Source organism: Cohnella fermenti (assembly GCF_004801405.1).
Taxonomy (GTDB): domain Bacteria; phylum Bacillota; class Bacilli; order Paenibacillales; family Paenibacillaceae; genus Cohnella; species Cohnella fermenti.
This window is the reverse complement of the sequence record NZ_SSOB01000042.1, coordinates 1-57,671: the sequence shown is the minus strand read 5'-3', so window position 1 is coordinate 57,671 and position 57,671 is coordinate 1. Positions and strand designations below refer to the sequence as shown.

At 57.5% G+C, this 57,671-nt stretch carries 35 protein-coding genes (1 of these 35 running past the window's edge); 24 read left to right on the top strand and 11 right to left on the bottom strand.

The features are described from left to right. The 8 genes from E6C55_RS25815 to E6C55_RS25780 form a co-directional block, all read left to right on the top strand. Positions 1-555 carry the end of an S-layer homology domain-containing protein gene (locus E6C55_RS25815; RefSeq protein WP_136372719.1) on the top strand. 1,077 nt of this gene lie to the left of the window's left edge, so the window shows 555 of its 1,632 coding nt (coding positions 1,078-1,632); its start codon lies off the left edge, out of view; the stop codon is at positions 553-555. Between the two features lie 133 nt (positions 556-688). Further along, on the top strand, positions 689-3,979 hold the full coding sequence (locus E6C55_RS25810; protein WP_136372718.1) for an endo-1,4-beta-xylanase: 3,291 nt from the start codon (positions 689-691) through the stop codon (positions 3,977-3,979). 324 nt (positions 3,980-4,303) lie between these two features. After that, positions 4,304-5,404, top strand: coding sequence for an ABC transporter substrate-binding protein (locus tag E6C55_RS25805; protein ID WP_136372717.1), 1,101 nt, complete (start codon positions 4,304-4,306; stop codon positions 5,402-5,404). 51 nt (positions 5,405-5,455) lie between these two features. Further along, positions 5,456-6,316 (top strand): carbohydrate ABC transporter permease, encoded by an 861-nt coding sequence (locus tag E6C55_RS25800; protein ID WP_136372716.1) that lies wholly within the window; start codon positions 5,456-5,458, stop codon positions 6,314-6,316. Beyond that, a complete protein-coding gene (locus E6C55_RS25795; RefSeq protein ID WP_136372715.1) occupies positions 6,313-7,143 on the top strand; it encodes a carbohydrate ABC transporter permease in 831 nt (276 codons plus the stop codon). The genes E6C55_RS25800 and E6C55_RS25795 overlap by 4 nt, the downstream gene beginning before the upstream one ends. Before the next feature lie 37 nt (positions 7,144-7,180). Then, positions 7,181-8,815: a DUF5597 domain-containing protein gene (locus E6C55_RS25790; RefSeq protein ID WP_136372714.1), complete on the top strand. Its 1,635-nt coding sequence runs from the start codon at positions 7,181-7,183 to the stop codon at positions 8,813-8,815. A 206-nt stretch (positions 8,816-9,021) separates the two neighbouring features. Then, positions 9,022-10,758, top strand: coding sequence for a sensor histidine kinase (locus E6C55_RS25785; RefSeq protein ID WP_168735881.1), 1,737 nt, complete (start codon positions 9,022-9,024; stop codon positions 10,756-10,758). Next, the gene (locus E6C55_RS25780; protein ID WP_136372712.1) at positions 10,755-12,365 is read left to right on the top strand and encodes a response regulator transcription factor; all 1,611 of its coding nucleotides are present in this window, start codon (positions 10,755-10,757) and stop codon (positions 12,363-12,365) included. The genes E6C55_RS25785 and E6C55_RS25780 overlap by 4 nt, the downstream gene beginning before the upstream one ends. A 13-nt stretch (positions 12,366-12,378) precedes the next feature. Here E6C55_RS25780 and E6C55_RS25775 read toward each other — a convergent pair whose 3' ends face one another. Then, entirely contained in the window at positions 12,379-13,248 is an 870-nt protein-coding gene (locus tag E6C55_RS25775; RefSeq protein WP_136372711.1) for an AraC family transcriptional regulator, read from the bottom strand. Between the two features lie 115 nt (positions 13,249-13,363). Here E6C55_RS25775 and E6C55_RS34885 point away from each other — a divergent pair, with 115 nt between their 5' ends. After that, positions 13,364-14,866 carry an L-fucose/L-arabinose isomerase family protein gene (locus E6C55_RS34885; RefSeq protein ID WP_136372710.1) on the top strand — a complete coding sequence of 501 codons (1,503 nt, stop codon included), beginning with the start codon at positions 13,364-13,366 and terminating at the stop codon, positions 14,864-14,866. A gap of 106 nt (positions 14,867-14,972) precedes the next feature. Next, positions 14,973-16,430, top strand: a complete 1,458-nt coding sequence (locus E6C55_RS25765; protein WP_136372709.1) for an RNA-guided endonuclease InsQ/TnpB family protein — start codon at positions 14,973-14,975, stop codon at positions 16,428-16,430. Positions 16,431-16,499: 69 nt separating this feature from the next. On the opposite strand, the gene E6C55_RS25760 is transcribed toward E6C55_RS25765, so the two are convergent. Then, a complete protein-coding gene (locus E6C55_RS25760) occupies positions 16,500-18,566 on the bottom strand; it encodes a sensor histidine kinase (protein ID WP_168735880.1) in 2,067 nt (688 codons plus the stop codon). A gap of 32 nt (positions 18,567-18,598) precedes the next feature. Beyond that, entirely contained in the window at positions 18,599-19,507 is a 909-nt protein-coding gene (locus E6C55_RS25755) for an AraC family transcriptional regulator (RefSeq protein ID WP_136372707.1), read from the bottom strand. Between the two features lie 133 nt (positions 19,508-19,640). On the opposite strand from E6C55_RS25755, the gene E6C55_RS25750 reads away from it, so the two are divergent. Continuing rightward, entirely contained in the window at positions 19,641-21,128 is a 1,488-nt protein-coding gene (locus E6C55_RS25750) for an FAD-dependent oxidoreductase (protein WP_136372706.1), read from the top strand. Positions 21,129-21,434: 306 nt separating this feature from the next. Here the strand turns inward: E6C55_RS25750 and E6C55_RS25745 are convergent, their stop codons facing one another. The 6 genes from E6C55_RS25745 to E6C55_RS25720 form a co-directional block, all read right to left on the bottom strand. Then, entirely contained in the window at positions 21,435-22,286 is an 852-nt protein-coding gene (locus tag E6C55_RS25745) for a carbohydrate ABC transporter permease (protein WP_136372705.1), read from the bottom strand. Further along, positions 22,280-23,248 carry an ABC transporter permease gene (locus tag E6C55_RS25740; RefSeq protein ID WP_211093652.1) on the bottom strand — a complete coding sequence of 323 codons (969 nt, stop codon included), beginning with the start codon at positions 23,246-23,248 and terminating at the stop codon, positions 22,280-22,282. The genes E6C55_RS25745 and E6C55_RS25740 overlap by 7 nt, the downstream gene beginning before the upstream one ends. A 1-nt stretch (position 23,249) precedes the next feature. Next, positions 23,250-24,296, bottom strand: coding sequence for a glycoside hydrolase family 88/105 protein (locus E6C55_RS25735; RefSeq protein WP_136372704.1), 1,047 nt, complete (start codon positions 24,294-24,296; stop codon positions 23,250-23,252). After that, positions 24,290-26,113, bottom strand: a complete 1,824-nt coding sequence (locus E6C55_RS25730; protein ID WP_136372703.1) for a hypothetical protein — start codon at positions 26,111-26,113, stop codon at positions 24,290-24,292. The genes E6C55_RS25735 and E6C55_RS25730 overlap by 7 nt, the downstream gene beginning before the upstream one ends. Before the next feature lie 137 nt (positions 26,114-26,250). Beyond that, entirely contained in the window at positions 26,251-27,804 is a 1,554-nt protein-coding gene (locus E6C55_RS25725; RefSeq protein WP_136372702.1) for an extracellular solute-binding protein, read from the bottom strand. 171 nt (positions 27,805-27,975) lie between these two features. Beyond that, positions 27,976-32,589 (bottom strand): beta-galactosidase, encoded by a 4,614-nt coding sequence (locus E6C55_RS25720; RefSeq protein ID WP_136372701.1) that lies wholly within the window; start codon positions 32,587-32,589, stop codon positions 27,976-27,978. A 302-nt stretch (positions 32,590-32,891) separates the two neighbouring features. Here E6C55_RS25720 and E6C55_RS25715 point away from each other — a divergent pair, with 302 nt between their 5' ends. Both E6C55_RS25715 and E6C55_RS25710 read left to right on the top strand, forming a co-directional pair. Further along, on the top strand, positions 32,892-35,210 hold the full coding sequence (locus E6C55_RS25715; RefSeq protein WP_136372700.1) for a helix-turn-helix domain-containing protein: 2,319 nt from the start codon (positions 32,892-32,894) through the stop codon (positions 35,208-35,210). Positions 35,211-35,400: 190 nt separating this feature from the next. Beyond that, positions 35,401-36,717, top strand: a complete 1,317-nt coding sequence (locus E6C55_RS25710) for a carbohydrate-binding domain-containing protein (RefSeq protein WP_211093651.1) — start codon at positions 35,401-35,403, stop codon at positions 36,715-36,717. Positions 36,718-36,771: 54 nt separating this feature from the next. Here the strand turns inward: E6C55_RS25710 and E6C55_RS25705 are convergent, their stop codons facing one another. Next, positions 36,772-37,635, bottom strand: coding sequence for a helix-turn-helix domain-containing protein (locus tag E6C55_RS25705; protein WP_136372699.1), 864 nt, complete (start codon positions 37,633-37,635; stop codon positions 36,772-36,774). Positions 37,636-37,830: 195 nt separating this feature from the next. Between E6C55_RS25705 and E6C55_RS25700 the strand changes: the two genes are divergently transcribed. The 6 genes from E6C55_RS25700 to E6C55_RS25675 all read left to right on the top strand — a co-directional run bounded on the left by E6C55_RS25700 (position 37,831) and on the right by E6C55_RS25675 (position 49,720). Further along, positions 37,831-38,793 (top strand): DUF1861 family protein, encoded by a 963-nt coding sequence (locus E6C55_RS25700; protein WP_136372698.1) that lies wholly within the window; start codon positions 37,831-37,833, stop codon positions 38,791-38,793. 42 nt (positions 38,794-38,835) lie between these two features. Next, positions 38,836-41,214 (top strand): helix-turn-helix domain-containing protein, encoded by a 2,379-nt coding sequence (locus E6C55_RS25695; RefSeq protein ID WP_168735879.1) that lies wholly within the window; start codon positions 38,836-38,838, stop codon positions 41,212-41,214. 183 nt (positions 41,215-41,397) lie between these two features. Continuing rightward, positions 41,398-42,318 (top strand): ABC transporter permease, encoded by a 921-nt coding sequence (locus E6C55_RS25690; protein ID WP_136372696.1) that lies wholly within the window; start codon positions 41,398-41,400, stop codon positions 42,316-42,318. 20 nt (positions 42,319-42,338) lie between these two features. Next, positions 42,339-43,232, top strand: a complete 894-nt coding sequence (locus tag E6C55_RS25685; RefSeq protein WP_136372695.1) for a carbohydrate ABC transporter permease — start codon at positions 42,339-42,341, stop codon at positions 43,230-43,232. Between the two features lie 104 nt (positions 43,233-43,336). Beyond that, a complete protein-coding gene (locus E6C55_RS25680) occupies positions 43,337-45,055 on the top strand; it encodes a DUF3502 domain-containing protein (RefSeq protein WP_136372694.1) in 1,719 nt (572 codons plus the stop codon). A 33-nt stretch (positions 45,056-45,088) separates the two neighbouring features. Further along, positions 45,089-49,720, top strand: coding sequence for an S-layer homology domain-containing protein (locus E6C55_RS25675; RefSeq protein ID WP_136372693.1), 4,632 nt, complete (start codon positions 45,089-45,091; stop codon positions 49,718-49,720). Between the two features lie 142 nt (positions 49,721-49,862). On the opposite strand, the gene E6C55_RS25670 is transcribed toward E6C55_RS25675, so the two are convergent. Beyond that, entirely contained in the window at positions 49,863-50,426 is a 564-nt protein-coding gene (locus tag E6C55_RS25670) for a TetR/AcrR family transcriptional regulator (protein ID WP_136372692.1), read from the bottom strand. 132 nt (positions 50,427-50,558) lie between these two features. Here E6C55_RS25670 and E6C55_RS25665 point away from each other — a divergent pair, with 132 nt between their 5' ends. From E6C55_RS25665 to E6C55_RS25645, 5 genes are all read left to right on the top strand, one after another. Then, positions 50,559-52,424 carry a patatin-like phospholipase family protein gene (locus E6C55_RS25665; RefSeq protein WP_136372691.1) on the top strand — a complete coding sequence of 622 codons (1,866 nt, stop codon included), beginning with the start codon at positions 50,559-50,561 and terminating at the stop codon, positions 52,422-52,424. Positions 52,425-52,592: 168 nt separating this feature from the next. Next, positions 52,593-53,534, top strand: coding sequence for a carbohydrate ABC transporter permease (locus E6C55_RS25660; protein WP_136372690.1), 942 nt, complete (start codon positions 52,593-52,595; stop codon positions 53,532-53,534). Continuing rightward, the gene (locus E6C55_RS25655) at positions 53,531-54,337 is read left to right on the top strand and encodes a carbohydrate ABC transporter permease (RefSeq protein ID WP_136372689.1); all 807 of its coding nucleotides are present in this window, start codon (positions 53,531-53,533) and stop codon (positions 54,335-54,337) included. The genes E6C55_RS25660 and E6C55_RS25655 overlap by 4 nt, the downstream gene beginning before the upstream one ends. Before the next feature lie 105 nt (positions 54,338-54,442). After that, on the top strand, positions 54,443-55,810 hold the full coding sequence (locus E6C55_RS25650) for an ABC transporter substrate-binding protein (protein WP_168735878.1): 1,368 nt from the start codon (positions 54,443-54,445) through the stop codon (positions 55,808-55,810). Between the two features lie 84 nt (positions 55,811-55,894). After that, the gene (locus E6C55_RS25645) at positions 55,895-57,574 is read left to right on the top strand and encodes a sensor histidine kinase (protein ID WP_136372687.1); all 1,680 of its coding nucleotides are present in this window, start codon (positions 55,895-55,897) and stop codon (positions 57,572-57,574) included. Positions 57,575-57,671 lie beyond the last annotated feature (97 nt).

The following is a 57,671-nucleotide window of genomic DNA, read 5'->3' as shown; positions in this document are numbered from 1 at the left end:
GCAGCACTTGAATACATTAAGTCCTTCAAGGATGTCCCGGATGATAACTGGGCCAAGGATGCCATAACCGAACTTGCCGCCAGGCATATCGTAGAAGGCACAAGCGCAACGAATTTCGAACCGAAACGGACAGTGACCAGGGCTGAATTCGCCGCATTGCTGGTGAGAGCGTTGCATTTGACCGACAAACAAGACCTTCATTTTACTGATGTTTCGGCTTCGGATTGGTTCTTCCCGGAAGTATCCATTGCCGTAAAGGCGGGAATTGTTACGGGAACGAATGAAACGACATTTGCGCCGCAGGCATCGATAACACGAGAAGAAATGGTCACTATGCTCATGCGCGCTTATCTCCTGCAGCGCACGGACGATGATGAACTGCCCTCAGCCCCTGCTTTTCAAGACGAAGACACGGTATCGCCATGGGCCCTGTCGTATGTGAGGGACGCAAGAGCCCTGCATTTTATCGAGGGGAAGGGAGCTAATTTATTCATGCCTCAAGGAGTTGGAACCCGGGCGGAGGCCGCTCAAATCATTTATAATTTTTTGTCTTGAGCCCCGCCTTCCTTCGGGGATGCGCTTGGCAGAGCGCTGTGCTAATGGGAGCGAGCCTCTAATCCACCGCGGGTTCCCAAATCTATAAAAGAGGCGACTCTGAGGTCGCCTTAAGAAAAGGAGTAAAACTAAGATGAAACGCGAAAAACTCTTCATCAACGTGTCCCTCATGCTTGCAATCATCATGCTGCTCTCCATATTCACGTTTGACCCCGTTCCGGCCGCTGCGGCCGAAGGCGAACAGACAGTTGAACTAAGCGAGCTCATTGCAAAAGCCGAGGCTCTAAAAACCGGCAACGAGGAATTCCCGCTCCAGATCAGCCGCACCGACGACGGAGCCGATGTGAACAATGCTCTCCCCTGGGTGTATGCCGACGAGCTCGAAGCTCTTGATGAAGCGATTGAGCTTGCGCGCAATGCGTCCACTCCCGTGATCGAAGCCATCGCCGGCCTTGAAGACGCAATGGCGAGTTTTACCGGCAAGATCAAATCGGACGGTTCGGATCCTTATTTTCGTCTTGATCCGGGTCCCGGTAAAGTACCTGTACAAATTACCGCGCCCACCAATGTCTGGACCTCAAGAACCCCGCTTGACAACCGTATCCCCGCCGACTTTGCGGGCAGCACCTACCAGATGGTTCCGTATCCTTTTGCAGATTCCGAAGGCAAAGCCGATGTGCTCCAGATCAATTATATCCATAACGGAACAAGCACGTTCGGCGGTATAAGCCTTGAATCTCCGTTGTCTCCGGCCGTAAATGTCCCCGCAGGCGCAACGATCGAGTTCGATGTGTACTACCCCAAGAGCGCGCAGGGCAAATTCATGAGGTGGAGAATCCGTAATACGAACACTGACCTCGACAGCTACCTCCGGGATTACGAGTACAACAACCTGAACCCCGACTGGGTGGGCAGCTACAACGGCGACTCCTGGTTGAAGGCTCACCACAGCATTACTGCCTCAACAGGCAATTCATCGAACTTCATTCTTGAGCTCCATGGCGAGACCGGCCGTCCCGCAGAAGCCGGCATGCTGCTGGTCGCCAACATCAGAATAACCGCACCCGATCCAAACGGCATTGCGCTTCCCAATGTAGTCAACACGGAAAACCAGAGCGCCGCAGCGCCTCTGAAGAGTATTTACAACAGGGATAACGACCTGTTCATGGTCGGCACGATCGGAACCGGAGCAGTAACCGGAGCCAGAGCCCGGCATTATGAAATCTTTGTCGACGGCAACAATCTCAAGGCCGAGCCAACGCATCCCCGCGGCCCGGACTGGTTGAGAAGCGTTGCCGGTGATCCCTTGAGCGGCGCAACCACCACCCCCGGCGCAACTGAATACAGTTTCCCGACCAGCTCTTATCAAGCGATCCGGGATTCCGGAACTTCCGGACAGTACAAGGCTCACGGCCATGTTCTGGCATGGTACAACCAGGCTCCTGCATGGATGAGACAGATTATTCCCGCGAACCTGCCCTCCGGATATACCGGCACAGCCAAATTCTACGGATTGGGCAACGGCGTTACTACTACGGTACCGGTAGAGCAAGATATGGCCAGACGAGTACAGTTTAACCACACCATGTATGTGATGCGGCACTTCCTGACCACGGATGCGAAGTATGGCTCAAGCGCATCCCGCGGAATCATCCCCTTCAATTCATGGGATGTACTTAACGAAGAGATCCACGAAAGCCGTCACAGCGAAATTATCCCGAATGATGCGAACAGTTGGAAAACGAGCCTCAAAAACACCAACTGGCTTGTCGCCATGTCGGATGATGAAATTGACGGCGACATCAGAGATCATTACATCTACCTGCTCTTCAAATACGCGCACATCGCGGCTCCCAACGCCCAGATGGCAGCGGCTTACAAAGCCAATTATGCCGACCTTCCCGAGTACATGAAGCTCGACGGACACGACGCCGAAGGCAGCATTGACGCCTATATTACGGACAGTCCTCCGAAACTGACCTATAACGATTACGACATTTCCACCCGGACCAAGGCGAGGACTTTATACAACATGGTTCGCGAACTGAACACCGCATGGCTCACCGATCCGCTGTATGACGGAAGGCCTCTTATTGAAGACATCGGTATTCAGGGACACGATTCGGTCAAAGAGACCCTTGCAAGCGATAACCAATATGCCATGGCCCTCTATGCCTCTCTCGTTGACGAGGGCCTGCTCACCGGTATTTCCTTCTCGGAATTTGACCTTAAGATGCCGACCAGCGCCCCTGGCGGCGGTGCGATCGCTCCCGCAGTACTCAATGTCAGACAGTCTGATGCCCTTGGTTATGAGTACGCACTGATGTATAAACTGTTCACGAAGTTCGCCCCGTACATCGATCACATCATCAGTTGGGGCGTATCCGGTTCGGGATGGCAGGGAAGCTATGTGCTGTTTGACAGTCAGAGCAATGCCAATGCCGGCTACTATGGCGCCATAAATCCGAACAGATTCATTCTCGGACATTCCTACCTGGATGATTTCTTTGAAGGAGAATACGAGAAGCTCCAGGACGGCTATGCAATTGATCTTGGCGATCTTGGAACCTATACTGTCACCCAACCTGAAGCTCCCGAAGCGCCTGCAACGTTAACCGGCACAGATCATGCACCGGCCGGAGGCTCCTTCGACCTCGTCTACGGCTTGAGCCATGTGCAGGGCGACGTGCTGGCTCAAGATGTGACGATTACGTACGATGCCGATAAGCTGGAACTGGTCGCACCGCCGGTATCGACAGACGAATCGCAATTCCTTGTCGTCGATTACAAGGCAGAACCTGTCGGTACACTCCGTATTGTGGGCATTCATCTTGGCGAGGGACCAAACAATCCGAATGCGGGTCTGATCAAATTGTCGTTCCGGGCTAAAGAACATGCACCTGCCGGCCTGACCAACATTGAGGTCACCCGATTGGTGACGGCGGATGGCGCAGGCAAGGAAACGGTCCAAGCCGGCACGGTGCATACCGTGCAAATCGATGTCATCGATAAGGAGGCGCTGGAAGCGCTCATTGCCGAGGCGCAAAGCGCGCATGATCAAGCAGCAGAGGGCGGACTGCCCGGACAATATCCGGCAGGCTCCAAGGCAACGCTGCAGACTGCCATCGATGCAGCGGCGGTCGTAGCAACTAACTCGGAGGCTGCCCAGGCTCAGATCGATGCGGCTGTCACGCACCTGAACGACGCTTTAATGGCCTTCCAGTCTTCCGTGATCGTGAAGATTCCGAACGATTACAACGGCGACGGACAGATCAGCATCGGCGACTTGGCGATGATGGTCAAGGCATATGGCGCTACTTCAACAGATGCAGGATGGGATCAAGTGGCAGGCTTCGACTTGAACGGCGACAACCGAATCGATATTCTCGATGTTGCTGCGCTGGCCCGATTGGTAATGTCCTGACGAGCTGCCCGTGAGCAGCTTTACGCAAGAGGAGAGAGGCAACTGCTTGCCTCTCTCCTCTGTGCGCTTTCTATACAGGATTCTGGAACGGCGCTTCGGGAAAACCGAGACAGATCCCCATATTACTCCACTCGTTGTGAAGGAACCGTTCGCGGCATTTTGCCGGGGCGGTTTTTTTATTCCGACTCTGACGGTTGCGGAGCGTTATCTGTAAAAAGATCAATGAATCTGTAGATTGGGAAAATAGCCGCCGCCTTCGCGCATGGTATACTCGCTTTGCAACGAAACGTTGGGGGACAACATACAAGGAGGAGTCAAGGCACCATGAAAACGTATGCCAAAAGAGTAAGTGTTCTGCTCGCCTCTGCACTGATGATGGGAACGTTCGCGGCTTGCGGCAACAACAACAATGCTTCGTCCGGAAGCTCGGGCAACGCCGGGACAGGCGCAGAGGCGTCCGCATCGACGAGCGCCGGCAAGAAGGGTGCGACCATCAAGTGGATGCACCACTTCGGCGAAGAGTCCGCACGCGACTGGATCGATCAGATTACGACCAAGTTTACGGAAGAGACCGGCATCAAGGTGGATGTGCAGGCGGTCGGGTACGACGATTATCAAACGCTGCTGAAGACCAAGATATCGAGCGGCGACGCGCCGGACCTGTTCGACCTGACGCCGTCGGATCTGCCGATGTTCACCAAGAATAACTACATTGCCGATCTGAGCAACGCGAACTTCTGGGGCAACCTGATTGACGGAACGCAAGGCAACACCGCCACCGACGGCATCAACTACTTCCTGGAATCGCGCGAGAAGAAGTTCGCGGACGACCAGGTGTTCATGGACAACCTCGTGAAGTTCCGCAAACGCCATGACTTCGGCAACAACGATCAATTCGGCACGGACTGGAACAAGGCGACGGAGCTGGTTGCGACGGGCAAAGCCGCCATGACCATCAACGGCAACTGGGCGGTCGGCGCGATCAAGGAGAAGAATCCGGACGCGCGGATCGGAGCCTTCGCCGTGCCGGTGACCGACAACCCCGACGAGACCGTCATCACGTCCTGGCTGAGCGGAGGATTTGTGGTCTACGAGGACTCGCCGGTCAAGGACGAGGTCATGCAGTTCCTCGACTACCTCACCAGCAAGGAGAGCGGAGAGATCTGGCTGGCTGCCGGACGCTTGTCTTCGGTCAAGGACCTGCCGGAGCCTTCCGATCCTGCGCTTGCCGATATCAACCGGTACATGAACGAAGGGCAAGCGTTCGATGTGTCCTCGATGAAGGTGGACTTCAGTCAGGAATTCCTGAATGCGGAAGTGGACGTGTTCACGCAGTTCTTGATGGACGAGATCACGGACCCGCTGGAAGCCGCCAAGCTGCTCGATAAGAAGTTTGACGAAATCGCCGCCAAACAGGCTAAGTAAATAAGCTTGCGAAGGGGACGGAGACGTCCCCTTTTCTCGGGAGAGATCGAAATGAAAGCAAAAGCGCATCGCAATACGACACTCGGCAACCTGACGTTGTTTCTCCCCGGTTTTCTGATTTTTGCAATCGCGGTGGTGGTGCCCTTCTTCATCGGCCTCCGCGTCGCTTTAACGAACTGGGACGGCATCTCCCAGACGATGGATTACGTGGGCTTCCGCAACTTCAGGCTGATCGCCGGATCGTCGGAGTTCCGTGCGGCTTTGAACAACAGTCTGTATTTTGCCATATTGATCACGGTTGCGAACAATGTCTTGTCTCTTGCCATTGCGCTCGGATTAAACAATGCCTTCAAGGGCAGAGGAATTACGCGGTCCGCCTTCTTCTTCCCCACCTGCCTGAGCACCGTGCTCGCCGCGTTTATCTGGAACTTCCTGTTCCGGGACGTCTTCAGCGAACTGTGGGGCGTCAAGAGCATGCTGGGCAATATGGATACGGTCATTCCGGGGATCGTCATCATCGCTTTGTGGAACAGCGTCGGCATTAACATTGTTATCTACCTGGCCGGTCTGACGAGCATACCGAGAGATCTGTACGAGGCGGCGATCGTGGACGGCGCGGGCGCCTGGCAGAAGTTCCGCAAGATCACCGTCCCGATGCTCATGCCGGCCTTTACGGTGTGCGTGACGATGACGCTGGTATCCGGTCTGAAGGAATTCGCGACAACGATGGCGGCGACCGGCGGGGGCCCCGGCCATTCCAGCGAGATGATCTCGATCAATATTTATAAAAATCTTTATTCGTACTACCAGGCCGGATATGGTCAGGCCGTTGCGCTGGTGTTCGTGGTGCTGCTGGCTGTCGGCGGAGGACTTCTTACGCGAATTTTGCGCGGTCGCGAGGTGGACGTATGATCAAGGCCAAGCGCAGCAACGCCCTAGTCGCGATCCTCATGATCGTCTGCGGGATCGTGTTCGTCTCGCCATTATATATCTGCATCGTCATGGCGCTGAAGACGCCGCAAGAGACCGCCCTGTCCGTCATCGGGCTGCCGAAGAGCCTGACCTTGGACAACTTCCGGGAAGCGATCGAACGCACCCGCTTCGCCCGTTCGTTCGCGAACAGCCTGTTGGTCACGGGCGTGTCCACCGTGTGCATCGTGCTGATGAGCGCCATGTGCGGATACGTGCTGTGCCGGAATCGCGCCAATCGCTTCTACCGGGCGGCCAATCAGTTGCTGTTCTTCGGCATCATGATCCCGTTCCAGGTCATCATGATTCCGGTGTATCGGATGTTTAAGGAGCTGTCGCTGCTCAATTCCTACGAGGGCATCATTCTTCTGCTGATCGGCTCCAGCATTCCGTATGCGACGTTTCTGACGACCGGATTTGTCAGGAATGTGCCGATGGACCTGGAGGAAGCGGCCTGGATCGACGGCTGCAGCGTGTGGGGGACGTTCTGGCGGGTTGTGTTCCCGCTGCTGAAGCCCATCGTATCGACGGTAGGAATCCTGCACTTTCTCTGGATGTGGAACGAATTCAGCATGTCCTTCATCGTCCTGCAGAAGGAAGCGATGCGGACGCTGCCGATTCAGCAATACCACTTCTTCGGACAGTTCAGCGTCAATTTGAATTTGGGGTTCGCGTCCGCATGCCTGTCCATGATTCCCGTCATTCTGTTTTTTGCATTCACCCAACGGTTATTGATTCAAGGCGTGACGGCAGGCGCGGTCAAAGGATAAGGCTGCAGGAGGATTCAGAAGGTTCGGGAGGTTCTTGATGATGAGCAAACGATGCTTTACGAGCAACGGCAAGCCTGTGTTCCCCGTTGGGGCGCAGGTTCACAATTCCAGCGGTTATGCCGCGAAGGATCTTGACCGCGCATTCCTCGCGTTGAAGCGGATGGACGGCAACACCATCGAGATTCCGATCGCATGGGAGACCGTGGAGCCGCGCGAGGGAGAGTTCGACTTCTCCTCCGTGCGCGACATCTGGCAGCGGGTGAAGGAAGAGGGGCTATACTTGATCTTCCTGTGGTTCGGCACCTGGAAGAACGGCACGGAGAAGTATGCGCCGGAATGGGTGAAGACGAACCCGGACCGGTTCCCCAAGGTTCAGAGCCCGGAAGGGCATCGCGTCTCGGTGCTGTCTTCGCACTGCGGGGAGACGTGCAAGGCGGACGCGAAGGCATTCGCCGCGCTGTGCGCGTTCCTGAAGGAGCTGGACCCGAACCAGGACACGCTGATCGCGGTTCAGGTGGAGAATGAACCGGGCATTATGAACGGACCGGCAAGAGATTATTCGCCTGCCGCGGAGGCGGCCTTCCATGCCCCCTTGCCGGAGCTGCTGGTGCGGAGCATGGAGAGCCATCCGGACAGCCCGGTGAGCAAGCTGTGGCAGGAGCACGGGAAGAGCGCAGAAGGCTGGAAGTCGTCGTTCGGCCCGCGCGCGGAAGAGTTCTTTACCGCCTACAGCATCGCAAGCTACATCAATCGGGTTGCGGAGGCGGGCAAGGAACAGCTCGACATTCTGATGTACGCGAACGCGTGGGTGGACGTGCATCGGCTGCGGATGCCGGGCATCGACTATCCTTCCGGCGGCCCGACCGGCCGCGTGATGGACCTCTGGAAGTGGGCCGGACCGAGCCTGGACCTGCTCGCCCCGGATATTTACCAGCAGACGACTTACGATTACCTGGGCGTCTGCGAGACGTACAGCCGGCCGGACAACCCGCTGTTCGTGCCGGAATCCGGTCCGCAGGAGTGGAATGCGCGGTACCTGTTCGAAGCGGTCGGGCGGTATCGTTCGATCGGACACTGCATCTTCGGCGTGGAGAGCATGATCGAAGAAGACGGCACGCCGGCGCCCGGCTGCGAGCCGGCGATCGGCAGCATGAGAATCTTGTCCGCGGCGGCGGGCGGGCTGCTGACGTGGCGCGAGCTTGACATCCAAGTCGTGAACCAGGAAGAGTTCGCGCTGTATCAGTATATGGAATTTGACGGCTGGGTGGCGATGGTCCGCTTCACCCGGAGTCTTGCTGCTCTAGGATTCGATAATAAGGACTGGAACTGGCACGATTACAATCACAAGGACTACCAGGTCCTGCAGCAGAAGGACAACCGGAGAGGCCGGGGCCTGATCGTCCAGACGGGACCGGACGAGTTCCATGTCGCCGGGGACGGCTTCCGGGTCTGGTTCGTTCCGAAGTCGCGTGTGCAAGGGGAACCCTTCGCTCTGCTCTCGAGCGACTTCAATCTTGTGCGCCAGATCGGGTACGTCTCGGTGGAGGAAGGCCGCTTTACGATGGACGGCGACTTCGTCGCGATCAGGAAGCGGAACGGAGACGAAGTGGACTTCGGAATCTGGGCGGAGCCGGACGCGGGCGTCGTGAGAGCCAGATTAGTCATGCAGTAGTCAAGTAATCATGCACTAGTCATGCACTAGTCATGCACTAGTCATGCAGTAGTCATGCGGTAGTCATGCGGTAGTGGATGGGAACGGGCGTGTGATACAATAAAGAAGCGAACATGAATCGAACAACTCGGGTGATGGGTTTGAGAACATTCCGTTGGAGAACGATAAAGAGCTGGGCTCTTAAGCTTACTATAAAGCAAAAGTTCATGTTTGCCTTCCTGCCGATTATCGTGCTTACGAGCATGGTAATCGGCGGTGTTTCTTTATCCGTATCCTACCGGCATCTCCGAAGCGAGACGCTCAACATATCCGGCCAATTGGTCTACCAGGTATTGCTGAACGTCGATTATCGTTCGGCCGAGTTCGAGAAGCTGGCGTACGACATGGTGTCCGATTACAAGTTCCAGCAGATCGCAAGAAGCTATCAGTCGCACCGCAACCAGATCGAAGGCTATCAGAATGCGTCCACGCTGGGCACCATCATCAGCGGCATGACGATCTCCAATCCGGATATTGTGCGGATTTATATCTTAATGGCCGACGGGACCGCGTTCTCCTGGCAGAAGGGCAATCCGAAGGTCGGCATCGACGCCCTCGGGCAGCAGGAGAAGAGCAAGCTGGATCGGCTGGCGGAGGTGGAGCGCAGCCAAGCGAACGTCGTATCGTGGAATCGGGCGAACGACGGCAGCATTCAGCTCGTCATGCAGATCATCGATACCGACAATCTGTCGCTGCTGGGCTCCGTGGTGTACGAGATGAAGCCGGAGCACTTCCGGATCTCGCTTCCGAGCGAGTCGTCGCTGCTGGACCCGGCCAATATTGTGGTGCTGAACCAGGAGAACGACACGCTCGTATCGGCGGAAGATCCGCTGATGGCGTCGTTGGTGGACCACGTGCTGCAGCAGCAGGAGTTGGGGAACGACTTGAACAGCCGGACGTTTCGTTATGAAGGCAACAGCTACTTGATGGTGCAGGCGAATGCCGAGTATTCGAAGTGGAAGGTGCTCTCCTTCGTGCCGATGGACACGATTCTGCGCAAGATGAACGTCATTACCTACAGCACCATGTCGGCAGGACTGGGGAGCCTCCTGCTCGCGAGTTTGCTCGCCTGGATTCTGTCGGGCCTCTTCACCCGCAACATTCGGCTTCTCCAGGAGAATATGAAGAAGGTGGAGAAGGGGGACTTCGAGACGCGTGTGCGTCCGGTCAGCTATGACGAGCTCGGAAGGCTGGGGCTTCAGTTCAATGACATGGTCGGCAAGATCCGCAACCTGATTCGGGAAGTCGCCGACGAGCGCATCATGAGACAGGCCAAGGAATTCGAGGTGCTGCAGACTCAGGTGAACCCTCACTTCCTGTACAACACGTTGGGCTCGATCAAGTCGCTGGCACAGCTTAACGAGCAACCGGATATCGTCAGGATGACGACCTGTCTGATCGAGATTCTCAAGGCGGCACTCAATAAGAAGACGGAATTATGGAAATTTTATGAGGAGCTGTCGTTTGTCGACCTTTACATCGATCTGCAGAAAATCCGGTATCAGGACCATTTCCGCGTCGAATATGACATTGCGGCAGAGACGGAAGCGTTGTATGTGGTCGGATTCGTGCTGCAGCCATTGGTTGAGAATGCGCTTTATCACGCCTTTGAGTTGGAGAGACCGGGCGGCGTCATCCGGATCGGCTCGAGAATCGATGGCGGCCAGTTGAGAATATGGGTGCGCGACAACGGGAGCGGCATGGATGCGGATACGGTGGCGAGGATCAAGTCGAGGATGAGCAAGCAGCCCAAGGGCTTAAACAGCATCGGCGTCAAAAATGTGGATGAGCGAATCAAGTACCAGTTTGGCGAGGAGTACGGACTGACCTTCGCAAGTGCTGTCGGGCAAGGGACGACGGTGGAGATCCGCATGCCCATTATGCAGGAGGACACGACCCGATGATTCGAGTGATGATCGTGGAGGATGACGTCTTCTACCGCAGAAGCTTCCGCTCCATGCTGGATTGGGAGAGCTTGGGGTTTGTCGTGTGCGGCGAGTGCATGCACGGCAAGGATGCGCTTCAGCGGATGACGGAAGCTGCGCCGGATATCGTGTTCACGGATATCAGCATGCCGACCATGAATGGCATTGAGTTGATCCGGACGCTCAAGCGCGAGTATCCCAGGGTGCGGATTATTGTGCTCAGCTCCTTCGATGACTTTGACTTTGTGAAGGAAGCGATGAAGCTCGGGGCCGACGACTATCTGCTTAAGCATGAGCTGGGCCATTCGATGGATTCGCTGCTTCGTGTGCTCGAAGAATTGAAGGCGAAGATGACCGATGCCTCGGAGGAGCTGTTCGATCACGCGGAAGCGAGACAACTGATTCTGGATGCGCTGATGAATCGGATTGTGATCGGGCGCATGAGGGATCGACAGGAGATCGAACGGCATTTGCGCCGGCTGACGGTTTATTTTCCATTCGAACGATATATGCTGGCCGTGATCGTCGCGAGACGGGCCCGGGCGATCGTCGACGTGGAATCCGCAGGGCGGGCCGAATGGCAGGCGGACGCCGCCGAAGCGCTGCTGTTCCGTCAAGCCGTGCTGGACATGGGGGATCGGCCTGCATCGTCGCAGCGGCTGTCCTTCCTCATGGACGATTCGACGGGCGTGTGTCTTTTTAATTTAAAAGGCGTGTTCAGCCAGAGCCGCATGCAAGAAGCGGTGTCCGCGGAGATCCGGGCGTTGTTCGGGAGCGGAATGGAGCTTTGCGTGGGGGTTAGCGGCCTTGGCGAAGGAATCGCTTCCTTGCCGGAGAGCTATAATCAGGCCCATGCCGCAGCCGGACAGGGGCTTCTGTACGCCAGGCAGGCTCTTACGTTGCATACCGGCCTGGCGGATCAGGGGCTGCCGAACGAGCTTCTCGAACAATTGAACAAGCTGGAAGCGGTGCTGGACCAAGACGAGGAAGAGGCTGCCGAAGCTTGGAGCCGCAGGCTTGCCGAGATCGTCTACGCGGCGAGATTGACGGTTCCCGGCCTGGAAGAGGTGTGCGAGCTGCTGAACCGCAGCTTGAAGCAATGGACCGAACGCAGACAGATCAAGCTGGAGAGCATCACGCGTTATGGGCGAATCCCCGCGGACTTGCTTGCCTTAAGCGAGTCCAAGGAGGTGTTGGCCGCGTACCTCTCCGGATGCTTGAAGCGGGCGTTGGCCTTGGACAAGCTGGTTCCGCAGACCGGCAATCCGCGCGTGAGACAGGCGGTCGAATTCATCGGCAGCCATTATCCCGATCCGATCGGACTGCGCGAGGTGTCCCGGGCGCTGGACATCAGCGAGAACTATCTGAGCAACCTGTTTAAGCAGGAGACCGGGCGGCACTTCGTGGACTACTTGAACGAGGTGAGACTCCACCACGCCAAGCGGCTCGCGGCCGTCGGCAACCTCAAGGTCAGTCAGATCGCCAGACAGTGCGGCTTCCTCAGCGACGCTTACTTCTGCAGACTTTTCAAAGAGAAGACCGGCATGTCGCCCACCGAATACCGCAGGAAGGTGTCGCAGGGCTGAGGCGAGGCGGAAGCTACGAACGCCAAAGCTTGCGGTAAGCGAGCGGAGTGCTTGTCTGGCGCTGGCGGAACAGGTTGATGAAGTGGCTGACGTTGTCGATGCCGACGCTGACGGCGATCTCGGCGACGGTCCGGTCGGTGAAGCGCAGCAGCTCCTTCGCCCGGGTAATGCGTATGTTGATCAAGTAGTCGTTAGGGGAGAAGCCTGTATGCCGCTTAAACGACTTGGCCAGATGATACTTGTCGATCGCGAACCGGGCGGCGACGCCGTCCAGCGTCAAGCGCTCGGCGTAGTGGCGATCGTAGTAGTTCATGACGGCGGCAACAGTGGACGGCAGCCCGATCTCTGTTGACTCCCGATCGCTCGCGAGCTGCAGCAGCTCGGTCAAGACATCGACAATGGCACGGGAGACGGACAGCTCCGTCTGAACGGTCTTCTGTTGGTGCAGTTCCACGATATCGAGCAGAAGCGCAGGGATTCGGCTGTCCTCCGGCAGCGTCGCGAGAGGTGTTCCGGCCGCGGCGTAACGCTCGTAGTAAGCGGGCGAGGAGCTCCCGTGAAAATGAATCCAGACGAGGTGCCAGGAGTCGTTCGAGTCCGGTGCGTAGTATTGGTGTCTGCGGCAGTCGATGAAGAACAGTTGGCCGGGAGCAGCGTCGTACGCTTTGCCCCCATACTTCAGTTTGCCGCGGCCTGCAGCGGTGTAGACGATCAAATACGAGTCGAGATTCTCCCGCTCGGTGAAGTAGCCGGGCTCCGTCTGGAAAATCCCCGCTTCCTGCACATAATAAAGGTGCTGCTTGGCGAACGTCGACGGAGTTGCGATAATTCGTACGGAATCGTTCGTCCAGGCATGAGCAGCCTTCTCCTGATATCCTCGCATCGTCTACCTCCAAGATTGTAGGATTATTGACCAAGATCGTTCGATGTGTTCCTCTGTGAAAGCGTTTAATATAAGGACATATATGATTATTCCATGAATCCGTGAGGTGATCAAGATGTCTTTATATCATCCGATCAAGCCGGCGCGCAAAGCGCGCATCGGTCTTTATTCTGTAGGCCTGCAAGCGTATTGGGCGCAATTCCCGGGCCTAAGGGAGCGTCTGCTCGACTACGCGGCGTTCTTGAAGCGGCGCATGTCCGCTTGGGCGGACGTGTTCGATTACGGGCTCGTCGACACGGAAGCGGAAGGACGCAAGGCGGGCGAATGGCTGAATGCGCAGAACGTCGATCTCGTATTCTGCCATGCGGCCACCTACGCGACGAGCTCCATGGTGCTGCCGGTCCATCAGCTATGCCCGGCGCCGGTCGTGTTCCTGAACCTGCAGCCGACCGACCGAATCAATTACGAGCGGACGACGACAGGCGAATGGCTCGCCCATTGCGGGGCATGCCCGGTGCCGGAATTCTCGAACGCCTTCAACCGCGCGGGGATCAAGTTCCGTGTCGTGAACGGATTGCTCGGTCTCGATTACACGCCGACAATATCGATGACGAATGAGACGACGGCTCATCGGCCGGAAGCGATCCGGGCTTGGCGCGAGATCGAAGAATGGATTCGTGCGGCATCGGTGCCGCGCACGTTGAAGCATAGCCGCTTCGGGTTCCTTGGCAACACCTACAGCGGCATGCTCGACATGTACAGCGACTTCACGATGCTGCAGGCGCAAGCCGGCATTCATGTGGAGGTTCTGGAGATGTGCGACCTCGACCGGATGCTGAAGGAAGTAACGGAGGCGGACGTCAGAGAGAAGCTGGAGACCATTCACGACATGTTCGAGATCAGCGGAGATTCGCCGTCGGACCCGATCGCGCGCAGGCCGAGCGACGAGCAGCTCGATTGGTCGTGCCGCGTCGCGGCGGCGCAGGAGAAGCTCGTTCGCGAATATGATCTCGATGCGCTGAGCTATTACTATCATGGCGCGCCCGGCGGACAATACGAGAAGCTGCAAGGCGGCTTTATCGTCGGGCATTCCTTGCTGACGGCCAGAGGCATTCCCTGCTCGGGCGAAGGCGACATGAAGACGGCGCTCGCCATGAAGATTTGCGACATCGTCGGGACGGGAGGCAGCTTCTCCGAGATCGTCGTGGTCGATTACGAGGACGGCACGATTCTGCTCGGACACGATGGCCCGTTCCATATCGCGATCTCGGACGGCAAGCCGGTGCTGCGGGGCATGGGGCTGTACCACGGCAAGCAAGGGACAGGCGTCTCTGTCGAAGCGAAGGTGAGAACCGGGCCGATCACGACGTTAAACGTCACGCAGACGGGCGACGGCAAGCTGAAGCTGATCAGCAGCGAGGCGGAATCGACGAGCGGGCCGATCATGCGCATCGGCAACACGCAGACGCCAGTCCGGTTCCGGCAGCACCCGGACGACTATATGGCCCGCTGGTTCGCGGAAGCGCCGACCCATCACTGTGCGATGTCGATCGGGCACAACGCGTCGCTGTTCGCCAAAGTCGGGGAACTCATGAACCTGAGTCACGTGGTGCTATAATAATTCCAGGATCGCAAGGCTGGGCGGGATTGAAATCCCTCCCATTGTCCAAACATATATGATAAAATAATAAAGAACATATGTTTGGTTTCGAGGGGGTGATTATGTGCCAGAACCAAACTATCGAACGTATCAAATATGGATTAAACCTGGCCATCGGCTGTATGACTACGCGAATCGGTTGTGCCGAGAAGCCAAGAACTTGCATAATGCCACTAATTTTTATATCCGCCAGGTGTTTACAGCGTTTCGGCAAGACGCGCCTTTCCAACCTTTGCAACAACATGTCATGGACACGTTGCAGGCGAACATTGAATTGATGAACGAACGTCAACTGGGGGCCCATCAGAAGAGACTTCAAAAACAGCTTTTGAAACCGATCGACCAGCGTAAAGAATCGCGTTGCCGTCTGTTCGAGTTGCCGTCGCGGGCATCGCCTTATGTGGGTTATGCCTTTCTGGATTGCCTGTTCAAGGTAATGGAGCAAACGGATTATCGGGCGCTGCCCGCCCAATGCAGTCAATGGGTGATGAAGGGGGTATTCGCTAACTGGAAGTCGTTCTTCGCCAGTATCAAGGACTATCGCGTGCATCCTGACAAGTACACCGGACGGCCGCGAATTCCCGGCTACACTCGCGCCAAGGCCAAGGAGGTCGTACTCACCAATCAGGATTGTGAGATCAAGAACCGTAAATACCTCAAACTTCCCATGACGAAACAGAGGCTGAACATCGGCAAGCTTGGGTGCGCGGACGGGAAGTTGAAGCAGGTTCGCATCCTTCCGAGATATGGGCAGTATGTGATGGAACTGGTTCTCTCCGTCTATCCGTTAGAAGTAGCGGGTAACAAGAGAGAGCATGTACTGGCGATTGATTTAGGCGTCGATCAGCTTGCAACCCTTGTCACGAATACAGGGCACAAGCCGATATGCGTGAAGGGCAAGCCGATCAAAGCGATCAACCAATATTACAATAAGCTAAAGGCGCATTATACCGGGTTTCTCCGAAAAGGGAAGCAGCCGCATGAAGGCGCCCACACGTCCAAGCGACTGGAGCGACTGCACCTGAAGCGTCATCGGAGGATCAAGGATACTTTCCACAAGGCGAGTCGCTATATCGTCGGATTTGCTGCAGAGCAGCAGGTCGGCACGATTGTCATCGGCTATAACCAGGCTTGGAAGATGGCCCCCGGCATGGGACGCCGAAACAATCAGTCGTTCTGCCATATCCCGCATCAGATGCTCGTGTCGATGATTTGCTATAAAGCCGCGGCGTTGGGTATCAAGGTAATCCTCACGGAAGAAGCATACACGTCAAAAGCAAGTTTTCTGGATGGCGATCCAGTACCCAAGTATGAAGAAGGCGTCGTCAGAACCTTCTCGGGTAGGCGGATTTACCGAGGCTTGTATCTAAGTCGGAACAACAGCTTGGTCCATGCCGATGTGAATGCGGCTGCGAACATCATACGCAAAGTATTCCCAAAGGCAAATACCGATGGGATAGCGGGGTTGGACGGTAATCAGTCCGTCAACGTGTCAACTCCACTGATGAAGACAATCTTGTGATGAACAAGGGTATCTTATCAGAAACCCCCACTTCAATCGCAGCGAAGTTTTGGTAAGTGGCGGGAGTATTCATTGCTTCGAGTGCGACGACGTCGAGGAGGCATTCCGGATCATCGCGGATGATCCGGCCGATTTATGTAAAGTAGCGTGGATACCCTGCGCCGTAGAAGCATCAACCGGAAGCTTAAAGTAAAACCGGCTGCCGCCGCCCCGCTCGCTCTCGACCCAGATGGCGCCGCCGTGAAGTGCGATAATTTCTTTGGCGATGGCCAGCCCCAGACCGTTGCCGCTCTTGGGGTCGGCCGGGTCCACCTTGTAAGCCCGGTTAAACACGGAATCGAGATGCTCCGGAGCGATGCCGCTCCCTTCGTCCCTCACGCATACGAGCACCTCCCCCTTATTCGAGCTGGCGGACAAATGAATGGTGCTTCCGGGCGGCGAGAACTTGCAGGCGTTGTTGACGAGGTTGGCCAGTACGCGCCGGATCTGATGGTCGTGTATCTTGACGACAGCTTGCGGATCGACCGAGAGGGAGCATTCGTGCTGAAGTTCGGCCAATTGAACGGCGGATTGGAGCGAATCGAATTCGTGCCGAATCCAATCCGCGAAGGGGACCGCTTGCAGCTCCGACGTCTCGTGGTCATGCTTCAGTTGGCTCAGCTCAAACAAATCATCGATGAACGTGTTGATCTGGAGCACTTGGCCGTACATGGATCTCAGCATCTCCTCATTCCCGCCCGGCTTGATCACGATGCCGTGAAGCATCGCTTGAATGCTGCCCTGCACGATCGTAAGCGGCGTACGAATATCGTGGGAGATATTTTGCAGCAGCTCATTGCGCGACTGTTGCAGTTGCTCGCTCAGCTTCATCTCCTGCACGGCGTTTTCCTTCTCCACGCGAGCCTGTCGGATCTGATAGGATAACGCGACCGAGAACATGAGGAACTCGGCAATCGAACCGAATTGGAACCCGTAATGGGTCAGGAAGCTCTCTTGCATCAGGCTGTACGTATTCAAGATGGTAGGAGCGGCCAACCCGAGGAACGGAACCGCTGCCAGAACGACATAGCGCGCTGCCGGATTCCCTCTGTACATACACCATATGGTGCTGATCACGAGCAATATCGCAAACAGCGATTCGTATAGAATCGCCAGCGTCTCATAGCCGGGGAGATGGAACAAGGAAGCGGCGACAACAAGAGGAGACCCGATGCGGAGCACCCGATATACGATCATCATGCGCGGTGCGTACACGTCGATCTGCAGGATTTTGCCCAGGAACAACAGACCGAACCACAGACACGAGATAAAGAAGAAATAATCGATGCTCTCGTAATTGCCGAACAGCTGCAGCAAGAACGCCAATAGTCGGCTGTCCTCCCCAAGCAATTCCCGCAAGAGCCCATTCCAGACAAGCTGCGATATGCTGAAGCAGACGATATAGAGCGAATAATAAAGATAAACCGACATACGGTTGAAAATATACATCGACAACATATACGCGGCCATCAGCAGAACGAACCCGTAATAGATTCCGAAGAAAATATATTCGTTCTTCAGCTTGCCGAGGAAGGTGTTGTTGTCCATCAGCTCGATCGGAAGGATCATGGAGCCGTTGATGACGACTCTCATATAGATGGTCGCGGAATCTTGCGTCGGCAGTTGGAAGTAGTAGGAGTAGAAGTGCTCGTCGGCTTGCGCAATCATTCGAGAATGCAAGGAATTGTCGGCCGGTCCGTCAAGGATATGCATGTCGAATTGTTCGAAGACCGAGTTGTTCAAGCGAATGACCCATTGCTCGAGCGGGGATTGATTGACGACGACAGTCCGAATCCAATACGTTCCGGCGGTCAAGCCGAAGGCGGACTGCCCGGATGCCGGCTGGAATTGCGCACTGACCTCGGGAGATTGAACGTCCGCAAGCGTCCACTTGCCGCTCTTGTCCACAAGAACGTCCATCTGGTCGTTGACATGATAGACGCCTTCGTTCTCGTGCAGAACGATGGCATCCGCGGATGTCGGCGCATACGGCGCCGGGGCGAACAGCTTCCATACGATGGAGACGCCGAGGATGAGCAACAGGATAGCGAAGATAAAAAATCGATTGTTTGCAATAATGGTTTTATGGCTCGCCATCGCGGCGAATCCCCCTCTGCTCCGCGTCATGCCTAACAGCCCAAATCGGACGATTTCCACTTTTGCCGATACTGTTTCGGACTGAGACGGAAGTGTTTTCTAAACAGGCGGCTAAATTCCGCAGGGTCGGTGTAGCCGGCTTGTTCGCCGATATCGCTTATCGGAGCGGACCCCGACAATAGCAGCTCCTGCGCTCTGCGAAGCCTTCTGTGCCTGACATAATCGATCGGCGACAGGCGCAGATCGCGCTGGAACAGCGTTCTTAAATAATTGGGAGACAGATGCACCGATGCGGCAATGGACGCGGTGGAGAGCTCTTCGTGCAGATGCGCCTCGATATGGCGGCAAGCCTTATCGACTCTGGGGTCGTTCAAGGACGAAGCGGTTGCCGGCTGCATGGGCAGACGGCGCAGCAACTGATGCAGCCAGGCATATTGAAGGGACAGCACCTCCAACTGTTCCAGCACTTCGGCGCTGCCTTGCTCCAGAGAGAGCTGGTAGTCGAATCGCCGAATCAGCCTGCGCCAGACGGGCAGGAGGCTGGCGGAATCGGCCAGCGCATGATGAACCGGAAGCTGCAGCCAGGAAGCCAGCGGAGTGCCGAGCACGTCGGCTTCATATCCGATAGACAGAAATCCGATAGGCCGTTCGCTTGTGCTCTGAGCCTGAAGGGGCAAATAGGCTTCCGCGCACAATAAGCTGCCCGGTTCAAGCCGATAGGCGCGATCGTCGTAAATCACGTCCATCGTCCCCTCCGTGACGAGCCAGAAGAAGGGATAGCGGTTCACGCGTTCCAGCCTCCACTCCGGAGGCATCTTCCATTCATATCCCCACTTCAAATGAAATTGCAGATGATCGATCGAGCTGAAGTGCAGCTTGTCCGCCATGCCGTTCGTTGCCCCCGAACTGTCGTCGCTGTTCATAGAATCGTTGCTATTCACAAGTATAGCGTTATTCCGCGCATAACGGCAATACAATCGATTCTGCTACGATATATTCGCGATTGCAAGAACAAACAGCATCCGTATCGATCAAGAGAAGGGTGCAAAATCACAAAGACGGAGGTTATTGATCATGAGAACGGTTGTGGAGGCTTCAAGGGCAATACCGGTCATTGCCGAGCCCGACGTGCTTGTTGTTGGAGGCGGTCCAGCGGGGATCGGTGCGGCGGTTGGTGCGGCGAGATCGGGAGCGAGGACCATGCTGATTGAGCGTTACGGTTTTGTCGGCGGCAACCTGACGATCGCGATGGTCAACCCCATGTTTACCTTCCACGATGTCAACGGCAAACAGGTGATTCGCGGCGTGGCCGGCGAGGTGGTGAACCGCTTGGTGCAAGCAACCGCATCGCCCGGGCATGTCACCGATCTTACGTTCGACAACGCCTCGATGACGCCGTTTGATCCGGAAGGAATGAAGCTGGTCTTGCTTGATATGCTGGAGGAGGCCGGCGTCGAGCTGCTGCTGCACAGCACATTCTCCGACGTGCTGAAGGAGAACGGCACGATTACGACCGTTGTGATCGAGAACAAAAGCGGGCGTCAGGCGATCTGCCCGAAGTATGTGATCGACTGCTCGGCGGATGCCGATGTCATCGCGTGTGCCGGGGCGCCGTTCGTGAAGGGGCGCGAGTCCGACGGAGCGATGCAGCCGGTAACGCTCTTCTACCGAATCGGAGGCGTCGACATTCCGGAGCTTAAAGCGTGGATGAAGGCGAATCGCCGCCTGCTCAAGGACGCTCCTGCCGATGAAGAGATCGATGCGCAGAGCGCGCTGGCTCTGCTGGGAATGAAGGAGATCATTAAAGAAGCGATGGAGAAGGGAGAGTACCCGGAAGACGCGGCACCGCGCATTCTCATGTACGAGCTGCCCAGAGAAGGGCAATTCGCGGTGAACTGTACCCGCTTGCAGGGCATTGACGGCACGAACGCGCGCGACTTGACCCGGGCCGAGATCGAGACGCGCCGTCAAGCTTGGGGAGTTGCGGAGTTTCTGAGAAAGCGGGTGGGAGGATTCGAGCGCTCGTATGTGCTGGATACCGGCGTGCAGGTGGGCGTTCGGGAGACTCGGCATATTATCGGCGATTATACGATGACGGAGGAGGATGTCCTGAACAGCCGGGCATTCGAGGATGGCATTGCTTGCGGCACCTTCGCGATCGATATTCATCCGCCGGAAGGAGAACAACAAATCTTTACCGGCTCGGGCAAGGCGGTCTACGAGATTCCTTACCGCAGCTTGCTGCCGCAAGGGCTCGATAATGTATGGGCGGCCGGGCGCTGCATATCGGCGACGCATCACGCCTTCGGTTCCGTGCGCGTAATGGCTACCGCAATGGCCGTCGGGCAAGGCGCAGGAACGGCGGCGGCGCTGGCGGCTGCGGAGGGCGCAACCAACCGCCGGGTCGATGTCAAGCGAGTGCGCGCGGCGCTTCTGGCGCAGGGGCAATACTTGCTGGGCGAGGTGATTGAAGATGTCGGGGACGATGCGCTTAAGCTTCGCCGGAAGGAAGGGTCGGGAAGCCATGCTTCCCATCACAATCCGTTCGCGGCGGAATCGTAGGCGGACAGCAGATGGATAGCAGATGGATAGCAGATGGATAGCAGATGGACAGCAAGACTACGCCCGCCGGTCGGCGGGCGTAGTCTTTTATATGAAAAATCACATTGGCGCAGCCAGATAACGAGCAGTTTGGACGATTATATGCGAAAAATCACATTCATAGAGGAGATTCCGGGCCGAGGTGCCGGATATATGCGAAAAACCACATAAAACACCTCGATTCCCGCTAATTCAAGCCGATGAATGTGAAAAATCACATATAATCGCAAAGGTCATCGCGAGGGTACTCGGACCAGGTGGGGAGCGTCATCCCTTGACGGAGCCCAGCAGCACCCCTTTGACAAAATATTTCTGCAGGAACGGATACAAGCACAGGATCGGCATCACGGAAATGATAATGGCAGCCGCCTTCATCCCTTCCGGCGGCACAAAGCCGAGATCGGAGCTGTCCAGAAGATTGGTGTCCGGAAGCTGGATCATCTGGTAGAGCTTGACGGTAAGGGGCATCATGGACGAGTCCGTAATAAAGTACAGCGCCGGCGCGTACACGTTCCACAGCCCCACCGCATAGAAGAGGGAGATGGCGGCGAGCATCGGCATGGACAGCGGGATGACGATCCGGAAGAAGATGGTCAGGTCGCTGGCTCCGTCAATGCCGGCCGATTCCTCCAGTTCGCCGGGCAACCCCTCGAAGGAGGACTTCATCACAAACAGATTGTAGGTGCTGATCAATCCCGGCAACCAGATCGCCCAGAAGGTGTTCAGGATGTGCAAGCTCTTCAGCAGCAGGAACATCGGGATCAACCCGCCGCCGAACATCATCGTAAACAGAATCAGCAGCAGCGCGATTCGCCTGCCCTTCAGCCGGGTCTTGGACAAGGAGTAGGCAGCGAGAGTGGTGGCCGCCATCTGCATGATCGTTCCGGCAACCGTAATGATGACGGAGTTCTTCATGGCGTTCGTGAGCTGCCCGTCCTTGAACAGGTTGGAGAAGGCGGTCGTGGTCCAATCGACAGGCCAGAGGAACACCTCGCCGGACAGAATGGCCGTGCTGCCGCTGAAGGAGATAGCGAGCACATTCAGCAGAGGGAAGGCGGTGGCGAAGGCGCACAGGATAAGCAGGAGCGCGTTCAGCCCTTGCAGACACTTGGTTACCATAAGCCTCCCTCTCCCATCGCTTTGGTAATTTTGTTGACGGTCAGCATCAGAATAAGGGCGATGACTCCCTGGAACAGCCCCACTGCCGTGGAATAGCTGTATTGGGCGGCCTGCAGGCCCATCCGGTATACGTAGGTGCTGATGACGTCGGAGACGCCGAATACCGCTTCGTTCTGCAGATTGTACACCTGCTCGAAGCCGACATCCGTGATCTGGCCCATCTGGAGAATGAGCAGAATGGCGATGGTGGTCCGGATGCCGGGCAGCGTCACATGCCAAATCTGGCGGAGCTTGGAGGCGCCGTCGATTCTGGCGGCCTCATACAGTTGGGGATCGATGGTGGCCATGGCCGCCAGATACAGGATGGTTCCCCAGCCGGCGCTCTGCCAGATGGAGGAGAAGGTGAACACCACCGGCCACCAGCCGGCATGGACCATGAAGTAAATCGGTTCGATGCCGAACCCCTTCTCCAGAATGGTGTTGACAATTCCTGTACTGGGAGACAGGACGGCCACGATGACGCCGCCCAGCACAACCCAGGAGATGAAGTGGGGCAGGTACAGCAGATTCTGGATAAACCGCTTGAAGCCGTTAAACCGGACCTCGTTGAGCATTAACGCCAAGACGATAGGGGCCGGAAATACAAACAAAAGCTTGTAGACATTCAGCAGCATCGTATTGCGGAACACCTGCCAGAAGTCCGGGTTGGACAGCAGGGCTCTAAAGTGCTTCAGTCCCGCCCAGGGACTGTCCCAGATTCCCTTCATAATCTGGAAGTCCTTGAACGCGATCACTTCCCCGAATAGCGGAGAATACTTGAAGATCAGGTAGAAGCCCAGCGCCGGCAGCAGGAACAGGTACAAGTACCGATCCCGCCGGAGATGATACAGCAGACGGTTCTTGCGCTTCAAGGCGGGAATTCCTCCCCGGGCGACCGTATCCATAGCGGCAAACTCCTTCATGTTACCCCTCTTCTCCATGCAGAATAGCTCCGGCCAGCGCCATCATCCCAAGACCCTGGGCGAACGGGGAATAGGCATAGCCGATGGCATTGTAATCTGCGGCTGCGGGCATGACACAGGTGCCGCCGGAGCCTTCCGTCAGCCGCCCGTCCGAGTCGATTCTGCGGAGCAGGGCGGATATCGCGCGGCGGGCGCTGGCCCGGGAGGTCTCGGGAAGAACCCCCGCCGCCTGCCCCTTCAGGATGGCGTAGGCGAACGCGGCGGTGCAGGAGGCTTCCGGGTAGGAAGCGGGGTGATCCATCACCGTATGCCACATTCCCTCCTGATCCTGGGTGGAGAGTACGCCCGCCATATGGTCAAGATAGTCCTTCGCGATGAAGGAGGCCGCGGCGGAGCCTTGCACAAGCTCCAGCATATCGGCGGAAGCGGCGGCCAGCCAGCCGTTGCCTCTGCCCCAGAGCACGCCCATCCGGGAATGGGTGTTGCCATTGTAGCCGTGCACGATCAGCCCTGTGGCAGGGTCGCGCAAGTATTTGTAATGAAGCGCGAACTGCTTGGCCGCTTCATCGGTATAACGCTTCTCGCCGGTAAGAGCGCCCCATTCGGCCAGGAACAGGCAGCCCATAAACAAGGTGTCGGCCCATACCTCTCCCGGATAGCGGTTCTCCGTGCAGGAGTGCTCGAATGCCCCTTCGACCGAGCGCGGCGCTTCGTTCAGGCACCAGTCGGCGAAGGCGGAGCAGACGGCGGCGTATTTGTCCGTGCGGCGCTCCTTGATCAGCTTCACGGCTCCCAGGAGCGGCGCCGTCGTATTGATGCTTTGGCCGGGAGGATCTCCCGGCAGGAAGCTGTCCAGCCATTCTTCCGTATAGTCGAGATACAGGGAGTCTCCCAAGGCGTCGTAGGCTTTGCCCAAGCCGTACAGCGCTACGCCTTGGCCCCATTGCCATACCTTCATATGGGCGTTGTCCCGCTCCTGCGGACGCATGGTGTACCGGGCCAGCTTGGCCAATTGCTCTTTGGCGGTTGGGGGTTGCAGATTTAACATGGTTTGTCCTCCTTTGTCGCCTTCGCCATTGCCGCCTTCTCCTTGACAGATTTGCCGCAACGAATGCGGACTGTCGACTCTACGGGGGTCAGATAATTGGCCACCGCGCTTAGGACGCCGGGGTCCAGCCGATCGTTGCGGAGACACTCGAAGCCGTGCTGGAAGGCGCCTCCGTCGACGGCAATCCAATCCTCCCCGCAGCGGTAAATCGCTTGACCGGACTTCAGCCACGAGGCATGGGCGTTGATCGGCACCAGCCCCGCGCCGTTCTCAGCGCCATTCTCAGCATCGCACTCAGCACCGTTCTCAGCGCCGCCCCTTGCGTTTTCCATGGAGCCCTCCGGCGCGAAGGCGTATACCGCCTGGACGAAGAGGGGAGGCGCACCCGCGTCCACCCGGTAATGAAGATCGACTCCCGTGTCGTCAAGGCGGATGCCAACCCGAACGGGCAGGACCGCCACATTGGTCTTGGCGCGCAGCGGGATGGACTCGGCGAAGTGCAAGGGGTCCGTCCGCCCGATCGCATTCTCGTCAAGAGCGTCGCGGTAGCTGCCCTCCAGCTCCATGGACAGCTCGTATTCATGTTCGCCGGTCTGCTTAATGGCGGCGAAGGGGGTTCCCGCCACGCCGAACCAGCCCAAGGCGAGCCGGACGCCCAGCAGCCGCGCCTGCCCGTATTGCAGGTACAGAAATTCCGGCTGCCCGGCCATCACCGTCACGCTCAGCTCGCCTCGTCTGAAGCGGATCAGCGGAGAACCGGCATGGAAGGCCGTCCGCCGGTAAGGGATGGTCCCGGTGACAGGAGCGGTCCGTTCCCGGTTCAGGAACACCTCGTACCGGTCGGGCAGCGGTTGAAGCGGCAGTTCGGCGCTCATCTCCTTCCGGAGAAACATTCGGTACAGCAGCGCTTCTCCTCCGGTGTGCAGAGACAAGAGCGCCTCCCTGGCGAAGCTATGGAACAGCGGATCAGCATTCTGGCTGGCCATAAGGCTGAAGGCTACGTAGTAGCCGGCATTCAGCTTCATGATCTCGCCCCGATCCTGACGGCTGGAATATTCCGTGGCAATGATCGAGCGGGGGTGGAGCATGTACTGCATCATGCGCAAATTGCGCGCAATGGGCTCATACAGATGGGCATAGCCGAACACCCGCGCCGTCTGATACAGGAAGATGGCGCAGACGGCGTTGTAAATCGCGTTGCTTCGTTCCGTCCATTCCCCGTCCGGGTTAATGTCCAGCCCTTCCGCGAGGAAGCTGTCGGCCCGCGCCCGCAGCCGCTCGTCTCCGAACAGCTCATACAGCAGGGCAAGCGCTCCGCACAGCACCCACCGATGATTGGGGGTATGGATGCCTCCGGCCAGAAGTCCGGGAATGGTTCGTTGTAGGTACAGCCTCAGCTCTTGGGCCAGCTCCGCGGCTTCGCCGTCATTCATCCGATCCAGAATATGGACACAGAGCGCGGCGAAGTGAACGGAGAACCCTGTATCCGGGGGAGAATCTATATTGCAGTTATGAAGGGAGATACAGCCGGAGGGCAGCTGGGCTCTTAGCAGAAACCGGATTTGCAGCCGGATCGTCCCCAGCATGTCCGTGTTCCGGTAATAAGGAGATTCGGGGTGGGCATAGAGCGGCACGGTCAAGTGCAGCATGGTGTCGCTGCTGGTCAGCCCTTCGAACGGCTTGCCGTTCCCATTCTCCGTGAAGGCGCCGTACCAGTAACTGGCCGTGTCCCGTATCTGGCTGGGGCCGATCTTCCGCCAGTGCCGGTCCATTAATTCGAGCAATAACGCATCTTCGTTCAGCAGGTTCTGCTCCATTTCTCTCTCACCTTGTCCTTGTTGGCCTCCGGCGGACCGGGAGGGGATTCCCGGCCCGATTCCCCGCCCGTTTCATCGACCGATTCCTCGATCGGTTCCTCGACCGATTCCCCGAACCCGGCCCGCCGGAAGACGATTTAGTTAAAGTCCGCCTTGTTCTGCTCGTACCATTCCTGAACCTTGGCTTCGATGGAGCTGCCGTCCAGCTTCTCCCACTCGCTTCGGATCTGAGCGACGCCCCACTCGGCATCCAGGTCGGGGGTCATCGTCACCTTGGTGACAATCTCGTCCCACTTCTTCTGGAATTGGCCGGAGACATCCGTGAAGGCATCCACCGCAGGGGTATAAGGGAAGTCCTTGCGGTATTCGGTGCTCTGCGCCACGGTTATCGCTTCCCCGATGGCTTGCTGCACCATCTGGTCGACGGGGTCGCTGCCGGCCCGGGCCAGGAGGAATTCCGGCGTCAAGGTCTGCTGGTGAACAATCCGGTATTCGCTGGCATAGCTCACTTCCTTCTTGAGCTTATCCGAGTCCAGGGTAACGGGGACATTGTCCTTCAACTCGTAATGGGTGCCTTCCATGCCGTAGCTCAGGTTGTACCAGCCCTTGTCCAGCATCCAGTCCACGAACTTCATGGCCGCCTCGGGATTTTTCATATCCTTGTTGAAGATCGTAAGCAAGTAGTTGGGCACTTCCTTCTGGTAGCCGTTCTTCCCGAATTCGGTGGACAGGGGAGGAAGGGGAGTCAGCTTGGCGTCCGGCTGGCTGTTGTAGAAATCCGCGGAAGGCCCGTTGTTGTAGGTGTCGAACAAGATGCCCGCCTTGCCGGTAATCCACAACTGCTTCTGCCGCGCCCAGTTCTTGTCCGTCACATACTCCTTGTCCACCAGCCCTTCGGAGTACAAGGTTTGGCGCAGGGTGAGAGCTTTCTTATAGCGATCGGTGAAAAAAGACAGCGTGGCTTGGCCGTCTTCGATGAACCACTCTCCGCCTCTGGCCATGAACAGGTCGTCGATGATGGCGGAGTAGGCGTTGGACATGGCGATAGCGGTGGTGTCGTTGACTCCGTTGCCGTCGGGGTCTCCGTCCCGAAACGCCTTGGCTACCTCGATCAGCTCATCCACCGTAGTCGGAGCCTTCAGCCCCAGCTTGTCAAGCCAATCCTGGCGAATCCAGATCATGGTCGCGGCCTGGGTGTTGCGCATGCTGGCAATGGCGTACGTCTGGCCGTTGAAGGTGACGAATGGCTTCAGCTCCGGGTGCTGCTGGATATACTCCTTATAGCTGGTGCTGTACTTCTCAATGTACTCGTCAATGGGCTGGGCCACTCCCTGGCTGACAAAGCGCGACAGCAGGTTCCGGTCGTAGGAGGTGATCAGCTCCGGCGCCTGGCCGGAGGCCACCAGCACATTGAACTTATCCGCTTCTTGATTGCGCGGGATAGGGGTCCACTTGACCTCCACGCCGGATTGCTCGTTCATCCATTTGGTCCAGCGATTGCTCTCGTAGGTGCCTTCCTCCGTCGGAACGCTTCCCCGATCATAGATGGATGCGGTGATGGCCATCGGCAGCTTGTTGGATGCGGAGCTGCCGATGGCTTCAGCCTCCTCCTTCTTGTCGTTTCCGCAGCCCGCAACCAGCAGAACACCGCCCAGCATCAAGACAGCCATTTTGGTTCGTTTCGTACTCAAACTCGTGTGCCTCCCTCTAATATGTTTGCGCCTTCGTCGGGAAGAGGGGGCCGGTCGCGCCGATCCCCCTTGTTCCCTACGGCATAACCTTACAGCAGACTCCTGCCGGAAGGGTAGTTACATGATTGTCGATCAGCTTGCTGTTTTGGGGCTTGCAGCCCCTAACGTAAATCAGCAAGCATCAGGGGTATCCGGCAAGGCTCCCAGATCGAACAGATAAACCCCGTATGGCGCCAGCTCCAGATTGGAGGCATTCATTGCCTCTTCCGTAATCCGCTCGTTGACGCTTCCTGCGGGCTGACCGTTATGAATCACTTGAACCTGCTTGGCCTCCCCCGAGTAATTAACTACATTCAGCAGAAGCCTGCCATTGTGCTCCGCGATTTGCCAGCCTGCATCCCATGCCAATTGGCCGGTGGCCAGGTCCGTCAAGGCAACCGGCAGGGCGTGCATCTGCCCCAGCAGCGGAAGCAGGGCCGTGCGAATATCGGCGCTGCCGGCCGCGGCGGGCAGGATGACGGAGCGGCTCGCAAGCTGCCCGTGCACCGTCGCATCCAGGGGCCGATTGTGCTCATCCTTCGTCAGGGAGTCTCCGCCGATGAGCACCACCGTGCCTCCCGCCTGGCTGAAGCTTGCCACGGCGGCCAAGGTCGCCGCGCTGACATGAGTCGCAGCCGGCACGACCAGCAGTTCATAATCGTCCAGTTTGCCGGCAGCGGCCTGCTTCTCCGTCACGAAGCCGATGCGTTGGCCGCTGTACGCCAACGCCTGATACGCCCGCAGAAGCGTCTCGTCGTAATTGGTGTCGTACACCCCGGATGCCAGGGAATACAAGATGGCCGTCCGGGGGGACGCATTCTGCAACGCCGTTACCTCATCCGCCAGTCGGTTGAGATCGTGATTGGTTCTGCCGATGGATACGACCACATCCGGCCGGTGGAGCAGACTGCCCTCGAAGTCGCTTGTGGAATCATAGGTACGCTCCCACACCCAGCCGGTGGAGGCGCTTCTGCCGTGGACGGCTCCCTGCCACAGCACGGCCCTTGCCCGTTCGGCCTGCTCCGGTCCATACTGGACGTCCCCGTCCTTGATAAAGTGGTGCTCCGAGTTGGAGATCGGCGCTTGCTTGAAGGAACGCTGCAGATCGTAGAAGCTCAGCTCCTTGATGAAGCCGTCCGGACCGGCTCCGATGAGATTGTAGGCGTCGTTGCCATTGATATCGCTTAGCTCGGAGAACTGCTCGTAGTCTACGCCCCAGTTCAGGCTGGACTCCAGATTGGCCATCACCTTGACCTGCACCGGCAGATCGGGAGCTATATCATGGATAATATCGGCCATCCATTGGTGCCAATCGGCGAATATCCGGTTGTTGAAGATGACCCAGTCATAGACGACAGGGGACGGAGCGATGGCGGCCGGCATCGGAACCTCCCCGAAGGAGGTGTAGGAGGTGCCGTAAATCCCGTTGAGCTCGTCGATGTCGCTCTCGTACAGCTCTTCCAGATAGGCTTGCCAGACGGGCAAATAATACGGATTGCGGTTCGTCTGGTACACGGGCTCGTTGGTAATCGTTACGCTGTGCAGCGAACTGTAGTCCTTAACGAGCGGAATCACAGCCCGCAAGTAATCCTCAATAATCTGCCTGGCCAGCGGCTGGTCGATGTTGAACTTCAGGAAGCCGGTATGAACGGCCGCCGTCTCCGGATGCTTCTTCAGTACCCAATCGGGAAAATAATGGGGAGACAGAAGCAGGTTGACGGCAATATCGTTGTCCTGGGCGTTCTCCAGCACTCTGCCGATATCGTATACCACATTGGAGACGGACACCACGTAATCCTTGCTCGGATCGGCTCCGGGCACCTCCGTCGGCTGCTCGAACCCCGGATTGCGCGCGAGATTGTCCGTGCTTCCCTGCTCCGTGACCCGCAGATCGTCCAGCCACAGGGTCTGCTCGTTCTCGGAGAGCAGCATCAGGCTGAAGGATAACTCCGACGGGCCGGTCTTATAGGTATAGCTGACCTCTTGCCAGTCATAGGTTCCCGTGGGCATGGCCTTTCTCAGCGCCCACCCCGGACCTCCGGGGAACCAGGCATTCTTCACGTTCTCCCCCTTGACCCATACCTTGAACTCATAGGTCGTATTGGGATTGACGGGAATGGTCTGGCTCGCCATCAGATAAATGTTGGATTGCTTCGGGGACTCGTTCACAATCCGGAGCGATCGATTGCCGCTATGGCTGACCGTCTCATCCAAGGAGATGCTTCCCAAGGCGCTGCCGCTTGTTGTGAATTCGGGAATGTATCCTTCCTTGGGGAAAATCGCATTCCGAGGTCCGGTCTCCACCTGGATCGCGTTGGCGCCGTAATCCTGCAGCTTGGCGATGTCCAGACGGATACGGTTATACCCCAGGTAGCCGTTCAGGAAGATCGGCTGCACGCCGGTTTGCCCTGTGCTGCGTACTTGCGCCGCCCCTGCAAAGCCGCTCTCGGTTTGCTCCAGCGGGCCAGTGATATAGCGGGGGGCCGCCAGGGGAGTTTGGGAGCCGTTCAGGTAGCCTTGCAGATTGGACTCCGCCTCCAGGTACAGATTCTCCAGCGTCTTGGCCACATAGAGGGAGCGGGACAGCCTGCCTTGGTCGGCATCCTCCTCGCCGTAGGCAACAAAATCCTTCAACGTCGCATAGATGATCCGCTCGTAATCCGTGGACAGGCCTTGAGCTTCCGCTTGCTCCAGCAACTCCAGCAGTTGCGGCAGCTCGGCGGACAGCGACTCCAGGCGGACGGTCAGCTCGGCTGCGCTGGGCACCACCTCTACCTGCCGGCTGCTTGTTCTCACCATGCCCGTATCCAGGTCCGTCACCGTAATGTCGGCCCGATACGTGCCTTCGACGGGGACGGAATACGCGCCTTCTCTGGTGAATGCCATCCCTGCGGGGACGGTCACCTCCCGGTCGAGGTTGAGCAACGGGGAATAAATCGAGACGTTCTGCGGCTCTTCGCTGTAATTGATCAGGTGGAGCGTGTAGGGAATCAGGCTCCCGGTCTGCCCGTCGGCGGGGGTCTCCACCCAGAAGCTCCAAGGGTCCTCTGCCGGTACGGGGTACAGGCTTCCCAATCGGTTGCCGTCCTTAACCTTGCCGATGCCGCTGGTCCATTCCAGCCAGCCCTTGCGGCCGCCTCCGTCGTTGTCGTTGATCAGAATGGAGAACGAGACAGGCCCTTCCGTCGGCATGCCGGACGCATAAATCGCCTGCCATGGAAGCCGGGCTTCATAATAGGTGTCATTGCCCGTCCTGGAAGCATAGGCGGCCACCGCTTCCTTGCCGAGAGCGGTGGTGCCGGCGTTCCAGCGCCACACCTGCGCCTGCCCGTCCAGCAGGTTAATGCCGTATTCCGCGCCGTACACCCCGTTCTCCGCGAAGGCGAACTGGATGCTGTCTCCGCTCCACATATTGCTGCCCGCTTCCGCCGAATGGAGGTTGTCCCTTACCTTGGCGGACAAATAAAAGTATTCCTGATCGTATGCAAATTGTACGTTGGCGGACAGATCCTCGGTTCCGGTCCATCCGGCCACCTGGTTCTGCGCGGTGCCGGAATTGGGCAGCGCGATTCCCGTATACCCGTCCCAGTCGTCCAGGCTGCCGTCGACGACAATCCCCTCGGCCTGCAAGAGGGGAGCATGGGCGCCCGCCCCCAGCCGTTGAAGGAATGCGTTCCGATCCTCTATCGTCTCGCTGTCTTCCTCCGCCCGCTTCATCTGGACGGCGCTCACTTGATCCACCAGGTAGCTGACGGATGTCCGCCCCTCCCATCCGGCAGCGCTCGCTCCGGTTTTGGTATAAAGGACAATCTGCACGATCTGGCTCCGCAGGGCGGAGGCGGCGAATTCAAGCTTCACCCCGTTCCACTGCCCGGCGATCAGCTTGGGCAGTTGCACCTCGGACACGGAGCCGGAGGCATCCGCCAGCTTCATATAGAAGGGCTCATTGCCCGAAGTCGTCTGGGACAAGGGATAGACGTCCATTGTAACCGCTGTCATCTCTGTCAAATCCAAAGGCTGCGACAGGTTCAAGGTTGCCCCGGCCTGACTCGGCTGGCCCTCTCCATTGGAGAAGGTGAGCCGGGCAGACTGCACGCCTTCCGTTTGAGCTTCGTAGACCGCTTCCATGACCGTCATGCCTGACGATGTCCATGCCGACAGCTCCTCGAAGCCATCGAGGAGCGTGATGGCCTCGACCCCGTCGAAGCCTCCATTATGAAGAAGATTGACGGAGGTGTCGGCTTCCTTAAATTCCGCATCATCCAGCCAAACCGTCGCTTTGTCCTCCGCGAGGATGCGGATCGTAAGCGATGTTTCGTTGGGGCCGGTCGTATAGGTTTGAGAGATCCGTGTCCAGTCGAACGTACCCGTTCCCAGGCTGGTTCTCGTTCCCCAGTTTACCATCATGCTTACGCCCTTGACCCCCGCGCCTTTGCCCCATAAGCTCAGTTCATAAGCCGTATCGGGTTTGACCGTCACCGTCTGGGTCATGGTAAGATAGACCTCGGCGGCTTTGGCCGAATTGTATTCCATTCGCAACGAATGCTGTCCCTCATGGACTTCTGTCGTATCCAGCCCGAAGCTTGCGGACGGCACCCCCTTATAAGCGAAGGACCATGCCGGAATAATCCGGCTCGTGTCCGCTTCGGCGGACGCATGGGCCTCGGCGGCCCAAGGCCAGCCCGGCCCTGCCAACCCGAACATCAGCACGATAGACAACAACCATAAACCTGTCTTTTTCCCCATCTTTTTTCCCTCCCGAGTTGTTTATTGTGCAACACCCTTCCGATCAGACGGCCCAAGCCCCCTTTCGCAACGCGAGTGACCAAGCAGTCGGGGAGGAACGGCGTGCAGACTGCTCCCCAGCACTCAATGTAGGGCAGCTCCCGAAGGCCGTATAGTTGCAATTTCTTCCCAGAGCTTGCCGAATGCCGGGTTTGGCGCGAAGCATCAAAAATGCAAGTCCCGGAGTAAAATGCAAGTTGCCTTGGCCGGAGGCGGGAATTATGATGGTTGGAGCGATAACGACATAAGGGAGGCGGCAGCGGGTGAAGCGGAATATGGCTTACAAGATCCAGGTGATTTACGCTTCGCTCTTCATCCTGATCATTGCGAGCACGGTGCTGATCTCCTATATAAGCGGAACGCAGCGGCTGGAGCGGGAGGTCGTCCGTTCCAACCTGCAGATGCTGAATCAGATCAACAAACGAATGGAGAGCACTCTCGCGGAGATCGATCGGGCGATCATCCAGATGCTGCAGACGGGAGACGCGGCTTTTTTCTTCAACAATCCTCGCTCCGGCAGCCCCGAGTATCTGATCCGGCTGGACGGCATCCAGTCCCAGATCAGCGGGCTCAAGCGCTCCTATCCTGCCATCCAGTCCGTGTACCTGTATTCCCTGGACAATGATATGGTGCTGTCCGACGAACTGTACAATCCGATCTCCGAGGAGACGGACACCAACTGGATCGGCGCGTTCTATAAGATGAGCTTCTATTACAAATGGACGATCAACCCTCTCTTTAAGGAAAAAAAGGCCGACCGCCACACCGTTACGCTGATCCGATTCTATCCCATGGCGGAGAAGCCGGAGGCTCGCAAAGGCGTCATCGCCGTCAACCTGCCCGAGACGGTGCTGTCGGACATGTTCTCCGACTTGCAGTTCGGCAGCAGCGGGAATGTGCTGGTCGTGAACGAGGAAGGGATCATCCTGTCCGACGCGGACAAGTCCCGGATTGGCCGGAACATTGCCGAATACAAGCTGGGCGGGCAAGTGTTGTCCGAGCAGGACAACGGCTTCTTCCGACACAAGAACGACAAGGCTTCGGAGTGGGTCTTCTATTCCTCATCCTCCTATACCGGATGGAAGCTGGTTTATGTGGTGTCCCAGGGCCAGATGAGCGGCCTGTTCCTCGCCATTCGCAATATTCTCCTGGTTCTGGCCGGCGCAATGGCGCTGCTGTCGGTCGGCTCCGTCGTGCTGGTCAACCGAACCTGGTTCAGTCCGATGGAGCGGTTCATTAATAAGGTGGAATCCCTGTTCAACAAGCGGGAGGGAGAGGCGACGGGAAGCGCCCGCAGCCTGCGTCCGGATTTTAATCGTCTTGAGGGAACAATCCGCGATATGCTGTCCGGCTACTCCGATGCGGTGCGCCATCTTCAGGAGAGCAAGCCGGCATTGAAGCTGCAGATTGTGTTCGACATCGTTACCGGTCAACGGACCCGCTACGATCTGGCCAAGTCTTACTTGGACCATATCGGCCTGGAGCTGTACGCCGGTCATTATATCGTGATGATCGCGGAACTGGACAATAAGGCCCTTCTGGAGAAAATGTCCGATCTGAACCTGTATCTCTACGCCGTCTGCAACGTGGCGGAAGAACTTATGCGGGAGAGGGGGGAGGCGCTTAAGGGCGGGGCCGTGCAGATCAACGAGTATCAGGTGGTCATTCTGGCCAGCTTCCGGGATGGGGATGTCGCTGCGAATACGGAGCTGGCCGGCAGCTTCGCCCAACTGCTGCTGGACGCCGTTCAGACGTACATCAAGCGTTCCTTGAGCATCGGCATCGGCGTGTACCGACATCGATTCGCAGACATCAAAGACTCGTATCGGGCGGCTCAGGAATGCATCCATTACAAGCTGGTGGCCGGGCCGGGGACGGTGATTACCGGGGACGACATGTCCGTGTTGGACGGAGCGAGCTTGATGGAGCTGTTCGACCTGGCCGATCAGTTGCAGGAAGCGGTGTGGCAGATCCATGCGGACAAGGTGGCGGAGCTGCTGGCCGCGATATTCGCTCTGGCCGCGCAGAGCCGCTTCACGGACAAGGTGATGGTGCAATTTGCCCTTCAGCTCATTTACAGAACCGGCAAGAAAGTGGCGGAGCCGGCTCTGATGGAACGCCTTCAGTCGGGTCATGCCGAGATCGAGGGCCGGCTGACCCAAGCCGGGAGCCTGGCGGACATGCGGGAATACCTGCTTGGGCTGATGGGGCATATGATGGAGGCGCTGGTTGAGAAGCGCAATTCCAGAACCAAATCGGACGAGCTGGTCGCCCGGATTGTAGCTTATATCTCCCTGAATTACGGCAACAGCGGGCTGTCTCTTAACCTGTTGTCCGAGGAATTTGCCGTCAGCTCCAATCATTTAAGCAAAATCTTTAAGATGAGCACCGGGATCAATTTCGTCGATTATGTGATTGCCGTACGAATGCAGGAGGCCCAGAAGCTGCTGCTTGCCAGCCAAGCGAACGTTAACCGGATTGCGGAACAGGTAGGCTATACCAATGTGACGAGCTTCATGCGAAGCTTCAAGAAGTTCGCCGGCATGACGCCGTCGGAATATCGGCAGGCTGAGCGGCTGTAAGCCGGAGATCCGTCAGGGAACACTTCCCCGGCGGATTTTTCTTATGCGTACCCGAGTTTATTTAAGTTTGATTTAAGTTATCCCCGTTAGAATTTACCTATAAGCAGCAAGCAAGCATCAAACGAGCAGCAAGCGATCAAGCAATTCGCGGCAAACGCGACGAGTATCCATATAAGGAGAGTGTTCCCCAATGAGAACCAAGAACATGAGACGAATCGGCGCGATGGCGGCGGCCTTGCTGCTCAGCGCAGCGGTGACGGCATGCTCCAAGGCACAGGATAACAGCGAGAGTGCAGCAACCGTTCAACCTGCATCTACCCAAGAAGCGGCAGCAACTCCGGCAGACAGCACAGCGACCGCAAGCGAGAATGCATCTTCCGGCACAGCGGCGGCGGCAACGGGCACTTCCGCTCTGGACACGACGGACATGTTCAGCGATCGGGATCTGGAGCAGACGGCGGACCTGACGGATGCGACGTCGATCGCGCTGACAAGCGGCCAAGACGTTGCGTTGACCGAAGCAGGCGTCTACGTTCTGAGCGGAGACGCAACGGACGTGACGGTTGTGGTGGAGGCGGCGGAGGATGCGAAGGTCCAGCTCGTTCTTGACGGCGTCAGCATCACCAATGAGGATGCGCCCGCCATCTATGTGAAGGAAGCGGACAAAGTGTTCGTGACGACGACGGACAGCGAGAACAGCCTGAAGGTTACCGGAACCTATGTGGCGGATGGGGAGACCAATCTGGACGCCGTTATTTTCTCCAGAGCGGATGTGACCTTGAACGGAACCGGAACCTTAACCGTTGTCTCCAGCGAAGGGAACGGAATCTCGACGAAGGATGATCTGAAGATTACCGGAGGCACCTACAGCATTCAATCCGCCGAGGACGCCTTGGAGGCCAACGACTCTATTCGGATCAAGGACGGCACGCTTACGATCGATGCGGGCAAGGACGGTCTCCACAGCGAGCACGATGAGGACGCGACATTGGGCTATATTTATATCGCAGGCGGCACGATGACGATCACCGCCGGCGACGACGGCATCCAGGGCAACAGCGTGGTTCAGATCGACGGCGGCACGATCGACATCCCGAGCTCCGTCGAAGGCATCGAATCCACCTATATTCAGATCAATGGCGGTCAGATCACGGTGTATGCGAGCGACGACGGCATCAATGCCTCGCAGAAGGTCGATTCGAACGTAAGAATCGAAGTGAACGGCGGCACGATTGACGTCACGGTAGGCAGCGGCGATACGGACGGATTCGATTCGAACGGCGACCTCTATATTAATGGAGGAACGATTACGGTACAAGCGAATTCCGCGTTCGATGCGGATGGGACGGTTCAGTTAAACGGCGGCGATGTCACGGTCAACGGGGAGAAAATCACGGAGATCGTGCAGACGGGACCCGGAGGCGGCGGTGGCGGCGGCTTCGGCGGCGGCGGTGGCGGTCGAGGTCAAGGCGGCGGTCAGGGCGGCGGCGGAATGGGCCGACAATAGTCTGGATTTGGATTGGACCGTCAGGGGCGCTCCCCCTGACGGTCCTTTGGCGTATCACACCAGCGGGGCAAGCCTCGCCTGATGAAGCTTGCGATGGGTCTGAGGCGTGTTGCCGAACAACGCTCTGAACGACTTGTAGAAGTGTCCCAGGTTGCCGAAGCCCGCCTCCAGCGCGATGTCGAGCACACTCCGGTCCGAGTGGAGCAGCAGGTTCTCGGCATATTGCAGCTTCGTCAGGTTCAGATAGGCGAGCGGAGTTTGGTTCTCCCACTTCTTGAATACTCGGCACAGGTGAGCGTGGGACTTGCCGGATAGCCGAACCATGGCCGGGATGCCCTCGAGGAACCGTTCCGGTTCCTTCATCTCCAGGCACAGGTTCGCGAGCCACTTCGGCTTCGTGTCCTGCTCCGGCACAACGGAAGGCATCAGGTAACGGCTGTACACCTCGGCGAGAACTGCGCGCAGCTCCGTTCGGAAGCGGGGCTTCTCCTGCTGCGGAATTCGAATCAGCTTCTCCAATCGTTCCTGCAGCAGCAGCTTCTCCCGCCGGGACAACTGCACCGTGATCGGGTCGGGGCTCCCGAGGAACGATTCCTTGGGGAATCCATCGCCGAGGTAGGTTAATAGAGCCGTCAACGTATGCTCGTAGAACGACAGATTGATCAGCCGGCAATCAGTGCCGGGAAGCGGTTCGTAATAATGGATATCGCGGGGACGCATGAAGACGAGCGCGCCTTCGCTCACCGTCTCCTTGTGTCCATTGCAGCAATGATAAGCGGCCCCCTCCGCAATCAAGAAAAACTCATAGAAGTCGTGGGTATGGATTCCGGACGTGTTCCCAATGCCGGATATGTCGCGATAGTGGCCTTCCGCTTCGGGGTCGATGCCGAGCTCGGCTCGGAGCAGGGAGATTCCCATAGAGCGCACCCGCCTCCTTTGACATCAAAATAACATATTGCAGGACAAATGGGTAGAAGGCTGACGGCTTTATTTTCAAGGAAGAATCGCCTGTCATCAAAGAAATGCAAAGAAAACGTAGTCTCAAGTAAAAAATCGGAAAGATGCCGAGCGAGGTCGGTGATAAAATAAGCGGTACCAAGATGATATAAGGAGATGATCCCAGTGCTACTATCCCAGCAGCAATCGAGCTTGCACCTGAACGTCTATGAGAGTGTGAAGCTTTCCTTCCGCGGGGTCGAAGGGTATGATGTCTATAATGTATCGATTCCATTCCGGTGGCAGGGCAAGGAGTACCTGTTCGGCCGCGTGGAGAGACGCGAGGAATGGGCGCGCTCGTGGGTGCGGCTGTTCGAGAAGAGCGGGCCGGACGAGTGGTCGCTGGTTCCCGGTTCGATGATCTATCAACTGGAAGATCCGTATGTCAGCTTCATTGGAGAGCAACTGGTCATGGGCGGCACGCATGTGAGATACAAGCAGGGCGCTGTGGACACCTACTTCGGTTACTTCTACAAAGGGACGGATATCAATGACTTGTATTATTTTACGACAGGTCCCGAGTACATGAAGGATATCCGGCTCGTGGAGATGGACGGAGGCAGGCTCGGCGTCTTCTCCAGACCCCGCAGCGAAGAAGTGCGGCGGCAGTACGGAAGCGAGTCGATCATCGGCTTCACCAGCATCAACGGCCTTGACGAGCTGACGGCGGAAGTCATCGAGCATGCCCCGTGCATCCCGGATTTGTTCGGCAAGGACGAATGGGGAGGCTGCAACCAGGCTTACTATCTGGACAGCGGCAGGATTGGCGTCATCGGGCATAAGAGCCGCAAGGAAGTCGGGGACGACGGACAAGTAACAGCGGTTTATATGAACTTCTCCTTCGTATTCGACATAGACAAACACGAAGCCTTGGATCAGAAAATTATCGGCACCCGCGCCTGTTATCCGGATGGGCCGGCGAAAAAAACGGAGCTGACCGATTGCGCGTTCACCTCCGGCATCGTGATGCGCGAAGACGGCAGATGCGATCTGTACAGCGGCATCGGGGACACGGAGGCCGGCCGAATCGTGATCGACTATCCGTTCGAGGGGCATGGGCGGATCGTGCAGAGGATGTAGCGGCAGGCTGGAATGATCGGAACAGGCGGGGAGGAACGGCAGATGGTCGCGACGGGAAGAAGCATCAGGGGATACATACGCCGCAAGTCGGTGTTGCTCAGAATCATTCTGTCCTATGTCGTCATCGGGTCCATTCTGATCGCGCTGTTGTCCTCCGTTCTCTATATCCGCTTCTCCCGCAGCAGCGTGCAGGAGATCAAGAGCGTAACGGCCAACAGCCTGGAGCATACGGCCAATACGTTTAACGAATTGTGGAATACGACCTTCCATTATATGTACAAGGAATTCAAGACGAACAGCGTGCTGGTGGATGCGATGGTCCGCACGGATCTGAGCCCCGTCGAGTACGGAACGATCTCCGCCAGCCTCAGCGAGATCATTACGAACTATTCGTTGTTCGATTCCGTGTACGTGTACAACTCGAATGCGGATCAGATGTTCTCCTCGATCGGGCCCGTCCGCAGCGAGGGGGACTTCTATGATGCCGGAATTTACGAGGGACTGAACACGGCCGGCTTCATGGAAGGGCGAGAGAGCAAGGTGTACGTTCGCCAGGCGGAGACGATCAACGGCTCGGATGTCAAGAATGAGCAGGTCATTACGGTTATCTTCAGCGATGACAACCTGCGAAGCGCGCTTATCTACAATATCAACGAACGGCTGCTTCGCAATATGATCGTCACCAAGAACAATTCCGGGACAAGCGCCCTTCTGATTGTCGATCGGGAGGGGCGAATGATCTCCCGCTTCGATCCGGCCGGCATTGTTCCCGCATCGCTTGACTCCGTGCTTGAGCAGCGTATGGCGAACGACCCGCAATTGGGCGGAACCTTCGATCTGAACGTCGATCGCGAGCACACGCTTGTGTCGTTCCAGCGGATCGAAGCTTCCGGGCTGTTAAACTGGAGTTTTGTAAGCGTTAGCAAGTATCGCGATCTGACTCGTTCCGTGCAGGAGCTGCAGCAGTACATGATCGGCATTACCGGGGTGTTCGTGCTGCTCAGCATCGCCATCGCCGGGTGGTTCACCCACAACTTGTATTCGCCGATGCGCAAGCTGCTGTACTGGGCGAGAGGCAAGTTCCGTCCGGAAGCGGAAGGGAAGATGAACGAGCTTGACGAATACGCCTATCTCAGCCGGGTGTATGAAGCGATGAGCGGGGATATCGAGACGTTCCGAACCGCACAGAACCGCAACCGGTTCGTATTGAGGAATCAGTTCTGGCTTAAGGTTGTGCATGGGGAATACGTTCATTCGGAGGAATGGGAGGAGCAGGAAGTCGGCCTCCGGCTGCCGAACGGCGTTTATCGGGCTGCTGTGCTGTTCGTCGATCAGGCTGCCGAGAATTCGGCTTCGCAATCGAATCGGGCTTGGTCGCTGTACCGGTACAGCATCGCCAATATTGCCGAGGAGATTCTAAGCGAATCGTTCCCTGCCGTGGCCGTGGAGGCCGGCGAGGATCAGGTCGTTGTGCTCATGGAGCAGCCCCGGCCGTCCGAGTCTGCGGGCGTCTCGATTCTGATGGAGAAGCTGAGCCTGATCAAGCAGGCGTGCAATCGCTACTTGAAGCTAGCGCTGACGATTGGCGTCGGAACCGAGGAGCACGGGATCAAGGGAATTCACACCTCGTACCTGCACGCGCTTCAGGCGTCGGAATACGATCTCGTATTCGGCCAAGGCTCCATCCTGGACTACGCGGCGATCGTGCCGCAGCGCAACGAAGAGTATCGGTATCCGATCGAGATCGAGAAAAAAATAATCGACGGTCTAAAAGGCGCAGACGAAGAGAAGGTTCGCTGCGGCTTGGATGACTTCCTCGCCGCGATTGAGCCTTATACCTGCCAGGAGATGATCCTTGCCATGAATCAATTGGCGATCGTATCGGCCAGGACGATCAACCAGTTGATTGAGGCCGACGAGCTGCCGGCGCTCGGAATCGAGTTCGATTACCTGCTGGTGGACAAGAGGATGAGCGGAAGGGACACGATTGCCGATAGACGGGATAAGCTGCTGCGAATCTATCGGAGGACGATCGAAGCCATCCGCAAGAAAAAAGAGACCCGTTACGGAGATATCGCCGCATTCGTCCAAGCGCACATCGACGAGCATTTTGCCGATCCGGGGCTGACGGTCGAAGCTCTCGCCGAGCTTGCCAAGCTGTCGCCCAACTACTTGCGAACGCTGTTCAAGGCGCAGACGGGGATAACGATCTCCGCTTATCTTAGCGCGAAGCGGTATGAAGCGGCGAAGCGGCTGCTGGAGCAGACCGAGCTCCCGATTCAGCAGATCGCCGAGACGATCGGGTTCCAGGGCGGGGGCTACTTCTATACCGCCTTCAAGAAGGCCGTCGGGATGACGCCGGATGAATATCGGAAGCAGCATGGCCGGGGAGCGGAAGCGGATTCGCCGGAAGCGATATAAGAAGGACGAAGAGGGGAGATAACCCTCTCGTCCTTTTTTTATCCCGTTATAAGGGGTTTGATAATTAACAATCGCGCGAATCGGAAGGATTTTCACTAGTTTGGCGCGGCCGAGCGGGGTAAATTCGATGTAGCCCATCGCTTGAGCGGGGCGAAGAGCGGAACGAAGGGATGCTGACATCGGATGAGATGGGTGCTGCGAGAGATAAACGTCAACAAATTTTTATATGCGTTGCTGTTGCCGGGAATCCTTTTCTTTTTCATTTTCAACTACTTGCCGCTGGTCGGTCTGTACTACGCTTTCGTCGACTTTAATCCGATGGCTGGACTGTACGGGTTCAAGAGCGAATTCGTCGGCTGGTACAACCTCAAGTTCTTCTTTACTTCGGACGATTGGATTCACATTACGTTCAATACGGTGTTCCTGAACGCTCTGTTCATCGTTACGGGGCTGACGGTGCAGATGCTGATGGCGATCGGGCTCAACGAACTGCGGGTCCGGTTCCTGTCGCGCACGTTCCAATCGCTTATGTTCCTGCCCAACTTCATCTCCTGGACCGTGGTGGCGGTGTTCGCATCGGCGATCTTCGCGACCGACGGCGGTCTGCTTAATCAAATGCTGAACGCGATGGGGCTGCAGACGTTTAATTTCTACCAGGACCCCGACGTCTGGCCGGCGCTGCTCGTCTTCCTGCGATTGTGGAAGGGAGTCGGGTTCGGCACCGTAATCTATCTGGCGACGATTGCCGGAATCGATCAGGAGATCTATGAGGCGGCCAAGATCGACGGAGCGAGCCGCACCCAGTCGATCTTGCGGATCACCGTTCCCTTGCTGCGGCCGACGACGGTTATGCTGTTCATCTTAAGCATCGGCGGCATCGTCGTGGGCGACTTCGGAATGATCTATGCGCTGGTCGGCGACAATCCGCTGCTGCGGCCGACGACGGATATCATCGATACGTATGTGTATCGCGCACTGAGGGTGGACGGGAATATCGGCATGTCGGCGGCTGTTTCGCTTTTCCAATCGGTTGTCGGGTTCATCATGGTGCTGTCGGCTAACGGACTTGTCAAGAAGATGGACAAAGACTCCGCGTTGTTCTGATGGGAGAGGAGAATATCGGAATGAAGAAGCTCAATGTCGGGGACCGAATGCTGCTCGGCTTCCTCTATGCCTGCACGGGATTGTTCTCGCTGCTGTGCCTGTTCCCGCTCTGGGTTGCCCTTGTCGCATCGTTCAGCGACGAGATGAGCATGGTCAGGAACGGCTACGGCTTATGGCCGGCTTCATTTAACCTGACGGCTTACAAGCTTGTCTTTACGGGAACGGATTCGGTTATGCAAGCCTACCTGATTACGATTGTGACGACGGCGGCCGGCACGCTGCTGACCTTGATCGTCACATCCGCCTTTGCTTATCCGCTGACGGTCAAGACGCTGAAGGCTCGCAGGCAGATCAGCCTGTACGCCTACGCGACGATGCTGTTTAACGGCGGTCTTGTGCCGACCTACATTCTGACGACCAGGCTGCTGCATCTGCAGAACAACATGCTGGTCCTCATTATCCCGGCAGCGCTTAATGCCTACAACGTGTTTCTGATGCGCAACTACTTCGCGACGCTGCCCGATGCCCTGGCGGAATCCGCGAAGATCGACGGGGCGAACGACATGTATATTTTCTACAAAATCATGCTTCCGCTGTCCAAGCCGATTCTGGCGACCATCGGATTGTTCGCTGCCATGGGCTACTGGAACGAGTGGTACAAGGTGCTGCTGTTCATCGACGATCAGCGGCTGTACACTTTGCAATACCTGATTATGAGAATTCAGACCCAAGTCGACTTCCTGCAATCCTCGCTCGGGGCCAGGGCGCGCGAAGCGCTTGGCGGGCAATCGATTCCGTCGGTCGGACTCCGAATGGCAACCGCGATGATCAGCATCGGCCCTATCATTCTTCTGTATCCGTTTCTTCAGAAGTATTTTCTGAAGGGTATTACGATAGGGGCCGTCAAGGGGTAATCCGGCCCGATCCTGTTGGCTTCGAATCGCTTGTCCGCTCGCACGAGAGGGACAAGTTCGATTTAAGCATAGATGCACACATACAAAAGGGAGGAAACAACAACATGGAAGGATCTATCCGCAAGACTCGCAACGCGGCGATCTGCCTGATCGCATCGGCCGCCCTGCTCGCCGGCTGCGCCGGAGGCAACAACGCGGGCAACAATACCGGTGGCGGCGCGGCCAATTCCGAATCTCCGTCGGCTGCCGCAACGACTGCGGCGAATTCCCCGGCCAACAAGCCGGACCCTGTCACGCTTGACTTCTACCTGTTCTCCACGAACGGAGGCGAGCCGAACAATCTGCAAGCCGTCATGGACGAATTCTACAAGCAGACGGAAGACTCGCTGAACATCAAGATCAATTGGCATTGGACGAATGCGGCCGATATCGGCAACACGGTCAACCTGAAGCTGACCGCCGGCGAGAAGGTGGACGGCTTCTTCACCGCAGGCTGGCTGGCGGGACTGCCGACGAATCAGGCGGTGTCGAAGGGACTCGTTCGGAATCTGGATGCCTACTTCGACAACGATCAGTATCCTGGGCTGAAGAAGGCGTTCGACGCGGAATATTTGAACAACAACAAGTTCCAGGACGGCAACGGCGAATACCATACCTACGCCGTTCCGTTCACGACGGCTTTCACCGGAGGAGACACGATCTATTACCGCAAGGACCTGGCGAAGAAGTACGGCATCGGGACGGATGGCGCGCTTAACGACGAGCATGAATTGGAGCAGTACTACGACGCCATTCTCCAGAATGAGAAAGGCATGGTGCCGCTGAGCTTTAACGGCGCCGTCGGCGATGTCGTGACCACTTATATCGAATATATCTATCGTCCGCTCTCGGACAAGCATAATTACAGCGGCAGCAACGGCATGGTGATTCGCGCGGACGGAACGCCGTACGTGGCGAAGACATGGATTGCCGAGCTGGACCCGGACTACATGAAGGAGATGCCCGCCGAGTATCAGGAGCTTGATCCGTTGTGGAAGATCAAGAAGGCTCGCGAATGGTACACCAAAGGCTATCTGGAGAAGGACCTGTTAAGCCAGAAGTCGGCGGAGGACCAATTCAAAGCCGGCAAGGCGGCCTCTTACATTCGCGGCATCGATACGTACACGGACATCGTGCAGCAGGTGGCCAGCTCGCTGCCCGACGCCGAGCTCGGTACCTTCATCGTGGACCGAGGCTTGCGGGAAGGGGTTGCGAAGCAGATGAAGAGCACGTTCCAGGCTTGGAACTTCCTGGCCATTCCAACGTCCTCGAAGTATGCGGACCGCGTCATGCAGTTCCTGGACTGGATCTATTCGGACACCAGCCATCACGATCTGATCCAATACGGGCTTGAAGGGCAGGATTGGGTAGCCGAGGGCGCGGATAAATACAGCGTGCCGGGGGGCAAGGACTTGAGCACGCTGTACAACTTCCCGGGCTTCGAGCTGACCTGGAATCCGAACTACATTCGCATGCTGTCGACGACTCCGGACGAAGTCGTGGAGGTTATGAAGAAGCTGGGCGATTCGTCCTTCCTGTACAAGGACCCGGGTGCCGGCTTCAGCTTTAACGTGGACAGCGTGAAGGCGGAGCAAGCCAAGCTGAACGACGTCGGGACCTTGCAGCGGCCCTTGCTTGACGGCATGATCGACGAGAGCGACATGATGGCTTCCATCGAGAGCATTCAGAAGAAGAGCGATGCGGCAGGCGCGCAGAAGGTCCGGGACGAGATGCAGAAGCAGTTCGAAGCGTTCCTGCAGGAGCACCCTTACGAGAATCAATAGTACTGCCAATTCCAACATGGGAGGGAATGCCCGATGAGAAGGAATATGGGGCGGAAAATACTGCTGTTGATGTTGGCCGTCGTGCTGCTGGCGAGCGCAGCGCCGGTTGGCGCGGGAAGCGGCGTTGTCGGGAAGGCGGCGGCTGCGGGAGACGATGTCGTCCGCTGGGAAGCGGACTTCTCCAATATCGCAGCGGACTGGTACGTGGAGCCCGGATTGACGGCAACGGCTAACGGCGCTGCCGGCGTGCAGATGGCCGTGAATGCGGATGCCGATCCGGCATGGCAGAAGATGAGCGCCCTGCAGCAGCTCAGCTTCGATATGGAGGACGATCCGAAGCTTGCGATATCCGTAGCGGACGTCCAAGGCGGCTCCTGGAGCGTGAAGGCAAGCGATGGCACGCAGGCTTATGTGCTGACCGGGGGGGATCGCAGCGATACCGGGGAGTTCGTCTTCCCTATCGCGGAGGCGACCGGATGGACGGGAGTGAAGTCGTTCACCCTCGAGCTGTGGGCGATTGGCGCCGGCTCCGCGACGACGATCGACCAGATTCGGATTACGGGAGCGAACCCGGCTGCCGAATATCCGATCTGGGAGGCGGACTTGTCCAATCTGAACGCTTGGGTCAAGGAGGACCTCGTTCTGGACTACACCGACGAGGGCGGACTTCGGATGCAAGTGAACGATACGGCCGATCCGCCGTATCAGAAGATGACGACCGTGAAGAGATTTACGGTCGATATGGCGGCCGGGCCGATCTTGAAGCTCCGGATTGGCGCGGTCGATCCGGGCGGTTCCTGGAGCGTCAAGCTGGAGGACAGCTCGGGTTCCGACATCGGGCTGTCCGGCGATCAATCGACGGCCGGAAGCTTCGCCTTCGATATCCCCGATGCAACGGGGTGGGACGGCACGAAGACGTTCGCCGTCTCGGTGTGGGGAATCGGCGGCGGGAAGTCGGTTACGATCGACAGCTTGCAGCTTGTAAGCCGTGTGCCGGTGGAGGAAGAGGTTGAACAACAGACGGACGATCCGGGCGTCGATTCCGCTGTCCCGACCAGCGCCGAGCTTCGCGAGACGGGAGAACTGCAGCGCAGAGACCTGAGCCTGCCCGGCTCGAAGCTTGTCCTCAATCCGTTCGACTTCAAGACGGCGGGAGGCACGACGGCTTCGCAATACAGCAACCGTCCGACGCTGCCGCTTAACCTGGGCTACTTGAACGCGGCCAGCCAGCGGACAAGCCGGGAGCTGTCGGATATGGTCATGCTGTACAAGGCCGTGCCCGGCGCGACAGGCGGCATTGCGTACGGCTGGAGGCCGAGCATCGGGCAACTTGACATGTGGCAGGCTGGTCTTCCCGACCAACAGTCTCCGGAAGACTTGCTCGTCGAGCCGGTCGGGGATCAAGGCGTCAAGCTGAGCGTGTCGGCGAATGCGAACCCGGTCTGGCAAGCGATCTATACGAAGGATCCGATTACGGTCGATCTGGACGAGACGTCGACGCTTGAAGTATCCGTCTCCGATGTCGCCGGAATGTGGTCGCTTAAAGTGAACGACGGCGTCTCGGAATATGTGCTGCAGTCCGACACCGGCAAGGACGGGACGCTGCTGTACGATCTCCGTCAGATTACCGGATGGTCCGGCACCAAGTCGTTCCGGGTGTACCTGTTTGCCATCGGGCAAGGCGCTTCGGCCACGTTCAGCAAGCTTCAGATTCTGCACGTGGAGCAGAAGCTGGCGGGCGCGGCCTCGTATTCGACGGAATGGACGCCGACCGAGCTTCCGTTCCAGGCGTCTTATCAGGATGGCAGCTCCATTCAGGGAGCGGACTTCCTCTATGACGAGAACACGGTTGTGCGATCCGCGAGCCTCGCCGGCGCTGCGCCGGGAAGCTCTCTGTATGTGGGAGGGAAGTACAACGGCAGCGTCGCGTGGGCGGACGGCGTCCTGACGATCGATCAAGGCGGACATGCCGCCGCCATTGCCATTAACGGCGCGTCCGCTGCGACGGCAATCCAGTATTACGCTTCCGAGAGCGATCTGCTCGCCGACATCAACGCGCTCGATCAGGCGCCGGCCCAAGGGTTCTGGCTGCTGGAGCTGAGTGCCGACGCGCTTCCCGCAGGGAAGCTGATCGTTGCGGCAGCGCTGGCCGCGGGAGACGACAAGGAGAGCGCGGCCGACTGGGCGCAAGCTCCGCTGACTGCGGACCTGCAGCAGGTGCGCGCGGCTCGCGAGGCCTACTGGGACGCTTACCTGGCTTCCGTGCCCCAGCCGGCAAGCTTCGAGATGCCGACCATTATGCGGAAGGGGGTTGCCTCCGCCGATGTGAAGCACGATTATTATGCCGCCTGGGTTCTGCTGGCCCAGAATGTGCTGCCTTCCGAAGCGGCCTATCCGTATCCGCAGATAGCAACGGGGAAGGCTTCGCTGTGGGACGAGGGGGAGCCGACCAACCCGTTCACGGCGTCGTGGGACAGCCTGATGGGCATTCAGCTCTATGCGTATGTCGATCCGGACACCGCATGGAACGCATTCCGCGGGCTGATGTCTCTCGTACAGGAAGACGGGCAGCTCGGCGGGGAGAGCCTGCCTTCGCGCAAAGCCCAGACCGCGCTTATTCTGTACAAGGTCACCGGCAATCTCGCACACCTGCAAGAGGTCTATCCGGCCTTGACGCGGTACTTGAACTGGCGGATCGACAATCCGCGCTGGATCTACGGCACGCATGACAATCCGAACGAGCGGGACGCCGAGTTCGTCGTGTCCGCGATGATGGATATCAAACGGATGGAGGAGATTGCGGACATTCTCGGTCTGCCTGCGGATCGAGCGGATTGGGAGGCGAAGCGGCTGGCCTTGTTCGAGCAGTATAAGACATGGTTCTGGCCGACGACAAGCTCGCTTCCGTCGCAGTATTACGATGTCGGAACAGGCTCGCGGGCAGGCGGCAACCCGATATGGGTGACGACCGGTCTCTATGTGGACGAGCTTCAGGGCACTTATTCCGATACGATGCTGCAACTGTTCGACAGCTACTTCGATCCGAGTCAATCGTTCGCCGGGTTCGTCAACCCGAAGCAGCCGGATTGGGGCTATACGATTTATGGCCTGATTGCCAAGGGACAAGTCGAGAAGGCATCCCAGATGGTCCAGATCGCCATGCGCGATATTGTCCGTACCGGGAACTTCTTCTCCGAATCCTACACCAACGACAATCCGCCGTTGCCTGCGGGCGTGCGGCCGTCCTTGTTCGGCATCTCGCAGATGATCGAGAACGTGCTCTTGCGCAACGGCTTCGATTATGACAAGGGCACGCCGAGCGCGGTTCGCTTGCTGGAAGGGACGGTCGGAGTGTCGGGTCTGCACGTTCAGGGCAAGACGCTGAATATCCTTATCGACGGGGATAACGGCCTGCTGACGGCAACCGGCTCTTATATCGGCGGGACTCGGGCGCTTCCGATCGCGGGGGGAGAGACGATCGCATTGACCTATCAGCCGTCCGAATCCGGAGAAGGCGGCGGGGGAGATACGCAGACCGGGAACGGCTCGGTCGGCGGCACGACGGGGACAATCGTCACGGTGAAGGACGGCAGGTCGGTCGTCGAAGTGGAAGCGGGCCGAACACTGGCAACAATTCCGTTCGCGCAATTGGAGGCTCGCGAGCTGCTCGTTCAATTCGGAGCAGCGACGGTCCTGTTCGCGGAATCCGAGGTTCTGGCGCTGCAATCGCAAGCCTCCAAGGCGGGCGGAGCCGCCTTGATCGTAGAGCTTGCCCCGGACGCCGATGCTGCGAAGAACAAGCCTGCGGTTGGCGAGGGAAGCGCGGCGGCGAAGTTCGCCGGGGACGCGTACCGATTCCGTGTCGGGATGCAACGGACGGATGGGAGCGAGTCGGAGGTGCAGCTTCAGAATGGGGCTGCGGTAACTCTGCCTTATGAGGAGAGCGGGATCGACGAGGAGTTGCTCGGCGTGTACGCTTATGACGAGGCGACCGGCCGGTGGAATTATATCGGCGGTCGGATCGATCGGGCAGCGAATGCGGCCATCGTGCAACTGACCGCCAACGCCAAGCTTGCCGTATTGGAGTATCGCAAGTCGTTCGCGGATGTGCCGCAGTCGCATTGGGCTGCGCGGGTTGTGCAGGTGCTCGCGGCCCGGCATATCGCAAGCGGCGTGTCGGATGAGCGCTTCGAGCCTTCGCGTCCGGCAACCCGTGCGGAATTTATGGCCTTGCTGGTGAAGGCGTTGGAGCTTCCGAAGACGGATACCACGCTTCCGTTCGTCGATGCGAAGGAAGGCGCCTGGTACATGAGCGATCTGTCCAGCGCCTTCGCGGCCGGCTTGATCCAGGGCACGGAAGGGGGCGCATTGGCTCCGGACGCAAGCCTGACGCGGGAAGAGATGGCGACGCTGCTCGTGCGGGCTCTCGGCATCCTGCAAGGGAACGCTGCGGCATCGGCGGAAGGGGACCAAGCGGCTCAAGCGACTCAAGCGGCTCAGGCCATCCGGGATCGGAACGAGGTGTCCTCGTGGGCGAAGGAGAATGTGAGCAAGGCGCTTGCCGAGGGTCTCATGCGCGGCAAGGGGAGCGGCCTCTTCGATCCGCATTCGCTTGCCAGCCGAGCCGAGACCGCTCAAGCGGTATGGAACTTGTTGAATAGATAAGCCCGGGCAATTTACCCGAGTACAATTCAACAGAAGCCCCCCGTCACAGGATCGAGCGGCCGCCAAGGCTTGCTTGATCCTGTGATGGGGGGGCTTTATTTATCTGCCGGTTCTATTCATTGGCTCTATCCGTTGGCTCTATCTAAACCAACCCTTCGGATTGCGCCTCAATGAATTGATGCAACTGCTCGGGAGATAAATTTTTCCGATGACGAATCCAGTGCAGCAGGACATGAACAATCGCCCCGGATCGGAAAGCCAGGAAGTAGTCGAAGTAAGGAGCTTCCTTCCTCACGGCCGGCTGCAACGCAAGCACAAGCTTCTCCGTAGTCGTCTCGAATGCGGCAACGATGACGTCGATGCGGTTGGCGGCGATCAAGAGCTCGACGATCTCCGAATCTTCCTGCCAATAACGGAAGAAGGGCAGGATAAAAGGGTACTTCCCGGCCGTATCGGCCGGCGTTCGGGTCAGCGATTGAACAATGTAGCGGTAGAGATCCGCGAAGGCTTCATCGCACTTCCACAGCAGGATAGCTTCCAGATGATCGAAGTTTCGATAGAAGGTCGATCTCCCCACCTGTGCGGCCTGGACCACTTCTTTGATCGTAATGGATGGAAACTCCTTTTCCCTCATCGTGTGCGCCAAAGCGCGGTACAGTCTGGTTTTCGCCTGGATGGATCGTTGGTCCTCTCGGTTGCGGTACATATTCCCTCCATTTGTCCTTTATCTTGGATTCGCTTGACTTCCCGGTGGGTTCCAATGAAAATTCAAATTATATTTAAACCTAATATATAACATGATACAGCCGGGGACAAATGAGGAAAGGATGCTTGCGTCTTGACCAGCTATGAGGAAATCAATCAATTTCCGATTATCGGCGAGTTGAACGATCAGGATTTGCTGTCGATACGCACGTATTTAAGAATCAATGAATTCGCAAGCGGGACGGCAATTCTGCGACAGGGCCAGGAGGCCGACCACTTCCATATTATTCTGAGCGGAGTATTGGATGTTTACGTTCAAGGAGAGACCAAAGTCCATGTCGCCAAGCTGAGACCGGGGCAATTCGTCGGCGAGATGTCCTGTCTGACAGGCGGCGCGGTGAGCGCTACGGTTCAGGCGAACGGACCGATCCGGACGGTATCGATGCCTCGCGAAGGCTTGCTTCAATTGATGGACAAGAGCGCCGAGTTCCGCAATCACATGGTCGATGCGATGGTTCAACGGATCTCGAACTCCAACGATCGCATCGTGGAAGAATATATGAGAAGCTCCGTGCTCTTGCGCCAGTTGCAGGAGGAGCAGCAGTCCCGGTACGGGGAACTGGTCGGAGAGAGCCTGTTCATGAACGGACTTCGAAGCGAGATCGCCGAATGGAGCCGGAGGGAAGACACGCTCTGCATTATCGGCGAGAACGGAGTCGGCCGAGCCCATGCCGCTCTGGAGATTCATGCGTTATCGCGGAGAGCCGAATGCCCGGTATTTCTGCTGGACGGTGTAAATCTGCAACTGGAGGAGTGGGAGACGAAGATCAGGTCGGCAAGAGGTGGAACGATTATCCTAAGGGATGCCGACGCTCTTCCTGCCGATTTATTGCGTCGGTTGGCCCATTCGTTGGATGACACCCGATTTATCCTGACGGCGCGGCATCCGCTTGAGCTTGCGAAGGATCGCATAGAGATCGTTCCGCTTAGGGAACGGACGGAGGATATTCCCTCGCTTGTGTATTCCTTTATCGCCGATGCGGGCTTCGATTCGCCCGAGCGGTTGATGTCGCAAGAAGCGATGAACCTTATCGGCAATTTCCCGTTTCTTGCAGGGAATGTCGAGGAGCTGAGACGGGTCGTTCATGAGGCGTTGATCCGGAGCAACGGGGACACGATCCGCATTCCGCATCTTCGCTTCGGGAGCGCGCGCGAGCCCGGAACCCGTCCGCGAATCGCTCTGGCGTTAGGAAGCGGCGGCTCGCGGGGAGCGGCGCATATCGGGGTGATCAAAGTGCTGGAGCAGGCGGGAATCCCGATCGATATGATCGCCGGCACAAGCGTCGGCGCTTTTATCGGCGCGCTGTATGCGGGAGGGCAGCCGGTTGCGGCATTCGAACGAGTGTTGCCCACCGTGCGGTGGAGGCAGCTTGTGCGCCCGACCCTTCCGCAGAACGGGTTCGTCGACAACCATCCGATGGTTCGCTTCGTGGAGAACTATATCGGTCCGGTCGACTTCCACGAACTGCGGATTCCGTTCGCAGCCGTGGCCTCCAATGCATTGAACGGCGAGGCTCATATTCTCAACAAGGGCAAAGTGTCTCATGCCATCTGCGCTTCCACGGCCATTCCCGGAGTGATCAGGCCGGTCCGCCACGAAGGCCACCTGATGCTCGACGGAGCCGTTGCGCATCCCGTTCCCGTTGCGCTTGCGAGAAGCATGGGCGCCGACATGGTTATCGCCGTCGATCTGAGCACGCCGGATTCCGCGAAGAGAGAGCCGGCGAACTTCGTCGCGACCATTCTGAACACGATTGACATCATGAGCAAGCGGATGATGCAGGACGAATTGCAACTGGCCGACATCGTGCTGAATCCTCGGCTGGAGAACGGCTCCATCTCGTTCAAATTATCTTCCTTGCACATTCAAGAGGGAGAGCGGGTAGCCCGCGACTCTCTCTCCGCGATTCAAGATAAGCTCCAATCGATAAGCTCCTAATATCTCCCGCTTTCTTTTAAGATTCCATTAAGAGTGTCAAGCAACGACCGCTGTTATAATTCTACCTGTAGAATCGGACGATCCTACAAATAACAGCGGTCGTTGTTCTATTCCTTCACGCCTTCTCCGGACGCATAATGGCATCAGAGAAGACGAAGGAGGAAGCATATGGCGACAACGGCAACAACGAAGGCAGGCAGGTTCGGCGGGCGACAGCGCTCGCGGACCTATTCCCTGGAGAGGCTGGAACGGCGGGCCGGGCTGCTGTTCGCACTGCCGGCACTGGCCGGGTTTGTTCTGTTCATTCTGATTCCGATGGTGTGCGTACTGCTGCTCAGCCTGTACAAGGTCGATCTGATGACCTACACGTTCGAATTCAAGCAATTCCAATACTACGACAAGATGCTGCACGACGCCGACTTCTGGAAGAGCGTGCGCAACACGCTCGAGTATATGCTGATCTACGTTCCGTTGACGCTGGCGCTTGGGATCGGCATGGCGCTCATTCTGAATAGCAGGATGAGGGCGCGCGGCCTCGTCCGCACGTTCTTCATCGTGCCGTACATTACGACCTATGTCGCTACGCTGGTCGTATGGAACGTGTTCCTCCATCCGACGGAAGGGCCGGTGAACACGCTCCTGATGAGTCTCGGCGTGGATAATCCTCCCCAATACATGGTCGATACGCATTGGGCGCTGCCGATGCTCGCCTTGATCGGAGCCTGGAAGGACGTCGGCTACCACTGTATTTTGTTTCTGGCGGCGCTGCAAGGCGTGTCCAGGGACTATTACGAAGCGGCGGACATCGACGGAGCGAACCGCTTCCAGCGGTTCAGACAGATCACGCTGCCGCTCATCTCTCCAACTTCCTTCTATTTATTGCTCATTACCATCATCGGCGGCTTGCAGGCATTCTATCAGATGGCTCTGCTGACCAAGGGCGGGCCGGCGTTCAGTACGACGACGCTGACCTATCACATCTACCGCTCGGCCTTCGAGTTTTATAATTTCTCGTACGCCTCGGCGGTCGGCATGTTCCTGTTCGTGCTTACGCTTGCACTCATCGCGATCAATTGGTTCGCCCAGAAGAAGTGGGTGTTCTACCAATGACCTTGCGCTCCATTGTATATTTGCTGATCGGGTTCGTCTTCATCACGCCGCTGCTGTGGATGGTGTCGACTTCCCTGAAGTATGAGAATCAGGTGTTCGAGCGGCCGTTCGTCTTTATCCACCTGGACAACGTCAATTGGAGCAACTATGCCCATATTTTGACGCAGACCGATTTTCTGACCTGGCTGTGGAATTCCCTGTTCGTCGTGCTCGTCTCCTCCTGCTTCCGGCTGCTGTTGGCTGCGCTCGGCGGATATGCGTTCGGCTATCTCAGGTTCCGCTATTCGGAAGCGATCTTCTTCTGTTTCCTGGCGGCGCTGTTCATTCCCTACCAGTTGACCTTGCTGCCGCAGTTCATTTCGTTCCGGTTCATCGGTTTGCTGGACACGCACTGGGCGCTCATTCTCCCGAACACGATCGATATTTTGTCGATCTTCCTGATGCGGCAATTTTTCCTGTCGTTCCCGAAGGAATTGATTCATGCCGCCTATATCGAAGGCTCGGGCATCTTCCGGTCGTTCGCGCGCGTCGCCCTGCCGCTGGCCCGAACCCCGCTGCTGACACTCGGACTGCTCAGCTTCTTTATGATCTGGGACCAATATTTTCAGCCGCTCATCTTCCTTCATTCCAAGTCCTTATACACGATTCCTCTCGGCCTGCAGAGCTTCCAGACGCAATTCGGCAAGCAGTACGCGATGCAGATGGCGCTGGCCTGCCTGGCGATCATCCCGGTGCTGGGCGTATTCCTGGCATTGCAGAAGCAGTTCGTCGAGAGCATCGTCTCCTCCGGCCTCAAGGGATAAACGCAGACAATATTACAAACAGAATGAGCATTTCGTACATGGGACTGCAAGTGCCTCCGGGTCATAATGAAAGCGCAAACACAATCCTTAAGGGAGGTTCCAATCATGGTGAGAAAATGGGGGTTGCTCGCCGTATCGATCGTGCTGGCGTCATCGCTGGCTGCGTGCGGCGGCAAGAACGACAATGGGGGCGAAGGAGCGGCTTCAAAGCCTGCGGAGACGACAAGCGGCAGCAAGGGCGAGACGGTCACGCTGAAGTTCCTGAACATCTCGGAATATCTGGATTCCGCCGAATTCAAGGAATTCCTCGACCGATTCGAGGCCAAATACCCGAACATCAAGGTAGATCCGGTGTCGGTGCCGCACGAGCAGTACATCAACAAGCGCAACATCATGCTGGCCAGCGGCGAGCAGGTGGATCTGATCTGGGGCAACGGCGTCGAGCAGTTCGATGCGATCAACAAAGGCTTCCTGATGCCGCTCGACGACGTCGCCCAAGAAGTCGGCATCGACATGAGCAAGGACTTTGGCGACTTCAAGCCGGACAAGGACGGCAAGCATTATCGCTTCCCGATTCAACAGAACAACTGGATGCTGTACTACAACAAGAAAGTGTTCGACGACGCGGGTGTTCCTTATCCCGATCCGAAAGTGCCGATGACCTGGGACGAGATGGCCGAGGTTGCGCAGAAGATCACGAATACAAGCGGCAAGGACAAAGTGTACGGCATGTTCTACAACAACTGGGGCATGTACTTCTACGGTTACGGCAGCCAGTTGAACGAAGGCAAGTTCTACACGGATGACGGCATGGCCAACATCGACGCTCCGGAATTCAAGCGCAGCCTGGAATGGATGAACGATGTCATGAACGTGCGGAAGGCAGCCATGCCGATCGCCGAGTACATTCAGAACAATACCGACTTCCTCTCCTATTGGAACGGCGGGTACGGAATGGTGGTCGGAGCCCAATGGTACGCGCAGCTCGCGGCGACGAAGAAGGACCAGTATCCGCGGGACTGGAAGGCGGGGATCGCGCCGATGCCCGTGCCGACGGAGATGGCGGGCAAGCATATGAACTGGTCGAACATCGATTCGCTCGCCGTTCCGAAAAACTCCAAACACGCCAAAGAAGCGCTTATTCTGGCCAGGGAATACGTCGCGGATTATACGCTCGGCGCGGGCGCTTTGCCGATGTACACGAAGGTATCGAAGGATCAATACTTCGCCGACCTGGCCGAGGCGCTGAAGGATGACGATATTACGCTCGAGCAAGTCACGTATCTGTTCGGCGGCGATCCGGACGTGATCAACGTAGAAGAGAAGCCGGTGCTCGGCGCGCCGCAGGAGTATGAATCCACCTTCCTCGACATCGTCAGCCAATACTACACCGGCGCCATGACGGTCGACGACGTATTGAAGAGTGTGAAGACCAAAGTCGATGCGGCGATCGTCGAGCAGAGCAAACAATAATTCCATTGCCATAATTCCATTATTAATCGGCCATGCCCTTCTGCCCGGAACGGGCCTGGCTTTGTTACCGGGAGCTGAAGGCGCGTGAGAGGGTTCATTCGGCGGTACGCGGGTCCGAGATCGGTGCAGAGAACAATCGTCATGCTGTTGGTAGCCATCTTCATCCCGCTCAGCCTTATTCTCTCTGCCGCCTATCAATTCTCGGAGCGCACGATGATGAACAAGGTGGGCGAGCTAAACCGGATCAAGGCAGAGCAGACCTCCTCCCGGGTGAAGGACCTGTTCCAGCGCGCATTCATGTCTACCAACGGGTTTATCGGCGACAAGGCGTTCATCAATGCGCTGCAGAACGAAGATCCGTACAGCATCGAGAAGAACTCGACGTATCTGCAGGCGATCGAGCGGCTGCAGTACACGTTCTTCCTGAACGAGAAGTATGCCGTCGTCATTCAGGACTATTACGGCGTACCCTTCGAATCGAACGTGTCCCGTCTCGGTTGGCGCAAAGGACAGTTGGAGCAGGCCATTCTGGGAACGGTTCACTGGGAAGGCCACGACTTCTTCAACAGCTTCCAATGGAGCGTGCTGGACCCGGGCGGCACCGCAGAGCCGCTGATCGTGTTGAGCCGCTGGATCTTCAGCCCGGTGACCGCGAATATGCGGGGAATCGTCTCGATGGCGATTCCGCTGACGGCGCTGTCGGACATTCTCCGCAGCGACAGCGGCTCGTATGAGATCCGCGATGAAGCGGGGACGTTGATCTACCCGCGCGAGGAGCGTCAAGCGGCGGGGACAACGGCGGACAGCGCCGCCATCGCGCTGGCGCCGACGCCGTGGGCGATGATCCCGACAGACGCCGGGGTTGTCATTGCGCAGGAGCTGCGTTACTTCCAACTGATGATGATCGCTTCGCTCCTGGTCGTGCTGATCATCTTCATCGTCTCCTCCACGTTCGTCATGCGCACGGTCAGCCGCGTCGTTCATCAGATCAGGCTGCTGTCCAAGCGGCTTGTCAATCCGTCGCTCGACTTGTCGGTGCCGATTCATGCGGACCGTCACTTGACGGAGCTGTCCGACTTGCTGCAGCAACTGATGCACAATCTGGCCACGACGCGCAACAATCTGGAGTGGGCCGCCGCCGAGAAGCGGAATTTGGAGATGGTGATGCTGCAGCAGCAGATGAACCCGCATTTTCTGCTCAATACGCTAAGTACGATTCGATTCCTCGCGGAGCAATCCGCACAGGAGAGGATCGGCTCGCTTGTCCTGTCGCTGTCTTATCTGCTCAGGCAGCAGTTGTATCGAAGCGAACGCTATTGGCCGCTGGAGGAAGAGCGGCAATACCTGCGGCAGTATATCGAGATTCAGCGGGCGAGATTCGGAGAGAACATCCGCGTCGAGCTGAGCTTCGCCGAGGAGTCGCTGCCGCTGCCGATTCTTCGGATGCTGCTCCAGCCGCTCGTCGAGAACTGCTTCGAGCACGCCTTCAGCGGACGCGCCGCGGGACACATTCGGATTGCGGCCGTCGCCGCCCGCGGCGGCATTCAGGTGATCGTCGCCGACGACGGGAGCGGATTCGCCCGCTCCGCCTCGCCAGCCGCCTCCGCCAAGAAGTCGATCGGCCTGCACAATGTGCGGGAGCGGCTGCGGCTGCATTATGGCGAGCGGGCCGAGATGACCATTGCGGACGCGCAGCCGTGCGGCACGGTCGTCAGCCTTCACATGCCGGGAGAGAAGTCCAGCGGTATGATGTCAAGCCCCTGATTCATGAGAATTGGAAATTTTTTTGGCCATGAGGCGGATGAGTCAAGAAAAAGGGCACATCAAATCAAACCCAGTCGAAAATCGAGTTATCTACCAG

Bases quoted from the DNA above. Each gene is read 5' to 3' on its own strand.
- E6C55_RS25810 (WP_136372718.1), top strand. From the start codon at position 689: ATGAAACGCGAAAAACTCTTCATCAACGTGTCCCTCATGCTTGCAATC.
- E6C55_RS25805 (WP_136372717.1), top strand. From the start codon at position 4,304: ATGAAAACGTATGCCAAAAGAGTAAGTGTTCTGCTCGCCTCTGCACTG.
- E6C55_RS25800 (WP_136372716.1), top strand. From the start codon at position 5,456: ATGAAAGCAAAAGCGCATCGCAATACGACACTCGGCAACCTGACGTTG.
- E6C55_RS25795 (WP_136372715.1), top strand. From the start codon at position 6,313: ATGATCAAGGCCAAGCGCAGCAACGCCCTAGTCGCGATCCTCATGATC.
- E6C55_RS25790 (WP_136372714.1), top strand. From the start codon at position 7,181: ATGATGAGCAAACGATGCTTTACGAGCAACGGCAAGCCTGTGTTCCCC.
- E6C55_RS25785 (WP_168735881.1), top strand. From the start codon at position 9,022: ATGTTTGCCTTCCTGCCGATTATCGTGCTTACGAGCATGGTAATCGGC.
- E6C55_RS25780 (WP_136372712.1), top strand. From the start codon at position 10,755: ATGATTCGAGTGATGATCGTGGAGGATGACGTCTTCTACCGCAGAAGC.
- E6C55_RS25775 (WP_136372711.1), bottom strand. From the start codon at position 13,248: ATGCGAGGATATCAGGAGAAGGCTGCTCATGCCTGGACGAACGATTCC.
- E6C55_RS34885 (WP_136372710.1), top strand. From the start codon at position 13,364: ATGTCTTTATATCATCCGATCAAGCCGGCGCGCAAAGCGCGCATCGGT.
- E6C55_RS25760 (WP_168735880.1), bottom strand. From the start codon at position 18,566: ATGGCGAGCCATAAAACCATTATTGCAAACAATCGATTTTTTATCTTC.
- E6C55_RS25750 (WP_136372706.1), top strand. From the start codon at position 19,641: ATGAGAACGGTTGTGGAGGCTTCAAGGGCAATACCGGTCATTGCCGAG.
- E6C55_RS25745 (WP_136372705.1), bottom strand. From the start codon at position 22,286: ATGGTAACCAAGTGTCTGCAAGGGCTGAACGCGCTCCTGCTTATCCTG.
- E6C55_RS25740 (WP_211093652.1), bottom strand. From the start codon at position 23,248: ATGAAGGAGTTTGCCGCTATGGATACGGTCGCCCGGGGAGGAATTCCC.
- E6C55_RS25735 (WP_136372704.1), bottom strand. From the start codon at position 24,296: ATGTTAAATCTGCAACCCCCAACCGCCAAAGAGCAATTGGCCAAGCTG.
- E6C55_RS25730 (WP_136372703.1), bottom strand. From the start codon at position 26,113: ATGGAGCAGAACCTGCTGAACGAAGATGCGTTATTGCTCGAATTAATG.
- E6C55_RS25720 (WP_136372701.1), bottom strand. From the start codon at position 32,589: ATGGGGAAAAAGACAGGTTTATGGTTGTTGTCTATCGTGCTGATGTTC.
- E6C55_RS25710 (WP_211093651.1), top strand. From the start codon at position 35,401: ATGAGAACCAAGAACATGAGACGAATCGGCGCGATGGCGGCGGCCTTG.
- E6C55_RS25705 (WP_136372699.1), bottom strand. From the start codon at position 37,635: ATGGGAATCTCCCTGCTCCGAGCCGAGCTCGGCATCGACCCCGAAGCG.
- E6C55_RS25700 (WP_136372698.1), top strand. From the start codon at position 37,831: ATGATCCCAGTGCTACTATCCCAGCAGCAATCGAGCTTGCACCTGAAC.
- E6C55_RS25695 (WP_168735879.1), top strand. From the start codon at position 38,836: ATGGTCGCGACGGGAAGAAGCATCAGGGGATACATACGCCGCAAGTCG.
- E6C55_RS25690 (WP_136372696.1), top strand. From the start codon at position 41,398: ATGAGATGGGTGCTGCGAGAGATAAACGTCAACAAATTTTTATATGCG.
- E6C55_RS25685 (WP_136372695.1), top strand. From the start codon at position 42,339: ATGAAGAAGCTCAATGTCGGGGACCGAATGCTGCTCGGCTTCCTCTAT.
- E6C55_RS25680 (WP_136372694.1), top strand. From the start codon at position 43,337: ATGGAAGGATCTATCCGCAAGACTCGCAACGCGGCGATCTGCCTGATC.
- E6C55_RS25675 (WP_136372693.1), top strand. From the start codon at position 45,089: ATGAGAAGGAATATGGGGCGGAAAATACTGCTGTTGATGTTGGCCGTC.
- E6C55_RS25670 (WP_136372692.1), bottom strand. From the start codon at position 50,426: ATGTACCGCAACCGAGAGGACCAACGATCCATCCAGGCGAAAACCAGA.
- E6C55_RS25660 (WP_136372690.1), top strand. From the start codon at position 52,593: ATGGCGACAACGGCAACAACGAAGGCAGGCAGGTTCGGCGGGCGACAG.
- E6C55_RS25655 (WP_136372689.1), top strand. From the start codon at position 53,531: ATGACCTTGCGCTCCATTGTATATTTGCTGATCGGGTTCGTCTTCATC.
- E6C55_RS25650 (WP_168735878.1), top strand. From the start codon at position 54,443: ATGGTGAGAAAATGGGGGTTGCTCGCCGTATCGATCGTGCTGGCGTCA.